Source organism: Streptococcus pacificus (assembly GCF_016481305.1).
In the GTDB taxonomy this organism is placed as follows: domain Bacteria; phylum Bacillota; class Bacilli; order Lactobacillales; family Streptococcaceae; genus Streptococcus; species Streptococcus pacificus.
Genome location: NZ_JAENBO010000001.1, coordinates 634385 through 687567 on the forward strand (window position 1 = coordinate 634385; position 53183 = coordinate 687567).

Annotated in this window: 45 protein-coding genes and 1 pseudogene; 7 read left to right on the forward strand and 39 right to left on the reverse strand. The window is 35.3% G+C overall.

Translation table 11 applies throughout. The features are described 5' to 3' along the window. Window positions 1-338: 338 nt before the first annotated feature. The 12 genes from JHK62_RS02915 to JHK62_RS02970 all read right to left on the reverse strand — a co-directional run bounded on the left by JHK62_RS02915 (window position 339) and on the right by JHK62_RS02970 (window position 13400). Entirely contained in the window at window positions 339-1331 is a 993-nt protein-coding gene (locus tag JHK62_RS02915) for an ornithine cyclodeaminase family protein (protein WP_199575176.1), read from the reverse strand. A gap of 14 nt (window positions 1332-1345) precedes the next feature. Then, a complete protein-coding gene (locus JHK62_RS02920; RefSeq protein WP_199575177.1) occupies window positions 1346-2209 on the reverse strand; it encodes a hypothetical protein in 864 nt (287 codons plus the stop codon). Window positions 2210-2662: 453 nt separating this feature from the next. Further along, window positions 2663-3340 carry a PepSY domain-containing protein gene (locus tag JHK62_RS02925; RefSeq protein ID WP_199575178.1) on the reverse strand — a complete coding sequence of 226 codons (678 nt, stop codon included), beginning with the start codon at window positions 3338-3340 and terminating at the stop codon, window positions 2663-2665. A 135-nt stretch (window positions 3341-3475) separates the two neighbouring features. Further along, window positions 3476-6094 (reverse strand): alanine--tRNA ligase, encoded by a 2619-nt coding sequence (gene alaS, locus JHK62_RS02930; protein ID WP_199575179.1) that lies wholly within the window; start codon window positions 6092-6094, stop codon window positions 3476-3478. 31 nt (window positions 6095-6125) lie between these two features. Beyond that, the gene (locus JHK62_RS02935; RefSeq protein ID WP_199575180.1) at window positions 6126-6626 is read right to left on the reverse strand and encodes an LURP-one-related/scramblase family protein; all 501 of its coding nucleotides are present in this window, start codon (window positions 6624-6626) and stop codon (window positions 6126-6128) included. 233 nt (window positions 6627-6859) lie between these two features. Then, window positions 6860-7867, reverse strand: coding sequence for a peptidyl-prolyl cis-trans isomerase (locus JHK62_RS02940; RefSeq protein ID WP_199575181.1), 1008 nt, complete (start codon window positions 7865-7867; stop codon window positions 6860-6862). Window positions 7868-7930: 63 nt separating this feature from the next. Continuing rightward, window positions 7931-8638, reverse strand: a complete 708-nt coding sequence (locus JHK62_RS02945) for an O-methyltransferase (RefSeq protein ID WP_199575182.1) — start codon at window positions 8636-8638, stop codon at window positions 7931-7933. 40 nt (window positions 8639-8678) lie between these two features. After that, entirely contained in the window at window positions 8679-9284 is a 606-nt protein-coding gene (locus tag JHK62_RS02950) for an HAD hydrolase-like protein (RefSeq protein ID WP_199575183.1), read from the reverse strand. Then, on the reverse strand, window positions 9281-9808 hold the full coding sequence (locus JHK62_RS02955; RefSeq protein ID WP_199575184.1) for a GNAT family N-acetyltransferase: 528 nt from the start codon (window positions 9806-9808) through the stop codon (window positions 9281-9283). Before JHK62_RS02955 ends, JHK62_RS02950 begins: the two co-directional genes overlap by 4 nt. 34 nt (window positions 9809-9842) lie before the next feature. Further along, the gene (pepF, locus tag JHK62_RS02960) at window positions 9843-11642 is read right to left on the reverse strand and encodes an oligoendopeptidase F (RefSeq protein ID WP_199575185.1); all 1800 of its coding nucleotides are present in this window, start codon (window positions 11640-11642) and stop codon (window positions 9843-9845) included. A 27-nt stretch (window positions 11643-11669) separates the two neighbouring features. Then, window positions 11670-12626: a competence protein CoiA gene (locus JHK62_RS02965; protein ID WP_199575186.1), complete on the reverse strand. Its 957-nt coding sequence runs from the start codon at window positions 12624-12626 to the stop codon at window positions 11670-11672. A gap of 72 nt (window positions 12627-12698) precedes the next feature. Then, on the reverse strand, window positions 12699-13400 hold the full coding sequence (locus JHK62_RS02970; protein WP_199575187.1) for a glucosamine-6-phosphate deaminase: 702 nt from the start codon (window positions 13398-13400) through the stop codon (window positions 12699-12701). Between the two features lie 122 nt (window positions 13401-13522). On the opposite strand from JHK62_RS02970, the gene queA reads away from it, so the two are divergent. Then, window positions 13523-14551: a tRNA preQ1(34) S-adenosylmethionine ribosyltransferase-isomerase QueA gene (gene queA / locus JHK62_RS02975; protein WP_199575188.1), complete on the forward strand. Its 1029-nt coding sequence runs from the start codon at window positions 13523-13525 to the stop codon at window positions 14549-14551. 89 nt (window positions 14552-14640) lie between these two features. On the opposite strand, the gene JHK62_RS02980 is transcribed toward queA, so the two are convergent. The 5 genes from JHK62_RS02980 to glpK all read right to left on the reverse strand — a co-directional run bounded on the left by JHK62_RS02980 (window position 14641) and on the right by glpK (window position 19132). Further along, window positions 14641-15249 carry a superoxide dismutase gene (locus tag JHK62_RS02980; RefSeq protein WP_199575189.1) on the reverse strand — a complete coding sequence of 203 codons (609 nt, stop codon included), beginning with the start codon at window positions 15247-15249 and terminating at the stop codon, window positions 14641-14643. A 60-nt stretch (window positions 15250-15309) separates the two neighbouring features. After that, window positions 15310-16356 (reverse strand): DNA polymerase III subunit delta, encoded by a 1047-nt coding sequence (gene holA / locus JHK62_RS02985; RefSeq protein WP_199575190.1) that lies wholly within the window; start codon window positions 16354-16356, stop codon window positions 15310-15312. 86 nt (window positions 16357-16442) lie between these two features. Then, a complete protein-coding gene (locus JHK62_RS02990) occupies window positions 16443-17057 on the reverse strand; it encodes a GNAT family N-acetyltransferase (RefSeq protein ID WP_343044338.1) in 615 nt (204 codons plus the stop codon). Then, a complete protein-coding gene (locus JHK62_RS02995; RefSeq protein ID WP_199575192.1) occupies window positions 17042-17617 on the reverse strand; it encodes a hypothetical protein in 576 nt (191 codons plus the stop codon). Before JHK62_RS02995 ends, JHK62_RS02990 begins: the two co-directional genes overlap by 16 nt. Window positions 17618-17626: 9 nt before the next feature. Further along, entirely contained in the window at window positions 17627-19132 is a 1506-nt protein-coding gene (glpK, locus tag JHK62_RS03000; RefSeq protein WP_199575193.1) for a glycerol kinase GlpK, read from the reverse strand. A gap of 329 nt (window positions 19133-19461) precedes the next feature. Here glpK and JHK62_RS03005 point away from each other — a divergent pair, with 329 nt between their 5' ends. Beyond that, window positions 19462-20295: a hypothetical protein gene (locus tag JHK62_RS03005; protein ID WP_199575194.1), complete on the forward strand. Its 834-nt coding sequence runs from the start codon at window positions 19462-19464 to the stop codon at window positions 20293-20295. 104 nt (window positions 20296-20399) lie between these two features. Here JHK62_RS03005 and JHK62_RS03010 read toward each other — a convergent pair whose 3' ends face one another. Genes JHK62_RS03010 through JHK62_RS03020 form a run of 3 tightly spaced genes read right to left on the reverse strand, consistent with a single transcriptional unit; the run spans window position 20400 to window position 24043 of the window. Further along, a complete protein-coding gene (locus JHK62_RS03010; RefSeq protein WP_199575195.1) occupies window positions 20400-22631 on the reverse strand; it encodes a DNA internalization-related competence protein ComEC/Rec2 in 2232 nt (743 codons plus the stop codon). Next, complete coding sequence (locus tag JHK62_RS03015) at window positions 22624-23244, reverse strand: helix-hairpin-helix domain-containing protein (RefSeq protein ID WP_199575196.1); 621 nt, start codon at window positions 23242-23244, stop codon at window positions 22624-22626. The genes JHK62_RS03010 and JHK62_RS03015 overlap by 8 nt, the downstream gene beginning before the upstream one ends. 58 nt (window positions 23245-23302) lie before the next feature. Next, on the reverse strand, window positions 23303-24043 hold the full coding sequence (locus JHK62_RS03020; protein ID WP_199575197.1) for a 1-acyl-sn-glycerol-3-phosphate acyltransferase: 741 nt from the start codon (window positions 24041-24043) through the stop codon (window positions 23303-23305). A 37-nt stretch (window positions 24044-24080) separates the two neighbouring features. Here JHK62_RS03020 and JHK62_RS03025 point away from each other — a divergent pair, with 37 nt between their 5' ends. Then, on the forward strand, window positions 24081-24827 hold the full coding sequence (locus JHK62_RS03025) for a tRNA1(Val) (adenine(37)-N6)-methyltransferase (RefSeq protein WP_199575198.1): 747 nt from the start codon (window positions 24081-24083) through the stop codon (window positions 24825-24827). Further along, window positions 24817-25092, forward strand: a complete 276-nt coding sequence (locus JHK62_RS03030; protein ID WP_199575199.1) for a GIY-YIG nuclease family protein — start codon at window positions 24817-24819, stop codon at window positions 25090-25092. The genes JHK62_RS03025 and JHK62_RS03030 overlap by 11 nt, the downstream gene beginning before the upstream one ends. Before the next feature lie 85 nt (window positions 25093-25177). Here the strand turns inward: JHK62_RS03030 and JHK62_RS03035 are convergent, their stop codons facing one another. The 11 genes and pseudogenes from JHK62_RS03035 to JHK62_RS03080 form a co-directional block, all read right to left on the reverse strand. Continuing rightward, window positions 25178-25648 carry an 8-oxo-dGTP diphosphatase gene (locus JHK62_RS03035; RefSeq protein ID WP_199575200.1) on the reverse strand — a complete coding sequence of 157 codons (471 nt, stop codon included), beginning with the start codon at window positions 25646-25648 and terminating at the stop codon, window positions 25178-25180. Between the two features lie 62 nt (window positions 25649-25710). Further along, the gene (cshA, locus tag JHK62_RS03040) at window positions 25711-27279 is read right to left on the reverse strand and encodes a degradosome RNA helicase CshA (protein WP_199575201.1); all 1569 of its coding nucleotides are present in this window, start codon (window positions 27277-27279) and stop codon (window positions 25711-25713) included. 170 nt (window positions 27280-27449) lie between these two features. After that, window positions 27450-28997, reverse strand: a complete 1548-nt coding sequence (locus JHK62_RS03045; RefSeq protein WP_199575202.1) for a peptide chain release factor 3 — start codon at window positions 28995-28997, stop codon at window positions 27450-27452. 216 nt (window positions 28998-29213) lie between these two features. Beyond that, window positions 29214-30065 carry an LPXTG cell wall anchor domain-containing protein gene (locus JHK62_RS07955; RefSeq protein WP_343044339.1) on the reverse strand — a complete coding sequence of 284 codons (852 nt, stop codon included), beginning with the start codon at window positions 30063-30065 and terminating at the stop codon, window positions 29214-29216. A gap of 300 nt (window positions 30066-30365) precedes the next feature. Then, window positions 30366-36062, reverse strand: a pseudogene (locus tag JHK62_RS03050) (endo-alpha-N-acetylgalactosaminidase family protein); the annotation flags it as partial. A 245-nt stretch (window positions 36063-36307) separates the two neighbouring features. Beyond that, a complete protein-coding gene (gene yihA / locus JHK62_RS03055; protein WP_425507439.1) occupies window positions 36308-36901 on the reverse strand; it encodes a ribosome biogenesis GTP-binding protein YihA/YsxC in 594 nt (197 codons plus the stop codon). A 7-nt stretch (window positions 36902-36908) separates the two neighbouring features. After that, window positions 36909-38141, reverse strand: a complete 1233-nt coding sequence (clpX, locus tag JHK62_RS03060; protein WP_199575205.1) for an ATP-dependent Clp protease ATP-binding subunit ClpX — start codon at window positions 38139-38141, stop codon at window positions 36909-36911. Between the two features lie 29 nt (window positions 38142-38170). Next, the gene (locus JHK62_RS03065) at window positions 38171-38341 is read right to left on the reverse strand and encodes a hypothetical protein (protein WP_199575206.1); all 171 of its coding nucleotides are present in this window, start codon (window positions 38339-38341) and stop codon (window positions 38171-38173) included. Further along, window positions 38342-38860, reverse strand: a complete 519-nt coding sequence (locus tag JHK62_RS03070; RefSeq protein WP_199575207.1) for a dihydrofolate reductase — start codon at window positions 38858-38860, stop codon at window positions 38342-38344. 77 nt (window positions 38861-38937) lie between these two features. Beyond that, window positions 38938-39777: a thymidylate synthase gene (locus JHK62_RS03075; protein WP_199575208.1), complete on the reverse strand. Its 840-nt coding sequence runs from the start codon at window positions 39775-39777 to the stop codon at window positions 38938-38940. A gap of 4 nt (window positions 39778-39781) precedes the next feature. After that, entirely contained in the window at window positions 39782-40696 is a 915-nt protein-coding gene (locus tag JHK62_RS03080) for a hypothetical protein (RefSeq protein ID WP_199575209.1), read from the reverse strand. 201 nt (window positions 40697-40897) lie between these two features. On the opposite strand from JHK62_RS03080, the gene JHK62_RS03085 reads away from it, so the two are divergent. Then, the gene (locus JHK62_RS03085) at window positions 40898-42082 is read left to right on the forward strand and encodes a hydroxymethylglutaryl-CoA synthase (protein WP_199575247.1); all 1185 of its coding nucleotides are present in this window, start codon (window positions 40898-40900) and stop codon (window positions 42080-42082) included. Continuing rightward, window positions 42069-43349 carry a hydroxymethylglutaryl-CoA reductase, degradative gene (locus JHK62_RS03090; protein ID WP_199575210.1) on the forward strand — a complete coding sequence of 427 codons (1281 nt, stop codon included), beginning with the start codon at window positions 42069-42071 and terminating at the stop codon, window positions 43347-43349. The genes JHK62_RS03085 and JHK62_RS03090 overlap by 14 nt, the downstream gene beginning before the upstream one ends. Before the next feature lie 24 nt (window positions 43350-43373). Here JHK62_RS03090 and fni read toward each other — a convergent pair whose 3' ends face one another. From fni to mvk, 4 genes are read right to left on the reverse strand one after another with little or no spacing between them, the layout of a single operon-like run. Next, window positions 43374-44378 (reverse strand): type 2 isopentenyl-diphosphate Delta-isomerase, encoded by a 1005-nt coding sequence (gene fni, locus JHK62_RS03095; RefSeq protein WP_199575211.1) that lies wholly within the window; start codon window positions 44376-44378, stop codon window positions 43374-43376. Next, window positions 44368-45375: a phosphomevalonate kinase gene (locus JHK62_RS03100; protein ID WP_199575212.1), complete on the reverse strand. Its 1008-nt coding sequence runs from the start codon at window positions 45373-45375 to the stop codon at window positions 44368-44370. Before JHK62_RS03100 ends, fni begins: the two co-directional genes overlap by 11 nt. Before the next feature lie 11 nt (window positions 45376-45386). Next, window positions 45387-46319: a diphosphomevalonate decarboxylase gene (mvaD, locus tag JHK62_RS03105; RefSeq protein WP_199575213.1), complete on the reverse strand. Its 933-nt coding sequence runs from the start codon at window positions 46317-46319 to the stop codon at window positions 45387-45389. Further along, window positions 46301-47179 (reverse strand): mevalonate kinase, encoded by an 879-nt coding sequence (gene mvk, locus JHK62_RS03110; RefSeq protein ID WP_199575214.1) that lies wholly within the window; start codon window positions 47177-47179, stop codon window positions 46301-46303. Before mvk ends, mvaD begins: the two co-directional genes overlap by 19 nt. A gap of 189 nt (window positions 47180-47368) precedes the next feature. On the opposite strand from mvk, the gene JHK62_RS03115 reads away from it, so the two are divergent. After that, on the forward strand, window positions 47369-47875 hold the full coding sequence (locus JHK62_RS03115; protein WP_199575215.1) for an HdeD family acid-resistance protein: 507 nt from the start codon (window positions 47369-47371) through the stop codon (window positions 47873-47875). Between the two features lie 57 nt (window positions 47876-47932). On the opposite strand, the gene JHK62_RS03120 is transcribed toward JHK62_RS03115, so the two are convergent. From JHK62_RS03120 to JHK62_RS03135, 4 genes are all read right to left on the reverse strand, one after another. Next, window positions 47933-48601, reverse strand: a complete 669-nt coding sequence (locus tag JHK62_RS03120) for an ABC transporter ATP-binding protein (RefSeq protein WP_199575216.1) — start codon at window positions 48599-48601, stop codon at window positions 47933-47935. Between the two features lie 9 nt (window positions 48602-48610). Beyond that, a complete protein-coding gene (locus JHK62_RS03125) occupies window positions 48611-49687 on the reverse strand; it encodes an ABC transporter permease (RefSeq protein WP_199575217.1) in 1077 nt (358 codons plus the stop codon). A gap of 134 nt (window positions 49688-49821) precedes the next feature. Beyond that, window positions 49822-52017 carry a cell surface ecto-5'-nucleotidase Nt5e gene (gene nt5e, locus JHK62_RS03130; RefSeq protein WP_199575218.1) on the reverse strand — a complete coding sequence of 732 codons (2196 nt, stop codon included), beginning with the start codon at window positions 52015-52017 and terminating at the stop codon, window positions 49822-49824. Window positions 52018-52218: 201 nt separating this feature from the next. After that, window positions 52219-53183, reverse strand: a 965-nt coding sequence (locus JHK62_RS03135; RefSeq protein ID WP_199575219.1) for an LPXTG cell wall anchor domain-containing protein, incomplete at its 5' end; no start/stop codon positions are given.

The following is a 53183-nucleotide window of genomic DNA, read 5'->3' on the forward strand; positions in this document are numbered from 1 at the left end:
GAATCCTTAAATGAATGTAAAATGAATTTTCAAATTTTTTTAAGATTTTTCTTTATTTGAAATAAAAATATGCCATTAATGACTCAAATGATTCAAATTGAAACGAATTATATTTTTAACCTTAACCATAATTAGAATAAAAACGCTGTGTCAAAACACAGCGTTTTATTCTGATAAAATCTTAATGGAAGACCATACCACCATCAACAACAATCGTTTGTCCAATAATATAATTAGAATCTTCTCTATTCTTTTTATTAGAAAGAATCTTAAACAGTTCCAAGTAATTGAAAATGCCAAAATCTTAAAAAGTAGAAAAACTCTTTTTATAATGTACTTTATTCTAATTTAAGACCTAATCCTTTTTCATTTGCATTTTCAACAATTAGTTGGGCAGTAACAATGTCTAAAACTGCCGTACCAACTGTCTTAAAGACTGTTATATCAGTTTCATTTTGACGGCCATCAACTTTTTCTAAAACAAGTTCACCTAATTCACCAGTAATATTTTTTTCATTAATTTTTCCTTGTTGAAGAGGAGTAATAATATCTCCTGCTTCTGATAAAACACCATCTTTTGTATCCAAAAAAATACAATCCGCATGCTCAATCAATGAAATTGGTAATTCATGCATTTCGGGTGTATAGGCACCTATACCATTGATATGGGTACCGGGCTTAACATCATTAAAATTGAAAGTAGCCACTTTAGAAGTTGTCACTGTTGTTATCACGTCTGCTTCTTGTACTGCTTTAGATAAATCATCTGCTACAATAATATTTGTAGTAAAATGATCTCTTGTAGCTTCGTAAAGTTGTTTAGCAAATGTTTTGGCACGATTTAAATCAATATCTGAGACATAAAAAGTTCTCAATTTTCTAACAGTTAGCATGGCAATGGATTGTTGCAAAGCTTGCCCACCAGTACCGATAATTAAACCAATTTTAGCATCCTGTCTTGCCAATAAATCTGTTGCAGCTCCCTGTACAGCACCTGTTCTTAATTGTGTTAAGAATGTTCCATCTAATATGGCAGAAACAATTCCAGTTTTAGCATCGATGACTACCATCGTTGCCGGTACTGATGGTAATCCTTTATTAATATTATCTGGATAAACTGATACAATTTTAACACCAACAGCATCAACTTCCCCTTTTGTTGCTCCAGGCATAAAAAGTGATTGACCATTAAATTTTTCAACACCTAGATTTACTCTTAGTGGAATTATTGCTTCTCCTTTAGAATAGATTGCTAATGAATTTTTTGCAGCTTCGATAGCTTTAGACATTGAAAATGATTTTTCAATATCTTTTTTTGATAAGTATAACATATCAGAACCTCCTATTAAGTTGATTTTTTTAGCATACCATATGAAGTATAAATGAGAATCGCAGCTACTAGCCATTGAATTAAATCAAGATTCAAACTTTTCACTATAAATACCGCCACCAAGACGCCAAAAACACCAAAAGTAGAAGTAAATAAAGTAATTTTACGACTGTATTGACCTGATTTTACAAATTGAATTGAACCTATTGGTACGGAAAAAGTTGCTGCTCCCATCATAATTGGAAATGATACTGCTGGATTTAGCCCAAGAAGATAAACAGTTATCATTGTTAACGCATATGATCCAATTCCAATGTTATTAAGTGCCCCAAAAATAAACAAAGCAATGGCGGCTATGAAAAGCCGAATTCCTAATAAAGAGGTAGCTGTTCCTCCAGATGGTAAAATACCAAAACGTCCTCCCAAAATAATCATGGCAGCAATAATCATACCAATGCCAATATAATATTTTATTTTTGCTGCGGGTAATTTTGTAGCATATTTTGCACCAAAATAGGAACCAACGACTTGTGAAATAATACAAGTAGCAAGAGTAATTAAGCCCACTTCAATTGATTGAATATAGGCCAATGCCATTATTGCCAAGGGAATTGTACATTGTGTATTCAATGTTCCTGGTAATTTTTTTATTGATGTCCAATTAAGTTTAGAATATAGTGCCGTTGATGTTGCAAAATCTGAAACACCAAATGTTGAGCCAAAAAAGATTAAGGCACTTGAAATAGGTAAAATTCCCGTAGGCGCCTCTTCAGTCATAATTTTTTTCCTATTTTTTAATAAATCTCTTACTAGTAAAACAACATAGTAAGCGTTTACAATTATAATTAAAAAAAGAATTATCCATTTTACTGAAATCATTCGTTTTCCTCCTTAAAATATATTTTATTGTTTTTAAATTTTGGGACTAAATATTAAATTAGAAAAAAATCAAAACTAAAATGTTTTAAAAATTCATATTTATGATCATAATTAAATAAAGTATTGGTTTTCTTTTTATCATAATCAATTATACCAATTTTAAACTGTCTTTAACCGATTGTTTTGCTATGCCAGGTTGATTATTTGGTTAAATCAGTATAAATTCTACGCAAAGCGTGAGCACTTTTTTCTTTTTTCGTGTTTAGTTTAGCATTTTTAAAAAAGCTATTCAAATAAAAAGAGGCTAATTAATGGGCCATAACATTAAAAGTTTTTCTTCTTCAAGATAATATCAATAGAAAACATTACAAAATAAAAAAGAGAGGTTCCCCTCTCATTAAAAATGATTTTTAAATATTTTTCTTATATTTAAAAATTGCTAATTTTCCAAGGTTAACTGAGTTGGTTGGTGTTCAATCCTACTTTTTCGGAGATAACAGAAGCATCATCTGCACTCACGATTAATTCTTTTCCAGCACCGTCTAAAAAGAGTGCTACTTCATAAAACATTTGATCTGGAGAGTCATAATTTAAAGAAATACTATTTAATAATGCTCCTTTATATTGCGTTTCAATCAATGTCATAATATCATCAACACTTATTTGAGGTTTGTTAATTGTATAGCCAATTTCACTCGCATTCAGAATGGATAGGATGTCTCCTTTATTGGCATCAATAACATAAAAGCTAATAGTATCATTTTCAACAATCTCAACCTCAAAATAAGGTAAATTTTCTTCGATTTTTATTTTAACTTTGCTAATGAAACCTGTCTTAGCATGTTTTAGAGCAGTTTCCATAGCTGTATCAAAGTCAATAGTGATAGGATCTATGAGTGACGACTGATTACTTTCAGCTGTTTTGGGATCCTCTTCATTTTGTCTTTCAATGCTATCTTTAGAATCTTCTTTGATTTTATCAAAAGTTTTCTTCGCCGTTCCTTCTGTAGGAGAATTCTTATCAGGAGAATTATTTTCGGAAGAACCATTACCAATAGCAAATCCGCCTATTACAATAACTAAGATAGCAACGACTCCTGCGAGTAGCCATTTTTTTGAGTTTTCTTTCATTCAAGTTCTCACCTTCTATTTAACAAATGAATTAATTAATTGATAGTCTTAGTATATCATCATTAGATGAATAAAAATAGAAAAATGATTGTTTCTCATAAAAAAACCGGTTACATTAATAACCAGTTTCTTTTGTTAGATATAATCTTTAACAGTTTCAAGGAGTTTTGAAATAGCTGAAGCATCTGAACCACCAGCCATAGCCATGTCAAGTTTTCCACCACCACGTCCAGATATGATTGGAGCCAATTCTTTAACAAGATTACCTGAATGAACATCTTTTGATTTACTTGCTACAAGTAGGTTAACTTTTTCACCAATAGCAGCCACTAAAACAAGAACATCTGAATAATCCTTTTGTTTCCATTGATCAGCAAATGTTCTAAGTGCTCCTGCATCTGAAACATCAACCTTTTTGGCAAGTAAACGAATACCTTTAATCTCTTGAGGATTACTAAAAATCTCACCTGCTGCTACTGAAGCTGCTTTTTCTTTTAAAATGGCATTTTCTTTTTGCAATTCACGTAATTGTTCTTGAAGACTAGCCACCTTATTTGACACTTCTTTTAATTGAGGAGCTTTAATTGTTTTCGCAATTGCTTTAAGAGCATCTTCTTGGTCACGATAAGCAAGATAAGCTTCCTTACTTGTCACAGCAATAATACGACGAGTTCCTGATCCAATACCTTCTTCTTTAATGATTTTAAACATTCCAATTTCAGAAGTATTTTCCAAGTGTGTTCCACCACACAACTCAACGGAATAGTCACTAATGGAGACAACACGTACAACCTTACCATATTTCTCACCAAAGAGTGCCATAGCACCCATTTTTTTAGCTGTATCAATATCGGTTTCTATCGTATTGATTGGAATAGCTTCCCAAATTTTTTGGTTAATCTCTTCTTCAATTTGACGAAGTTCTTGATTAGTCAAAGCTTCAAAGTGGGTAAAATCAAAACGTAAGAAGGCTACTTCATTTAATGACCCTGCTTGAACGGCATGATTACCAACAATATGATGAAGTGCTGCATGAAGCAAGTGAGTGGCTGTATGGTTTTTCATGACACGGTAGCGACGCTCAGTGTCAATTTCTAGATAGTAGGTTTGGCCTTCTTCAAGTAGTCCTAACACTTCTACCTTGTGAAGTGGCTGACCATTTGGTGCTGATTGCACATCAACAACTTTAGCAACAACATCACCTGATAGGGTTTTAATGACACCATGGTCAGCAACTTGTCCACCTTTTTCAGCGTAAAATGGTGTTTCTTCAAAAATTAAATAAGCCTCGTTCTCACTAACAGCTGAGACACGCTCATCATTTGCCACAATGGCTGATAAGCTACTTTCTATTGCCTGTGTTTCATAAAGGAAGGTTGATGGTTCTGTAATGTTAGCCAAGGTTTCATTTTGCATTCCCATTGAACCACCTTTAACGACGTTAGCACGCGCACGCTCTTGTTGTTCAGTCATTGCCATTTTGAAGCCTTCGTGATCAATGGTGAAGCCTTCATCTTCGGCTAATTCTTCTGTTAATTCAACAGGGAACCCATAGGTATCATAGAGTTTGAAAATATCTTTGCCTTGTAATGTGGTTTGGCCTTCTTCTTTTAGCGATGCTAATAACTGTTCAAGATGAACAGAACCAGAATCAATCGTCTTAGCAAAGGTCTCTTCCTCACGCTTAATGATTTTTTCAATAAAGTCATGTTTTTCAAGCACTTCTGGATAATAGCTTTCCATGATTTGACCAACAATAACTACCAAACGGTATAAGAAGGATTCTTTAATGCCCAAACGACGGCCATGCATAACTGCACGACGAAGAAGACGACGTAAAACGTAGCCACGGCCTTCATTTCCAGGTAAAGCCCCATCACCTATCGCAAAAGCAAGCGAACGAATATGATCGGCAATGACTTTAAAACTCATATTGTTACCATCTGGATCATAGGTTTTACCAGAAAGTTTTTCGACTTCACGAATAATCGGCATAAAGAGGTCTGTTTCAAAGTTGGTTTTAGCCCCTTGAATAATAGCAACCATTCGTTCAAGTCCCATGCCGGTATCAATGTTTTTGTTTGGTAGTTCTTTGTACTCACTTCTTGGAATGCTTGGATCCGCATTAAATTGTGATAACACAATGTTCCAAATTTCAATATAACGGTCATTTTCAATATCTTCTTCAAGCAAACGAATACCGATATTTTCAGGGTCAAATGCTTCGCCACGGTCAAAGAAAATCTCAGTGTCAGGCCCTGAAGGACCGGCACCAATTTCCCAGAAGTTTTCTTCTAACGGAATTAAGTGACTTGGTTCCACACCCAACTCAATCCAACGATTATATGAGTCTTTGTCGGCTGGGTAATAGGTCATGTAGAGTTTTTCTTTTGGAAAAGCAAACCATTCTTCACTGGTTAATAATTCAAAGGCAAAAGCAATAGCTTCTTCTCTAAAATAATCACCAATTGAAAAGTTTCCAAGCATTTCAAACATGGTGTGGTGTCTAGCTGTTTTACCAACATTTTCAATATCATTGGTTCTAATTGATTTTTGAGCATTGGTAATTCTTGGATTTTCAGGGATGACAGAACCATCAAAATATTTTTTTAAGGTCGCGACACCTGAATTAATCCATAACAGCGTTGGGTCATTAACAGGAACAAGATTGGCAGAAGGCTCAACAGAATGTCCTTTTGATTTGAAATAGTCTAAAAACATCTGTCTAATTTCTGCACTCGTCATTTTTTTCATTCTTTATTTTCCTTTTCTTTTTATCAGTAGTTTAATGTGACGCTGAAGAACTTGCTGCTGCAGTTTCTTCTTTTACTCGATCTATAGCAATGACAAGCGAGATAACCAAATCACTATAATTGTCATCAAAAACCTCTACATTATATGTTGAAGTCAATTTAAACCATTCTTCAGAGATAGTGGCAACTAATTGGTCGTGTAAAAACAGACTAAAATTCATTGACCAAATGTCGCCTTTAACAACCATGCCCAAGTTTTCAATGCGATACTTTGGTTTAAAGAAAGACCAGTCTTTGATGATAACAAACTGTCTGCCATCAGCTAATTCAACATCGAACTTTGGAAGAAAGGTCCACAGTCTTTTTGTAATTTGGCTTACCATATTACCGTTCATATCAGTGATGGTATAGCGCTTAGGAATTTCTAAAAAACTACCCGCCACCTCATAATGAGAATTATTCTCACTGTCTTTGATATAAAATTTTCCACCAAGTGACCACATTTTTTGTTTGATATGAAATAGTTTAGTCATAACTAACTCCTTCAAAAAAACAAGTCCACTAAAGAAGGGCGAAAACCGCGGTACCACCTTCATTCAATGAACTTGTCATTCTTCATGATTTATTATTAAATTTTTTATTAAGTAGCATGTTTTTAGAGTTTGAATGGCTTGCATCAACCGCCACTTTTCTGGTTCAAACCGATTAAAAACAATTCTTAACAAGACTATTATACGTTCTTTAAAGACTTTCGTCAATAAAGAAATTAGTTTTTATCATCTGATTTCTTGTCATCAGATTCTTTTTTGTCTTTAGATTCTTTATCATCTGATTTCTTATCATCAGATCCTTTTTCATCTGTCGCTTGATTAGCATCTGTTGGCGCAAATTGAGACAAGACATTTGCAAATGAATCATCTTTGATTTTAACGTTGGCTTTATCAAGCGCTTCAGAAATCACAACATTTCTAAAAGCAGGGTCATTGGTTTTTTGAGTAACAAACATTTCTTTCAAACGTTTTTTATAGGTTTTCCAATCAGCATCTTTGTCAGCTTTTTTAGTTGTTTTAACAATATAGTAGTTAGTTCTATAAGTTGAAGTATCAACGATTGGAACTACTCCAGAAATACCGTTAACATCAAGAGCAAATGCTGTTTTCATCACATCTGGCAAGACCTTGTTGTCAGCAGAGTCAAAGGTAACTTCAATATTATCTTTATCTAATGATTTTTCTTGAGCGATTTTAGCAAAATCTGCACCTTCAGCTCTTACTTCTTCTAAAGTAGCATTTGCAGCTTCTTCTGAATCAAGAACAATTACTTGAGCTGTTGTTTCAGGAGTATAATTCTCATAAGCCATTTGGTAGGCTTCGTCATTTAACTCTTTTTCAGCCGCCTTGTTAATAGCATATTCAAGTAATTTTTCAAGACGAATGGTTTTCTTATATTGTTCAGCAGTTGTTCCTGCTTGAGCTAAAGCTTGTTCAAACTGATCACCATATTGTTTGGCATTTTCATTATAAGCATCAGTAACTTCTTTATCTGACACTTTATCTCCGTATTGATCTTCAAATACACGTTCCAAAATCAAGGTTACCATAGATTGTTGAGCAGCGGTTGAAGACTTGACTTCATTATAAAAATCAGAAAGTGTGATGGTATCACCTTTCATAGTTGCTAACTTATCATCAGCACCCTTACTTGTTGAACAAGCTGCCAATGTAACAACTGATAACAAGGTTACTAAACCTGTTGCAAATAGACGTTTTTTCATTATTAATATTACTCCTTATTTATCATTAACTTCATTATTATACCATAATGTCTTAAAAAAAACTTAATCTTCTATAGTAATCGCATCAGAATTTTTTCGTAATAACAATAGCCCATCTCCTAAAGGTAGAATGGTTGCTGTCAACTCTTGATGCTGTAAGGTTGTTTCAAATAATTTTTGTAAGCCACGGTAGATTGTTCTTTGACCACGACGAACATCTTCGATAGGTTTAACAATATCACCACCTTGAAAAACATCATCAAAAACAATGACACCACCGACTTCTAAATGTTGTAAGATATCAGGCAAAAAGACGATATATTTTGATTTGGCTGAATCCATAAACACAAAATCAAAGGTGTCTTCAAGAGTTGCTAAAAGGTCACTCGCATCACCTTCTAAGAGTGTGATTTGTTTTCTGGTATCATACTTAGCGAAATTAGTTTTTGCAAACCCAATCATTTCTTCATTTCTGTCAATCGTTGTGATTTTAGCGTTTGGAGCATTTTCTGCCATTAATAATGCCGAAAAACCAATAGCCGTTCCTACTTCTAGAATCTTTTTAGGGGATAGTGTTTGCATTAAAAATCTAAAGTAGGAAACAATTTCAGGCTGGATAATGGGAATGTTTTCTTTTCTTGCAAAGTCTTCTAGCACTTTTAAATGACCAGTATTGTCTTTTTGAGCCGTTCTCATGAATGTCAGAATATCGTCTTTTATGACTGGGCGCCTCATATTATGATTGGCATTTTTACTGTATGATTTCACCATGATTTTTTATTATTACTTCTCCTATTGGATTAACTTGACTTTAAAATAGCTGTTTGATTTCTTCTAATGTTTTAATGTGCTGATTATCTTTTGAGGTTTCTATACCAAGATTAATACTTTTGATGCCACTATTTACTGCCAATTCTTTATCTAATTTACGATCGCCAATATAATAGGCAGAGGCCTTGTCAAAATGGTATTTATCAACAAGGTAATCAACCGCTTCTGGATCAGGTTTACGCTTAAAACCTGAATCCCCCGTCAATACTTCCTCAAAATAATCAGAAATCCCTAGTTTTTTTAAAACGGAAAATGTATTATCCCCCTTATGGGTATACATGAAATTCTTAATGCCTTGTGAGCGTGTCCATTCTAAAATAGAAAGAGCACCCGGCATTAATCGAAACTCATCATCTCTTTTTAGAACATCTTCTGACATCACTTTTTTAATGAGTTCAAAAGAAATCCCAGTTTCAATAGATTTTTCAAATAATAATTTACCGATAGACTCTTCTAAGATAAACGTTTTGATAGGTTCTCTTTCAAATGACCAGTTAAAGTGTTTGTAAGTCACTTCTATTGAAGCAAGCATGGCATCATATGAATCGATTAAGGTGCCATCTAAATCCCAAATAAAAGTCGTCATGCGGTAATCCTTTCTAAATTGATCCAGTAACGCGCTAATTTTTTACCATCAGCCGTAGTGATAATATCTTGTAATTTCCCACCGACTTTCTCAATAGCTCTACGACTAGCAATATTATCTTCTAAGGCAGTGATAAAAATATCATAAATATGTCTTTCTTTATATCTTTCAAAAGCAAAAAATAATAGTTTAGTAACAATCCCTTGCCTACGATAAGAAGAAAGGGTGGCATAGCCAATATGACCACCTATTTCAGACAAGTTTCCTTTTTCTAGTTCCCAACGACACGAAATTTTAGCTAAAATCTCCTGATTACGAAAGTAATAATAGGAAGTCACCGTTGACCAATCAGGTTGGTCTGATAATGTTTCCAATTGTTTGGTTTTTTGGTAAAAACTAGAGTAATCATCAATTAGTCTTGTTTCTATAAAAGGATTCCCTGCTTCTTTTTCTTCGGTCAACAAGTGATTAAAGGTGTTAAAAGCTTTTTCATCTGATAATCGAAGGGTTCTAATGTCATCCATACCTTAGCTCCTTTTCAAAGATTGTGAGGAATTGTTAACGGATTACTTTTTTAACAAGTTCTTCAAAGGCATCTAAGCGTTCTTCAAAAACGTTGAAGGCTTCATCTAAATAGTCAGTAGCTGTCATATCCACACCAGCTTTTTTGATAACATTTAAAGCATAGTCTGAATTGCCTGCTTTAAGATAGTTCAGGTAGTTTTCTTTATCTTCTTTTGTACCATGAACAATCTTGTTAGCAAGATAACTTGCTGCTGCAAAGCCTGTTGCGTATTGATAAACATAGAAATTGTAGTAGAAATGAGGTATTCTAGCCCATTCGTATTGAATTTGTGGGTTATCTTCTTTGGCAAGTCCATAATATTTTTCGTTTAAATCAGCATATAACTCATTTAAAAATTCACTGGTTAATACTTCACCATCTTGATCGGCCTTATGAATAGCTTCTTCAAATTCAGCAAATTGTGTTTGTCTAAAGACGGTTCCTCTAAAGCCATCCAAATAGTGGTTTAAAATGGCAAAACGTGTGTGATCATCCGTCACTTCTTCTAATAATTTTTCTGTCAAAATATTTTCATTGGTAGTTGAAGCAATTTCAGCAAGGAATATACTGTAATCCCCATAAACATAAGGCTGGTTTTCACGCGTAAATACAGAATGAAGACTGTGGCCAGTTTCATGGACTAAGGTATAGAAATTATCGAGATTATCTTGCCAGTTAAGTAGCATAAAGGCATTGGTATCGTATGAACCGCCTGAATAGGCACCAGAGCGTTTGCCTTTATTTTCATAAACATCAATCCAACGTTCACTAAATGCTCTCTTAACACGTTCTGAGTAGTCTTTTCCTAAAATCGCCAAGACTTCTTCTGATTTTTTCAAAGCCTCCTCATAAGAAATACTCATGTCAGTTTCTGCTAAAGGTGTATATAAATCATACATTTTTAAATCATCTAGACCTAAGATTTCCTTACGGAGTTTGATGTAACGATGTAGTAATGGCAGATGTTTGTGAACAGCCTTTACTAAGGTGTCAAAAACAGTTTCAGGAATATGATTTTGTGCCAAAGCAGCTGCCCTTGCTGTTTTATAGTTTCTCACCTTAGCATTTAAGTTATGAACCTTAACATTGGTTTGAAGTGTCTTGGCATAAGTGTGTTGGTACTGTTCATAGACACTGTATAAGGCTTCATAAACAGATTTTCTGACCTCTCTGTTTTTTGATTCCACTAAGCTAATATAATTTCCGTGTGAGAGTTGAACATCGTTGCCGTCTTCATCTTTAACCATTGGAAAAACAATGTCGGCATTATCTAAGATGGCAAAGGTTTCAGCTGGTGATTCAAAAATTTCGCTGGTAGCTGCCAACAACGCTTCTTCAGCTTGTGTCAATACGTGCTCTTTTTGTTTTAATAACTTATCAAAATAGTGAGCATAGTCGTTTAATTTTTCTTCTTCCTCAAGAAAACGCTCATAATCAGCCTTTTCTAAGGTCATGAATTCCGGTTCATAAAAGGCAAAAGTTTCATTGAATTTAGCAAAAATAGCCGTTGCTTTTGCTTGAAATTCTTGGTATTTAGCTACAGTTGTGTCTTGATCATTTTTCATAGAAGCATAGACATAAACTTTTTCAATACGACGCATGATGTCTAATTGAGCTTCAGTGACCGTTAATAATTGACGACTTGAATCAAGTAAGTGACCCTCATATTGTTTAGCAGCGTCTAACTCTTTAGATATTAATGCTAACTCTTTTTCCCATAAATCATCTGTCGCAAAAATGGTGGTTAAATCCCATTTGTATTCTTCATTGATATCTTGTCTATTATGACTCATAATCCTCTCCTTTGTATCTCTTTTTACTTATTGTATTGTATCATAAAATTTTGGTGGGTATAATGTTTGGTGACTTTTATTTGCAATTTTTTGATAATAACTTTCAAAAGCAGAATAATAAGCGCTTAAATCGTAAACAACCTGAACAAAGCCTTTATCACAAGTAAGGGGTCTAACTTGAGGAAAAAATTCATCTAAATCCTTCAACAAAAGATTATCACCGTTTTGATAGGCCACTTCTTGTTTTTTTAACCATTTTGGTGATTTATAATAAAGCTGTTTTTGAATATAAAAAATAAGGTCTTCAGCCATTTTAACCTGATAACTACTCATTTTTTGTTGTTGAAAAGGAAATCTCAAGAACGTCAACAAATCACCAGTAAAAGAACAAGTTTTTTCAAGGTAATGAAGAGTTCCTTTTAAATCCTCATAAATAAGATACTTTAATCTCAAACACTTTTGCTTCAAATCAAGCTCCCACAGATGAAAACCTATATTATTAGAAAAATAAAGAAATTGTTTTTGTAAAGAATTAATACGGTCTTTAAGCCAGAGTTTCTGGCCTAAAAGCCAAAGAACGGTAAAGTTGTTTTTTTGATAGCTTACTGTTCTTTGTCGTAATCGTTTTTGTGATAGGGGACTGCACTGAATTTCTAAAGCTAATGATTGGTTAACTAGTAGATCAGCAATTTGATTGAGTTTTGGTAAAACGGCTTCAATAATCACTTGATCTTGTTTCACTAAGGAATGATACAATTCTGATTTTAAGCCTATATGTTCATCGCTTTCGTTTTCATAAGAAAAAAGACAATCTTTTAATTGTACATGAGCAAAATGTGCTTTATAAATTTCACCAAACCTTAATCTGACAGCTTGCCTACAAGCACAGCAAGTAAATTTCTCTTTGATCAGTGCTTTTTTATCAAGATAAGATATAGTGATTAGATTGATTCGTTTTCCATTTTTATCATTTGCTGTCAGCATAAATCCCCTTTTTGGTTTGTTTATCTTACTATTCGAAAAAAAGATGAGTCTTCTTGACTCATCTTTCATTTCTTATAGTTCTGAAGCAGCATCCTCGTCAACAATAATGTAAACTTCTGGATGATTTTGAAGCACACTAGCTGGTACTTCTTTAGTCACCGGACCATTAACTGTTTTGGCAATAGCATCCGCTTTTGCTTGCCCATAAGCCATTAAAATAATTGTTTTTGCCTTTAAGATTGAAGCAATCCCCATCGAAATTGCTTGTCTAGGAACATCTGATTCGTTTTCAAAAAAGCGTGCATTAGCTTTTATAGTATTTTCTTGTAAGTCTACCAAATGAGTTTGTGTGTTAAATGATGTCCCAGGTTCATTAAAACCAATATGACCATTATTACCGATTCCTAAAATTTGCAAGTCAACAGGATACTTTTCAAGAATAGCATCATATTCTTTGGTATGTGATTCAATATCAGTTGCCATACCATCAGGCAAGAAACTCTCTTTAAACGGTTTCTTGTCAAATAAATGTTCTTTCATAAATTGATAATAGGATTGAGAATCTTCTTTTGACAAGCCCACATACTCATCTAAGTTAACACTTCTCATGTCAGTAAAATCTAAGTCGCTAGCAACCATTTTATTGTACAGTTCAATTGGTGTACTACCTGTTGCTAAACCAAGCGTTTTAGCACCATTTTCTATTTTTTCTTTTAAAATATCAAAAGCAACTTGAGCACCTTCTATTTGATCTGTCACTTTAATAATTTTCATGATATCCTCCTTTTGGTATAGACTAATTCTTAATCTTATTATATGGTATATACCAATTTTTGTCAATAATTTCTTTAAAAAGTGTTATAATGAAAGAGATATTTTACCAAAGGAGAGTTATCTTGAACACAAAGGATTTTGATTTTGAACTACCTGAACACTTGATTGCCCAAACACCGCTTGAAAAAAGAGATGCGTCTCAACTTCTCATTGTTGATAAAACCAAAAAAACGTTCGTTGATAGTCATTTTGATCACATTATTGACGAACTAAATCCTGGTGATGCACTTGTCATGAATAATACTCGTGTATTGCCTGCTAGATTATACGGACAAAAAGACAAAACAAAGGGACACGTTGAACTCCTTCTTCTAAAGAATATAGAAGGTGATTTTTGGGAAGTCCTTGCTAAACCAGCCAAACGTTTGAAAATTGGCACTCTTATCACTTTTGGTGATGGGCGCCTAAAGGCAACAATCACAGAAGAACTAGAGCATGGCGGTAGAATTGTTCAATTCTCCTATCAGGGTATTTTTCTAGAAGTTTTAGAAAGCTTGGGAGAGATGCCACTACCACCATATATCCATGAAAAACTAGAAGATAAAGAACGTTATCAAACAGTCTATGCTAAAGAAAATGGTTCCGCAGCAGCTCCTACTGCAGGCTTACATTTTACAAAAGAACTCTTAGAAAAAATTGAGAAAAAAGGGGTTAAATTAGTCTATCTAACACTCCATGTTGGTCTTGGTACTTTTAGACCTGTTGCTGTGGATAATATAGAAGAACATGATATGCATTCAGAATTTTATTCTTTTTCTGAGGAAGCAGCAAATACGCTTAATGAAGTTAAAGCATCTGGACATCGTGTTATTGCGGTCGGGACAACTTCTATTCGCACACTTGAAACAATTGGCAATAAGTTTAATGGTCAGCTAAAGGCTGACTCTGGCTGGACTAATATTTTTATTAAACCTGGTTATGAATTTAAGATTGTTGATGCTTTCTCAACCAATTTTCACTTACCAAAATCAACGCTAGTCATGCTCGTTTCAGCTTTTGCTGGTAGAGAATTTGTTCTTGATGCCTATCAACACGCCATCGAGCAAAACTATCGTTTCTTTAGTTTTGGTGATGCTATGTTTATCAAATAACACTAAAAAAGCACCTCAATTGTTAGCTTAAAGCCTAACCATTGGGGTGTATACTTTTTGATATCCCAGGATATCTTTTTTTATTATTCTTATGCTTTAGCAGCTTCGTAAAGCTCGTTAACTTTATCCCAGTTAATGACTTCAAAGAAAGCTTTGATGTAATTTGGACGAACATTACGGTAGTTTAGGTAGTAAGCATGTTCCCATACATCTAAGCCTAAAATAGGTTTGAGACCATCTGAGATTGGATTGTCTTGGTTTGCGGTTGAGGTAATTTCTAGTTGACCTTCTTTGTTAACAACTAACCAAGCCCAGCCTGAACCAAAACGAGTTGCTGCTGCTTTTGAAAATTCTTCTTTGAAAGCTTCAAATGAACCAAATGTCTTTTCAATATCTGCTTTAAGTGCTTGTGACACTTCTGTTTTTTCAGGCGTCATTAATTCCCAGAAAAGAGCATGGTTGATATGGCCACCACCATTGTTTATCAAAGCTTGGCGGATATCTTCTGGAATTGAAGTGACATCACTGAGTAAGCTTTCTAAATCTTCACCAATCTCTGGATGTTTTTCCAAAGCTGCATTAGCATTAGCGACATAAGCAGCATGATGTTTGTCATGATGAAGCGTCATTGTTTCAGCATCAATATGAGGCTCAAGAGCATCATAAGCATAAGGAAGTTCTGGTAATAGAATTGTCATTTTGATCTCCTTCTTTCTTTCTAAAAACTACCTTAATCATACCTAAAATAATGATTGATATCAACTAATCTGCTTATCAAGAGTCGTAAGCTTTAAAAGTGCTAAATCAAAAAGATAATCTTTTTCGTATTGACCAGATTTTATTTGATAATCCGTGTCGATAAGATAGTAAAGAGACTGTTTTAAAAAAGTTACAGAGAGCGTTCTAGTATCTCTAAGAGCGTATTTGACTTGATAAGGATTAACACGTCGTCCTAAATAGTGAGACAGTTCGTCAATGATTTGTTTTTCATCATAACCTTCAAGAGATAGTAATTTGACTTGAAGCATAGTTCTTAGTTGACTAATCATGATAGCCAGTAATTTGACCTCATCTTCTCCTTGCAAGATGAGATCATGAACGAGAAGTCTTGCCTCATCAATTTGTTTTCTCATGATAAACTGAGTTAAATCGAAAATATTATCCTTTAACGTCTTAGGTAGAGCATCAACAATGTCTTGGTGACTAATACGACCATTAGTTTGATAGGATTCTAGAAATAAAAGATTTTTCATCATGTCATCAAATTGAACATTTGACCTGATGACTAATTCTTCAAAAACACCAGAATCAAAGACTAATCCAAGTTGGTGAGCATATTTTTGAAAGTACGTTTTAAACTCTCTCTCTTTTAAGGGGTTCGCTTCAAAAATTACTGCATCTCTTTTTAATAATTTCACCACACGCTTTTTACTATCTAACTTACCAGGGGCTAAAATAATTAATTTGGTAGCCTCAATAGGATGCTCAAGATAATTTTCGAACTGCTTGATCTCTTTAGAATCAAGATAAGTCTTCTTAGTCGTAGTTATATCAACAAAATAATCAAAAATGACAATTTTATCTTCTGAAAAAAAAGGCAAACTCTCAAGTTCCATTTGCGCATCTTGATAAACAACTGTAGACATATCAAAATAAGAAATCCCTAAATCATTAGCATGATAATCCAATTGTTCAAATAGAAGATTTTTCATTTGAGCATATTGTCCTTGATCTTCACCGGTTAGTACAGTTATTTGCGCTAGATTAGTTTTTGTTAATTGTGCGATTTTTTCTATAGCTATCATATTTTTATTATAGCAAAAAAATAAGAAAATTTAGCTAATGGGCATTAAAAAGTATCTCTCTTAATTGATAGATACTTATTTTTTTATCATTTGGTTTGACTAAAAATGACAAAATCATGGTGTTGACCATTATAGTATGCAAAATTCTTAATGATTTTATCTTCTGAAAAACCTAAACGTCTTGGTATTTTAAGACTATTATTGTTTTTCTTATCTACTTGTATTTCAATCTTTTTTAATTTAAGACTATTAAAACCATATGCCATTAACCATCTTAGAGACTTAGTCATTATCCCTCTTTTTTCATATTTTTCTGAAAGCCAATAACCTACCTCTGCCTGCTTTGTTATTTGATTAAAATTATGAAAATCAATCATTCCAACAGCTTGTTGATTAACAAGAATGATTAATAAAAATAGTTCTTGTTTTTGCATTTTCACTTTAGCATATCTCAAAAATTTTACTTCATCAGAAACATTAACCATCTGACTAGCCCAAGGTAAAAAAGTCTTTAGTCGATCACGCTCTTCATCGATAATGGTAAATAAATCATCAGCATATTTTTCATCAGGGAAAATTAAAGAAACTTTTTCAGTGTCTGATAATTGATAAAAAAGGCTATCATAAGCGTTTAATTCACCTGTTTTTCTATTAGAATAGGAATCCTTTAACCATGCTTTTTGGTTTAGGGTTTCAACAATTCACCACTTGATAAAATATCATCTAATTCTGGTCTTTCCTTTTCAAAATCTGAAGGGTGAGTTGTCATTAAAACAAAGGCGACAAGATCAGGATTATCATCAAATGTTATCATATTAAAGAAATAGATAAATTTTTCTGATTCACCTTTTTTAACACCACTATAAACTACTTGAGAAATGTGGCTATTTCCTTGATTTTCTAAAACTGATAATGGTTCAACTTCTATAAAATCATTTCGTTTTCCTTTTAAATCATCAATATGGAAATTTAAGAGTTTCTCACCACTATTTAAATCATCATTAAAGTCGATTAAATGGTAAACCATGACACCCATGTAGGTTGAATCATGCCACAATTGCAAATCAAATGGCCCTTGTTCTTCATCGATGCGCCACTTTTTATCTGTCATAAATTGAAGTTCTCCTCCAGAAACGACGTGAGCTTCTTTTGAATTGTTAATATAATCATCAATAACATTCTTTTGATTGGAACAACTGATTAAAATGAAAGAAAAAACAGTTAGTAATATCCCTAAAACGACCTTATTTTTTTTTAACATAATATCTCCTTATTCTTCTTGGGCGAAAACTTGTGTGGCATGCACAGCTTTTTTCCAACCTTTGTACAATTTTTCTTTGAGGTCTTCTTGCATACTAGCTTCAAATAATTGTCCGGTGGCATTTAATTCTTGTAGTGACTCTAAATCTTTCCAATAACCAACTGAAAGCCCAGCTAAAAATGCAGCCCCAAGGGCAGTTGTTTCAAGATTTTGAGCACGTGCAATGTTAATCCCTAGAATATCGGCTTGAAATTGCATTAAGAGATTATTCATTGCTGCACCACCATCAACTCGCAGTTGATTAATATTAATCCCTGAGTCTAATTGCATGGTATCAATAACATCACGCACTTGATAAGCAATTGATTGAAGCGTCGCTTTGACAAAGTCTTCTTTTGTTGTGCCACGTGTTAAACCAAAAACAGCCCCGCGAGCATTGGAATCCCAGTAAGGCGCCCCGAGTCCAGTAAAGGCTGGTACAACATAGATTTCATCTTCATTGGTGGATGCTTTTGCAAGTCCTTCTGATTCGCTTGAGGTTTCAATCATTTTTAAACCATCACGCAACCATTGAATGGCACTACCTGCAATAAAGATTGAGCCTTCTAAGGCATAGTAAACTTTTCCATTAATTCCATAACCAATTGTTGTGAGGAGATTATTATGGGATAATTGCATCTCCTCGCCAGTATTCATAACGATAAATGACCCTGTACCATAAGTGTTTTTTACCATTCCTGGTTCAAATGCTAATTGACCAAATAACGCTGCTTGCTGGTCTCCAGCCATACCAGAAATCGGAACTTCACCACCATAGAAATGAAATGGCGTTGTTTTGCCATAAACTTCAGAATTGGATTTGACTTCTGGAAGCATAGCTTTTGGAATGTTGAGCAGTTTTAAGATATCATCATCCCATTTTAATTCTTTAATATTATAAAGCATGGTACGAGCTGCGTTTGTATAGTCAGTGACATGTACTGCACCATCAGTTAGTTTCCACACTAACCAAGTGTCAATGGTTCCAAATAAGAGTTCTCCTTTTTCAGCACGTTCTTGAGCTCCTGGGACATGGTCCAAAATCCAACGAACTTTAGTTGCTGAGAAGTAAGCATCAACCACAAGACCTGTTTTTTGATGAATCATTTCTGCATGACCGTCATTTTTTAGCTGGTCTGCAAGAGTTGCGGTTTGACGAGATTGCCATACAATCGCATTATAAATTGGAAGACCAGTCTCCTTATCCCAGACAACGGTTGTTTCGCGTTGATTGGTAATCCCAATGGCTTCAATTTGATTTGGCTTAATGTTTGATTCAATGAAAGCACCTGCAATAACTGATTGGACTGAGTTCCAGATTTGATTGGCATTGTGCTCAACCCAGCCAGCTTGAGGGAAAATTTGCGGGAACTCTTTTTGACTGCTACTTACTTTTTCACCTTTTTTATTAAAGATGATGGCGCGTGAACTAGTTGTCCCTTGGTCAATTGCCATAATATATTTTTCTTCAGTCATCTTTCCTCCTTTGAGTAAACGTTTTCTTTTCGATACTTTTATTATACCGAAAATTAAAAAAAATAGCATATCACAACTTGTTAAAGATTATAAAAATTCTGATAAGATTCATTTTGAAGCTTTAAAATACACGAAGTAGCACTTTTAACTCCTATTATGATACTTATTTGCTTAACGATACAAACAAGTGTTTTACATTTTTTGCCTAATAAGCATTTTTAAGATATCCCAGTTTTTACAAGGCCCTTAATAGAATAAGGTCTAAGAAAGGCTTTTCTTAAGTCAGACTTTATTTTATAATAAACATATCATTATAAAGGAGATGCCTCATGGAAGTTATCAAGGACAAAAAAACAATTATCATTTCTGCTCTCTTGTTACTCTTAGCCGTTTTATTCTTTACCAAGGTTAGCTCAGCGCATCAGATACAAGAACTCAATCAAAACACCATTGCTGCTTTAGATGAGAAAAAAGAAAAAGTCATGCTCTTAGCCGCAACATCAACAGCTGCTTCTACTGCTATCACATTAATTCCAGGTGACGTTGGTATGCCGCTAGCTGAAAACTTGGCTGACGTCAGTGACTACCTACTCGTGGTTATTGGAGCCATCTGGTTACAAAAGTATTTGATTGCAATTGCAGGGATGGTTTCTTTTAAATTCTTTCTACCAGTTGCCTGTTTCGGCTTGATTGCCTATCTCTTTACTCGAAGACAGTTTTTCCTTCAGTTAACTTTTAAGCTTGCCTTGTTTGGACTCTTGCTTTTTGGTATTGTTCCAACCAGTGTGGCTATTTCAAATCATATCGAAACAACCTTTCAAGCGTCCATTCAACAAACCATTGAACAAACACAGAAAGAAAATGAAAAAATTGACAAGGAGCTTGAAAAAGGCAAAGACAGTGATTGGTTTTCTGGTATAGTGGATACTTTTAAGGGTCAGACAACTAAAGTCATCAATAACATGGAAAATAGCCTTAGCAATATGATTGATGCCGTTGCTGTTTTCATCGTCACCACTTGTGTCATTCCTGTGCTCGTCTTAATGTCCTTTATCTGGATTATAAACCTTATCTTTGGCTTATCGTTAAATACAGATATCAGGCAATTTAGCTTTATTGGTCAAAAAATAAGAAAACGTAGGAAAGTGAGTAGCGAGTCATAACAAAAAGTTGGGATTATCCCAACTTTTTGTTTTTGAAACAGTAAAAAATGAATTTTTTGTAAAATAATAAGAGAGTCACCAGACTTTTAAACTTAAAAAATCAATCACCTCACCGTTTCAACTGTCCATTGGTTAATCCCTTTAAAACGAATGGCACCATTAGTATCTGTTCTAAGCACATTAATGTTTTCTTCTTTGAAACGTTCCAGTGTTTCTTGATTGGGATGGTGGTAGCGGTTGTTGGCACCAGCTGATACAAGAGCTAATGAAGGTGAAATGGCTTTTAAAAAAGCTGGGGCAGAACTGCCTGAACTACCATGATGTCCAGCTTTTAAGATATCAACTTTTAAATCAGGATAGTGTTTTAAGAGGTCTTCTTCGCCTTCTTTTTCTAAATCACCAGTGAATAGAAAGCTTTTGTCTAATAATTTACCGTATAAAACGATGGAATCATTGTTTTTGCCATCACCTAGCTGATGAGGGTATAAGACTTGTAGCTGACTGTTCATGATTGGTAACGTATCGCCTGCTTTTATAACACGAACATTGACAGCCATCGCTTTCAAACGATTGACAAATTGGGGATTCGTCAGACTTCCCTCACTTACCAGCACTTCACCAATCGTAAAATACTTGGCAATCACCTCCATATCACCAATATGGTCTGTATCGGTGTGTGTCAAAACGAGCTGATCAATTCTACTAACTCCTCTGCTTTTCAGATAAGGAATCAGAGTCCTATCAGCATTTGAAACACTTTGCTTTTTCTGCCATCTTTCTTTTGGCAGAAAATCAAGTTTGCCACCCACGTCAATCAGTAGCGTTTTCCCCGTCATATCCCTAATGAAAAGACTATCTCCCTGACCTATATCAAGAACGGTTACCTCATTTTCTAGAGGGTGTTTTATAGTGGCAAAAATAAGAATGACTCCTAAAATAAGAGAAAGAGCGACCTTTTTCTTGCGCCGATAATCATATAAAAGAACCAAAGCAAGAATTAATAAAAGTAACTGTATCAGGTTTGGCCTTCCAAAAACCAAGGGCTGTCCTAAAATCTGACTGAGTGCTGTAATCATCCTTTCCAACATGATAAAAAATGGATTGAAGAAAGCGAGCGACAGCATGGGTTGAACTAAAAAAGCAAGCGATAAGAGGGGTAATAAAAAGACGTCAAACAAAAGAGCAAAACCAGCTGTTAGGATGATTGAGAAGGGTTGAAAACCAGAGAAAAACCAGATTAAAAGTGGGAGAATCCCTAGAGAAATACTGGTGCTTTCAAGTAATTTCTTGCGGAGTGAACTGGTGTTTTCAAAATTAATCGTGCCGATAATAAAGGCAAAGGAAAAACTGAGGACGCCACCTGTGGTTTGTAGGAAAAAGGGCATCAAAATTAGACAGATCATGAGGGTGATGGCAAAATTATCAAGGCCTTTTATCTGCCATTTTGATAGCAACGCCTGAATCAAACTGCGAATAACCGAGACAGAAAAACCCGTTAAGCCAGCGTAGATAAAGGAAAAAACAGCTTGAAGAACGAGCAAGTGTTCCTGACACAGTCCTAGTCTTAGAAAAAATTGACGAAAATAGCGAAGGAAAAAACCAACCTGCATACCAGATAGAGCAAACAAATGGATAATCCCCAGACTACTGTATAAATTAGTCATTTCGGCAAATGCCTTGTCCAGATAACCAAACAAAAGCCCCGTCATGTAGTGTTTCATCGGAGCGGGAAAATTAGTTTGAATCATAACAATAGCGCGTCGCCTCAGCATAGCAAGATAGGCCAAAGGAGTTCTTGCTTGAACCGTTTTAATCGCTTTTATCTCTTCGATATGAAGCGTTTGATAGATGCCTTGTGTCTTTAAATAGGCTTGATAGTCAAATCCGTTAAAATTACGCTGAGGAGTGGCTTTTTGCGTCTCTCCATCTACCGATAACAGAAGAGGTTGACTATTCTCAGCAAAAAAAGTTTTCTCTTTTTGACTTTTCAACTGGTAGAAGACTTGATAGGTATGACCATCAAAACGACCTTTGAAACTCAGTTGATCACCATTAATAACAAGACTATCTGTCATCATCTGAACCTCTGTCACTTCTCTTAATGCTTCTTTTTCCTGAAACTCACTGTTTTGTTTGATGAAAAGAAAAAAACAACAAAAAAGGCTCAAGAGAAAACCCGTTTTAAAAATTGTTTTGCTAGAATGCTGCTTAACTAGAAAGAAAAGACTTAGTAAAAACCATGCCAAAAGAAGATAGGAAAAGGAAAAAACATTAAAATAGAGTAAAACTATTAAAAAAGCCAAATATATTGGCTTAAGAGGAAACCACTTAATCAAGACTCACCTCTTCTTTTAATTTATCAAACATTTTCTCACCAATGCCACTAACGTTTTTTAACTCCTCAAGAGAACTAAAAGAACCATTCGTTTCCCGGTAGTCAAGAATGTCTTGGGCTCTTTTTTGACCAATTCCTGAAAGCCCCTGCAACTCCTCCAAGCTAGCTGTATTGAGGTTAACTTTCTCTTCAGTGTTTTCCTTTTTTTCTGGAGTGATGACACTGATATTTTCCCCTTGACTAGCAACATAAACCACTTGTTCGTCTATCAATTTTTCAGCAAGATTAATTGATTTTTTATCGGCAGTTTCTAAGAAGCCTCCTGCTTTTTCAATTAAGTCATTAATGCGACTACCACTAGGCATTTGATAGACACCTTCTTTAACAACAGCACCTTTTAAATCGATGGTCACTTCTTGTGTAAGAGTTTCTGAGCCACTGACTTCGGTTGTGGTTGTCTCTTGTGTCACAGGTGTTTCAAGAAATTCGTCTTGTGTGGTTTCTTTATCTGGCATTAGCATGGGCATGACAACACTTAGTGCCAAAACTAAAATAATAGCAACTAAAACCACTACTATTTTATTTTCCTTTATTTTTTCAATCATCGTCTCCATATATCACCTCTCATTTCATTATTCGTAAATAAAAAAGCTTTCCAATTAAGGAAAAGCTTTATTTAAAATGTTTTTCTGGGTCCCAGACGAAACTACCAATCAGGCTAAAAATAAAGGTGAAGAAAACGACGATGAGAGCAAGTAAAGCAAAAGGCACTCTAAAAAGATAGGTTAGGGGATTAATTCTCTTATTGTTGTGAAGTGGTCTAGTTTCTTCGTCTAAACGATCAAACTCATTTTGAATACGACTCGCCACTTCTTTTAGCCCTTCATCATCTAAACGCTTAATGTCTGACACATCAATGGGATTTCCAAAGTTAACATCAATGCGATCCCCTTTAAGCAAATCTTTGAAGTGCATTGGACCTTGATAAACCGCTGGCATGATTCTTACCTTGGCCATTTTAGCAATGGCTGCCACACCCCCTTTAATTTCGGTTGAGTGACGGCTACCACTTGGAAACATCATGAGCGAACGTTGACTGTTTTTTAACATTTTAATCGGGTAGCGGATGGCTTTTTGACCAGGATTTTCTCGGTCAACTGGAAAGGCTCCACACATTCTAATCCACCAGCTAACCAAACGATTTTCAAAGAGTTCTTTTTTCGCCATAAAAATAAATTGTTTGGGACGAGCGGCAAAAGCCATATAAACGGGATCCCACCATGTTCTATGAGGGGCGACAAAAATATAGTTTTCTTTTTGATTAATAATCTTGTCTTGGTTGTGGTAATGAGCATTGCCATTAACAATCCATAATAAAAAAACAACTAAACCGCGTAGATAGGTATAAAACACGTTAAACTCTCCTTAAATTTTATGCTATAATTATAACATGAAATCAGTAAATCTAAAAGACATGGAACGCATCGACCAATTATTTTCAACAGATGTCAAAATTATTCAAAACAAAGACGTTTTTAGCTATTCGATTGATAGCGTTTTGTTGGCACGCTTTCCAAAATTTCCCAGTCGTGGCTTAATTGTTGATTTGTGTAGCGGTAACGGGGCTGTGGGCTTATTTGCCTCCACAAAAACACGCGCAAAAATCGTTGAAATCGAACTTCAAGAACGCTTAGCTGAAATGGCACAACGCTCGATTTTACTAAATGACTTGGAAAATCAAGTGACAATGATTAATGATGATTTGAAAAATCTTTTAACCCATGTGCCTAGATCTCAGGTGGATCTTATCTTATGCAATCCTCCTTATTTTAAGGCGACCAACACGTCTAAAAAGAATCTGAGTGAACATTACCTACTGGCTAGGCATGAAATCACAACCAATCTGACTGAGATTTGTGAGGTGAGTCGTCACGCCTTAAAAAGTAATGGCCGCTTAGCCATGGTGCATCGTCCTGAGCGTTTTTTAGAAATTCTTGAAACCTTGAAGGCCCATAACTTGGCGCCAAAGCGTGTTCAGTTTGTTCACCCAAAGGCAGGAAAAGAAGCCAATATGCTCTTAATTGAAGCCATTAAAGATGGTTCAATTGAGGGACTAAAAATCCTACCACCTCTAATTGTTCACCAAGACAATGGTGACTATACCAAAGAAATTTTTGAGATATACTATGGTCAATAAAACAAAAGCTTTTATCTATGTGCTAAAATGTTCTGACGGAACACTTTATACTGGATATACCACAGACGTTAAAAAACGCTTAGCCACTCATAATGCCGGTAAAGGCGCTAAATACACCAAGCAACGCTTGCCGGTTGAGCTCATCTATCAAGAAGAATTCGCGACAAAAAGTGAAGCCATGAGCGCTGAGAGCTACTTCAAACAAAAAACAAGACAAGAAAAACTAAACTATATTGCTCAACACACAAAATTGAACGAGGATTGATGGAGACAAGGTGCCTTTGTCTTATAGTGCTTGTAACTATCTATCTAAAATAACAAAAAAACGCTAGACTAGCGTTTTTTTTTAATTATTCATAACACTTTGTAACGGTCTTAACAACCTTTTTTAAGTGATCATCCCAGTAGTGAATTCGCTCAAAACTGCCTTTTCTATAATATAAAGGCAGGCGCTCTCTAATATCATCCTGCATTTCTAGATGCTCAATTTCTTCAAGACTAAACCACCTTGGTTCACCTTCTCTTGAGGTTTTTAGTAAGTCACCTTCAAAAGATTGACAGAGAAAATCATAGTAGACATATCTTTCTTTTTTTAGAGGATTTGTAAAACCAGAGATGCCTTTTAATTCTAAATTTAGTGCTGTTAACCCCGTTTCTTCTTTTAATTCTCTGACTGCCGCCTCAAAAAAGCTCTCAGGAAATTCTACTTTGCCACCTGGTTGAATCCATCCTTTAAACTCATCGTGTTGACGATTTATCAGGAGAATTTTGCTATCTTTTTTGACGCAAATATTAACCCAATTTTTAATGATTTCTGACATAATGACTCCTAAAAAATGTTTTTTATCATTATAACAAAAAACGTCCATTTCTGGACGTTTTCTTAGTTATCTTTCTTTTTTCGGATGACAAATCCACCTTTTTTATCATTAGAAGAACGGTTAGACTTTTTGGAATCCTTATTGTAGAAATCTTTATTTTTCTTATTTGAACGACGTTTGTGATCTCTATCATCGCGTTTCCTATCGCCACGATAACCGCCACGACGATCATTGCCACCTTTACGACCTCCACGATTCCCTTTTCCTGATTTTGATTTACCGCCACCAACATATTTGAATGGTAATGGTTTTTCATTAGGAATAATCACTTTAGGTTGTAACTCAGGATCTTGAACAGTCAAGGTTAGGATATATTTCGCCAATTCTTCTGGTGAAAATTCTGCGACTAATTTTGTAGCATCTTCTTCAAAACGATCAAAGTTAGCACGAATAGCTTTATTTGAAAAATCACGTTCGATTTTTTGCAAAGCAACTTTTTTCATTGAATGAAAGGCTTCTTTTGCTGTCGGTGGTTTCATTGGTAGCATTGGTTTTTTGGTTAGCTTTTCAATGATTTTAAGGTAACCCACTTCATTTGGTGAGACAAAAGTAATAGACTGACCTGTGTGACCTGCACGTCCTGTACGACCGATACGGTGAACATAGCTTTCTGGATCTTGAGGAATATCGTAGTTATAAACATGAGTGACGCCTGTCACATCAAGACCACGAGCGGCAACATCAGTCGCTACTAAAATATCTACTGCATCTCCCTTAAAGTCTCTTAGAACACGCATTCGTTTACTTTGATCTAAGTCACCGTGGATGCCTTCTGCTCGATAACCTCTAATCTTAAGACCACGGGTTAATTCGTCAACACGTCGTTTGGTACGTCCAAAGACGATAGAAAGTTCCGGCTGATCAACATCCATCAGACGTGTCATGGCTTCAAATTTTTCATTTTCTTTTAAAAGGACATAATGTTGTTCAACTAAATCCGTTGTTAATTCCTTGGCAGCAATTTTAATGTGCTCAGGATTTTTCATAAATTTAACACCAATTTCCTTGATGGGAGCTGGCATTGTTGCTGAAAATAGAAGGGTTTGACGTGTTTCTGGAACACGACTAATGATTGCTTCAATGTCTTCTAAAAATCCCATATTTAGCATTTCATCAGCTTCATCTAAAATTAGTGTCTCAACGTTATCAAGTCGAAGGGCCTTACGTTTAATTAAATCAAGTAAACGTCCAGGCGTTCCAACAACCACATGTGCGCCTGATTTTAAAGCCTTAATTTGTTTCTCAACACTCGTTCCACCATAAACAGAACGAACTTTGACTCCTTTTTCTCTACCAAAACGAAATAGTTCTTCTTGACTTTGGACTGCAAGTTCTCGAGTTGGTGCAATAATAAGTGCTTGAACCAAGTTACTTGTCGTATTAATTTTATTTAGGGTTGGTAATCCAAACGCTGCTGTTTTCCCTGTTCCGGTTTGTGCTTGTCCTATCACATCCTTACCTTCAAGGGCAAGGGGAATTGTTTTTTCTTGGATAGGCGATGGTTCAGTAAAACCAATTTTCTTAACAGCCAATAAAATGTCTTCTGACAAGTTTAATTCATTAAATTTCAATATATTTCTCTTTTCTAAAAGAACAGTGCGAAGCTGTCCTATAAAACCTTTATTTGTTTGACAACTCAACCATTATAACACAAAAGAGATAGAATACTAAGGATTTCACCTTATTAACCAGAATAATACGTTTTCAAAAACGCCAATCCATAGATTGACGTTTATTATCGTTACATTTTTTCACTTAGTGCCACATCTGGGTACTTATCAGCAAACCAATTAAGTGCAAAATCATTTTCAAAGAGAAAGACTGGCTGGTCAAAACGATCTTTGGCTAATATGTTACGACTTGAACTCATTCGTTGGTCAAGATCTTTTGGATCAATCCAACGAACAGTCTTTTTACCCATTGGTGTCATGACAACTTCAGCGTTGTACTCACCTTCCATACGGTGTTTGAAAACTTCAAACTGCAACTGACCAACTGCACCAAGCATATACTCTCCAGTTTGGTAATTGGTGTAAAGCTGAATAGCACCTTCTTGTACCAACTGTTCAATCCCTTTGTGGAAAGATTTTTGCTTCATCACATTTTTAGCAGCCACTTTCATGAAAATCTCTGGCGTAAAGGTTGGTAGAGGCTCAAATTCAAAACTATTTTTGCCGACAGTTAAGGTATCACCGACTTGATAAGTACCAGTATCATAGACCCCTATAATATCTCCTGCCACTGCGTTTTCAACATTTTCACGACTTTCCGCCATAAACTGAGTAACATTTGATAGCTTAACATTTTTACCCGTTCTACTTAACTTAACACTCATTCCACGATCAAACTCGCCAGAAACAATTCGCACAAAAGCAATTCGATCACGGTGACGAGGATCCATATTGGCTTGAATTTTAAAGACAAAACCAGAGAAATCTTTATTTAGTGGATCAACTAACTCGCCTTCTGTCGTTTTATGACCGTGTGGTTCAGGTGCAAATTCTAAGAAGGCATCAAGAAAAGTCTGCACGCCAAAGTTAGTTAAGGCAGAACCAAAGAAAACAGGGGTTAATTCACCTGCCAAGATAGCTTCTCTTGAAAAGTCATTGCCGGCTTCTTCTAACAATTCAACGTCTTCTAAAACTTGCTCATAGAAGATATTTTGAGAAAGTGAGTGCGTTTTAGCCTCTTCTAAATTGATAAATCGCTCTTCTGTCTTGTAGAGTTCAATACGCTTGTGATAGAGATCATACAAACCCTCAAAGCTTTTACCCATTCCAATTGGCCAATTCATCGGAAAACTAGCAATTCCCAAAATTTCCTCAAGTTCTTGCAGTAAATCAAGAGGCTCACGACCATCACGGTCAAGTTTATTGATAAAAGTAAAAACAGGAATTTGACGATGTTTCACTACTTCAAAAAGTTTTTTCGTCTGTGCCTCTATCCCTTTGGCAGAGTCAATCACCATAACGGCAGCATCAACCGCCATCAAGGTTCTATAGGTATCCTCTGAAAAATCCTCATGTCCTGGGGTATCTAAAATATTGACACGTTTTCCAGCATAGTCAAATTGCATCACTGACGAGGTCACTGAAATCCCACGTTGTTTTTCAATATCCATCCAGTCAGATTTAGCAAAAGTCCCTGTCTTTTTTCCTTTAACCGTTCCCGCTTCACGAATTTCACCACCGAAATATAGTAACTGTTCCGTGATTGTCGTTTTCCCCGCATCCGGGTGACTAATAATCGCAAATGTGCGGCGTCTTTTAATTTCTTCTTGAATACTCATACGTCTCCTTTAGATAAACAATCCTTAACATCATTTATTAATTTATTTCAGATATTACTTATACTATTACTAGCTATAACTCTATCATTATAACTAAAAATACAAAGCTTTTCAATGGCCATTAAATAAAACAAAGAAATAAGACAGATAAAGAAAATCAATTCTTTATTCTGCCTTATTCTTATTACTATTACAGCTCTAACCAATTACAAAAAATTAGTTATTTTCACCTTTTTTTCTGCCATAACCATATAAAGCTAGTGATGATAGAGCTAACATGGTGCCTAAAACTGCTGAGTTTGTTGTATCACCAGTGTTTGGTAAAGTATTAGCTGAAGCGTTTTTCACTTCTTTTTGCTCTACTTTGTCTTTTGTTTGCTTATCCTCTTTACTCATTGGCTCTAGTTTGCCATCAAAGGCTAGTAACTTATGGCTTGGTGCATCTGATGGCACTTTACTTTCAAGTGTTCCTTCAAAGACCGGTTTGTCTTGTGCTTTTGGTGCCACTTTTGGTACAGATGTTTCAGGAACAAAATCTGATTCCGGTAACTCATAGTTTGGCGCATCAGATGGTACCTTACTTTCAAGTTTCCCTTCAAAGGCGGGTTTGTCTTTCGCTGTTGGCGCATCTGATGGCACTTTACTTTCTAATGTTCCTTCAAAGACCGGTTTATCTTGTGCTGTTGGTGCGTCTGATGGCACTTTTGTTTCTCTCGCCTGATAAACAATACCATATTCACTAAAGTGTTTCGCCACAAACACAACGCCTTGTTGTGTTTTACCATTAGCATCCACATAACTTGTCATCGTAAAGTCAAGTTCTTCTTCTTGGTCAGTATTTGGGAGGTAAACCACTTTTCCTACGGTTTTACCTTCATCCACTGGCATGATGACAAGTGTGTCTTTTAATGGACTAATGGCTTGACCATTAGCATCAACTAGCGAGATATCAAAGAGGTCATAGTCTTTATCTTTAAGCACATTTGGTGTGCTTGGGTCTTTGGTTTCTTTATGCCCAACACTGATGCCTTCTATAGCTGCAATTTCACCAACTTCTAATTGAACCATAACACCTGATGTGTCATCTTTTAGGTCGCGTTTTTCTGTTGAGAAGGTTAATTCAGGCACTTCGTTGACTACCCCTTTTCCATTGGTAAATACAATGGATGGTTTGTCTTCAGCTGTCGGTGCATTGCCAGGTACTTTAGTTTCAGGATTTGCCTCATTTATTTGACCTTCTTCTAATGAATGAGATAGACCATCCGTAACTGCTATTTCTGCCACAACTTCTTTATCACTAACATCAGCAGGGTTAACTGCTACTAAGCGTTTGTAATTAAGGGTTTCAGTTTTTTCCTCTTCAATAGTTAGACTATTTAGGTATTCAACAAGAGTGGTTAAGATACCATTAGTCATAACATTATTTTCAATAGCACTATCAGCAACAGTTACTGTTTTGTCAATGAGAGTTCTAAATGGATTAAACTGAGCATCTGCAACTCGCTCTTTAGCTTCTGTTAATGGTTGAATATCTAGAGCAACTTCTGCCACAACAGGACGTAAGAATTGTAATTCAGCAGCAGAAAGGAATCGATTGCCCCCTCCACCATGAGAAGCTGTTCCTGTTAAAACAATCTTTTTAGCATTGATTGTTTTACCAAAATCAATCACTTTTGCCTTAGAATCAGCAGCCCAGTTTCTAGCTGTAAAGGTTTCTTCAACACCTTGATCGTTAGTAACAACTAAAGTCAAGTCGCGAATAATACCATTTGGTCCAGATTGACGTGGCACATATCTAAATCCAGTAATTTCTTTTGGTGTATTAAGAATCATTGTTGCAGGTTGACCAACGTGACCACCACTCCAAGGAGTATGCCATAATGTTGAAAGGTTACCATCAAAAGCTTTAGCAAGTTCTTCACCTGGTTGACTTGGTGCTTCCAACGATTCGAAGTCAGAGGCAACTAAAGCAATTTGTTTTAAGGTTAAGCCTTTTTTAGCTTCTTCAACCATGTTAATCAATTGACGTGCATCCTCAACACTAATAGCGTCATCTGCTGCAAGTAATGGGAAGAGACTTTCTTTAACACGATCTAATGAGTCTTGCGTATACATTGTTTGCGATACAATCGGAAGACTATTTTTTAGGTGTTCCTCAATTAATATCTTACCGGTAACAATCACTTCTTCAATTTGAAGTCTATCCATGATAAAGTCATTGTAGCCTCTAAAGTTAGCATTTCCACCGGCATCACCCTTAGTATCACTAGGATTAGCAGTCGAGTAGATACCAATCCATGTTTGTCCAGATTCATCACCAGTAACAAGATAGCTAATTCTCTTAGCACTGTCAGAATTTTCCCAACTGTTTGGAAGCTCATGCATAGTGACATTGCTCATATCTCTTGTCCAACGTCCATTTGCTATTCTTGCTGCTTCTCCCTTACCGATAGCAAAAGCATAAGTGTTGTTTGACCCAGCTTCATAATCAAAGGTAATACGATAAGTTTTTCCAGCTTCAAAGCGGAAGTTTTGAGGAACAGTTTGGTAAAGAAGGGCTTGTCTTGTTACGAGACCATTAGTCTTGAGTGACCAATTGCCTTCAATAACGTCTGACACTTTCTTACCATTCCAACCACGTTGTGTGTATGGTTCGTGTTTTTCAGACAAGTGGGTACGGTTATCCTCTACACCTTCAACATCTCCAATAACAAATGGGAAGATACCTTGTCCAACATTTTCAAAATCTTGTTTGAAAATACCAATAGCTGTGTCATGCTCATCACCATACATTGATGATTCATTTTCAAAAATTCTGATTTCATCAAAGTAACTTGCTTCAGTACCCGCATCACGGCTAAGTGTTAAAGTTACCTTAGATGCATCATCACCTGTAGTGAAGAAAACATACATGTTTTGGAAGTAACTAGTGTTGTCAATTGTAGCATTTTGACTATTAGTGTTATGAGCATAAGCTTTAACATAGTTTTTAGCAATTGATTTATTGGTGAAGTTTGTGATTTCTTTTTCACCTGTATTTACCGTAATACTTGCTTTTGCGTCACTTCTGTTATCAATACCAACATAAACTGCGTATTTAGTATTTGGTTTTAAATCAGTTAAGGTTTGAGTTAAGCTAATTTTCTCAGTATTATTCTCAATACGGAGCATATCATTAGCACCTTGTGATTTAACAATTTCTGCTTTTGTTTTATCTCCTGAAATAGTCCAATGGTTTAAAGTACCACTATTGAAGCCTTGGTCATAGATATGCATACCATCACTCCAAGACATTTCTTTATTAGTTTGAGGAGTACGGTATAGAACATAAGGTTGTGCAGACTTTAAATCAAGTGTAATAGTACCATTAACAACCGCAATTTCTTGTTCTTCAACTTTACCAAGATCTGTTAGCTTGTAAAGATAAACTTTGTCACCTGACCAGGTATCTGGTAAAGTCCAAGTTGTTGCACCTGTATCTGTATTGAAGTAGTACATTTTCTCTTGATCCGTTGCAAGATCATTACCATTAGCATCCCAATTCCATGGTGCTAAGTAGGCTGAACCATCTTGGATAACACGACCATTTAATGTGACTTTACGTTGACGATAAAGTGGACTTCTAACATCATTAGATTTACGTTCTAAGACAAGAAGGTTACCTTTATCATCTTTTAATTTAATTTCCATTTCAGGTGTCCAGCTATAAGTTTGTCCGTTGTCAGACATTGTCACAGGTGTACCATTTTTCCAGCTAATCACTTTAAAGTGTTGGATGTATTTTGTCATCACATCATGTTCAAAGAGATTTGTGACATAACCATTATAGTCACTGCGTCCTTGCCATCCTTCAAAGTCTTTCATACTGTAACCACCTAAAAGTGGATAATTAGCGGCTCCTCCATAGCTTGGATAATCACCAACCCATGAATCTTTTTGATGGTTACGGATAAAGCGGACGATATTACTGTTAATCCCTTTGTTAGTGTAGCCACCGTAAGTTAAATCAGCTGCCCAGTGTTGGAAGGTTGAGTCATATTCACCACCATGACCCCATTCAATCGCAAAACGCCATCCTTGTCTGATAATTTCTTCAGCGAGGACTCTAGTTGCCCAAGCACCATTATCACCTGATTGACCATTTCCCCAAACGTCAACGTAGATAAAGTCAAGACCTTCTCCAAGTTCTTCTTTTAAATCTTCCCAACGTTTCAAGCGACCATGTGCCAAGTCATAAGCAGCATCAATATTGATCCCTTGGTCAATCCAGTTCCAACCATAACTATAGCTACCATCAGCATTTTTTCTAAGAATATCTTCACTAAAATATTTAGATTCTGGATAAGTTTCTGACGCATTAACGTGAATACCAAGTTTAGCACCATATTCTTGGGCTTTAGCAATAAGAGTTTTGAAGTCTTCGGTTCCACCAATACGTTTCCCAATATCAGCATAGTTTAAGTGACCTGAATCATGACCTTCACTACCATAACCTTTAAGAAGGACACCTTGTCCTAAACCATCTGTATGAAGAGCAATTTTCTTAATACCATCTAAGGTCATCAAGAATGGGTTTTGTGCTTGTGAACCAAAGTTCATCGCAATACGATAGGCAGTAATATCTTTTACCTTTTCCCAACCTTGCGGGTTATTCATGATATTACGGTATTCGATTGCACCATCTTGCCAATCGACCACACCATCATCGTTAACATCTTCAGTAATTACTACCTTAGCACTTGGTAACATTAAAGTGTACTCTGGGTAAACCAAACCTTTATAAGCTTTTTGCCAGTCCCAAGGAGAGCTCTTAATACCGACATAGTTAGCATCACCAACAGTTTGTTTTTCAGCAGTTATACGAGTAAAGTCGCCTTGTCCGCCTCCAAAACTATATTGAGAGTTACTCCATACCCCCGCAGCTAATTTGTTACTTGAAACAAATCCATACATATACCCTTGTCTATTAAGATTGTTCATTGGATTAGTAACATTTAGATGAACATCACCAACAACATGAGTGTTGTTTGACATGAATGACCCATCAAATTTAGCTCCTGTTTCTTTGCTAGAAACAGAAACCAAAGTATTGCCGAGGAAATCAATAGAAGATAAGAGTTTTCTAGTATCATCAACTTGTTGACCTGGTGTTACTTGATTATGGTTGGTAATATTAGTGACGTCAAAATGAAGTTGGTTATCAACAACTTTCAAGCGAACAGTCATATCAGCATTGATCAGTCTTGCACTATTGCGAAGCTCAAGATGATATTCTGCAGTACTATCATCAATTTTTTTATAAGTAACTTTAGGAGTGATGGCATAACCATTGATAGCCACTTGATTGATGGATTGCACTTGACCGGTTAATTTATGACCATTAAGAGTATATTCTTTAACACGTGGAAATGCTTTATCGATCAGCACATCCATTTTACCAGAGTGAATAGTATCATAAAGAACATCTTGGTCGTTTGCTTCATTTCCCTTATCAGGCGTATCTGATGTGTCTTGTCCAACACCATTTTGATTATCTGACTTAACCAAAACTTTTGTCAACTCATTATTATAGGTACCAGCTTTAAGTAAAATTTTATTACTGTTAAGTGCTTCCATTACAGCTGTTGGAATGGTCTTTGTGTCAAATAATTGGGCACCGTTGTTTGTCGCATTTAATTGACCATCTGATTTTAAGGTCACTACTAAATCATTAAGACTATCAAGTACAGGAGCGGCAGTTCTACCACTTCTTAAATAATCACCTGTTTGTCCAGATGCTTTATATTCCCAGAACCAACCCTGTGCATCATAACCAACAAAAATATGATTATTAGCATCTTTATGTTTAAGAAATACTCCAAAGCGTCCTTGGTTGGTTTGAGATTTTTCTTTAAAGTTGATGGCAACAGAAGCATTTCCTGTAGAATCAACTGATAGACCAGCCTTTTCAAATAGAGCTGCATTTGCAGCATTATTATTACTTGTTGTTGAAGCAAGTTCGTTATAGCGAACACCGCCTTCTTCAATCACTTTCACAGTTCCTTGATTTGCAGGCGTTTGAGAAGTTGTCCAGTCTGGTGTTACTTCCTCATTTTCTTCACTAGGACTAGTGTCCCCTTGATTAGTATCACTTGAATTTTCGCTGGCAGCAATTTCCTCTGGCGTTGCTTTTCTTGCTCCCACTGACACTTTCGTTAATTCATTACCAAATGTACCAGCTTTTAAAACAATGCGTTTTTCATCTTTTAAGTTTTCTTTTACAGGATCTGGTAGTGTTAATGCATCAAACAAACTTTGTGTTGAATTATCAACAACATTAGTCAAGTTAGCAGTTAAAACACCCTCGCTCGTTAAATTAACACTTAAAAAATTAAAAGAATTCTGAGTTGGTGCGGCAACACGAGTTCCTTTATACCATTGACTGTTTCCTGCACCAGGAGTTTTGTATTCCCAGAACCAACCTGCTTTGTCATAACCAACAAACACATTATTTGCTGTGTCTTTAAATTTCATGAAGACTCCAAAACGGCCTTCATTAGGTGCAGATTCTTCCTTGAACAGAAGATTCACCTCAGCTGAACCATCTTCAGCAACTTTAACAGTTTCTTTTTCAAATAAAGCTACTCTCGCACCATTATCATTAGATGGTGTTGAAGATAAACGATTAAACAAAATCTCTTGTTCGACAACATTTTCAACACTGCCTTGATTTTCTGTAGCCTCAACTGTTTTCCATTCTTGTTTAGCAAGATCAGTTTCTGAAGCTTCTGCTTCTTCTGAAGTCTCGTTTTCTGTTGCAGTTGGTTGTATTTCTGCTGGTGATACTGTTTCAGTTGTTTCTTCACTAGCTTCAAGCGTCTCAACAGGTTGACTTTCTATAGACGGTGCTTCTGTCACTTCAGCATCAGTAACTAAGGCAGTTGCATCTACTTCAGATTCAGCGATTGTATCAGCAGAAACATTAGCAACCCCTAAAAAGGAAAGCCCAATCATGACAGAAAATGCGCCCAAAGAGAATTTACGAATTCCATATTTACACTTTTTTTCAAACATGTGCTTTTTCATTAAAACCTCCCATATAAATAACACAAAGTAAGCGATTACATTTTTACAATAAAAATAAACATTACCAAACGAAATGCTAACTAAACTTTATGATACTATTCCCCCTTAATAAATTTAATATATTAATTGTTTCTAGTATATCAATTTCCTCTCAAATAATCAACCTCAATTTACTTTAAATTCTAATTATTTTATTTATTACCAATAGAAAAAACCTTTACTTTCTTAGTAAAGGTTATCGGATGTTAAAGATAAGCCACTATCTTATCCCACGAAAGTTCTAGACCCGTTTTATCAATTGAGGAAAAAATTATAAAATCATCTGAAGCATCAAAGCTTAAAGCTTTTTTAATCATCGATTCGTGTTTGTTCCATCTCCCTCTTGATACCTTATCTGCTTTTGTGGCAACAATAATTACGGGAATGTCATAATATTTTAGAAATTCATACATCTGAATATCATCAACAGATGGTTCATGTCTAAAATCAACTAAGCTAATAACAACTTTTAAGTTATCACGTGTAACAAGATATTCTTCAATCATTTGTCCCCATTTAGCACGTTGTGCTTTTGAAACCTTCGCATAGCCATAACCAGGGACATCAACAAATCGCAATTGATCGTCAATATTATAAAAGTTCAATAACTGTGTTTTACCAGGTTTACTAGAGGTTCTAGCCAAATTCTTACGACCTAAAAGGGTATTAATAAAACTTGACTTGCCAACATTAGAACGTCCTGCTAAGGCAACTTCTGGTAGATTATCATCTGGATAATGTTCCTTAGATGCTGCACTTAATAAAATGGAGGCGTTGTGGGTATTTATTTCTGACATCATTTTCTCCTTAAGATGCAGTTTCTAAAATAGGTTCTTCTATTCCTTCAACAGCGCCTTTTGTAATCCGAATGGTTGTAATATCTTCCTGACTTGGTACTTCAAACATTATATCAAGCATAATTTCTTCAATAATTGAACGAAGACCACGCGCACCTGTCTTTCTTTGAATAGCTTTTTTAGCAATTTCTTCTAGGGCTCCCTTTTCAAACTCAAGAGCAACACCATCATAAGATAATAAGGTTTGATATTGTTTTACTAAGGCATTTCTTGGTTCAGTTAATATTAAAACCAAGTCTTCAACCGTTAGTTGTTCAAGTGCAGCCGTCACCGGTAAACGACCAATTAATTCTGGTATTAAACCAAATTTTTGAATGTCTTCTGAAACAATTTCTTGCATATAAGATGACGACTCATCAATTTTTTTATTGTTTTGACCAAAGCCAATAATTTTTTCACCAAGTCTTTGCTTAACGATTTCTTCAATACCATCAAAAGCACCACCAACAATGAATAAAATATTTTTAGTATTAATCTGAATCATTTCTTGTTGTGGGTGTTTTCGACCTCCCTGCGGTGGTACGCTAGCAACAGTACCTTCAATAATTTTTAGAAGGGCTTGTTGGACGCCTTCACCAGAAACGTCTCTCGTAATTGAAACATTTTCACCTTTCTTGGCAATTTTATCAATTTCATCAACATAGATAATGCCTCGTTCTGCACGTTCAACATTATAGTCTGCTGCTTGAATCAGTTTTAATAAGATATTTTCAACATCTTCTCCCACATAACCAGCCTCAGTCAGAGCAGTTGCATCTGCAATTGCAAACGGCACATTTAAACTCTTGGCTAGCGTTTGAGCTAGGAAAGTCTTACCAGATCCTGTTGGGCCAATCATTAAGATATTAGATTTCTGTAATTCAACCTCTTCAATATCTTGTGTTTGAGCAAAACTAATTCGCTTATAATGATTATAAACCGCTACCGCTAGCGCTCTTTTAGCTCTTTCTTGACCAATGACATATTGATTTAAGACATTTAATAAATCCTTTGGTTTTGGAATGTCTGCAAGATCAGCTAAGACCTCTTCAGCCATTTCTTCTCTAATAATTTCTTGCGATAAGGCAACACATTCATTACAAATAAAAACACCATTGCCAGCTATTATTTTTTTTACTTGGTCTTGGTTTTTCCCGCAAAAAGAGCAATATACTTTAATATCACTTGTTGTTTTTTCAGCCATTTTTCCCTCAATCTTTTATTTTTCTTTGATTAAAATAATTTCCCATTAAAAGCCTGTATCGTTGCTACTAGATTAGATAAGGCATTTAGCAAAAATAAAATTAATAGACCATAACGTCTTTTTTTATAAACAATCACAGCACAAATAAGACAGATAACTAACAAAGAAGCTGTAAAGACTCCAAATACACTATTCATCATCTAGTCTAAACTCTCCTTTTCAGTCATTTTTTCAAAGATATCAACTGTAAAACTGTAGTCATTTTTATCATCTTTAGGATAGAATTGTGTTGATCTTAATTGAAAATCTGCAAAATCTAATGTCGGGAAATAAGCATCTCCTTCAAATTTGCCGTGAATCGTTGTCTTGATTAATTGATGATAGAAACCGTCAAAAGCCTTGTAAATGGTTTGGCCACCAACAATAAATAAATCATCCTCTTGATTTTCAAACCACTCCATAACATCATTAACGCTGGTCAAAACCAAGACGCCATCTGATTGATATGACTTATCACGGCTTAAAATGATGGTTTGTCTACCAGGAAGAACACGCTTATTCATCCCTTCAAAAGTCACACGACCCATTAAAATCGTGTGCCCAAGAGTAACTTCTTTGAAGTGGTTTAATTCTTTGGGTAAAAACCAGGGCAATTTGCCGTTATTCCCGATTAAATGGTTTTCGTCCTCTGCCCAGATGGCAATTAGTTTTTTTGTCATTGGATGGGTCCCTTTTCATCTTAGTTCTTTCATTCTATCAAATTTTTCTAAAATTTGCATAGAAAAAAACGACTTGCCTAAATGGCTAAGTCGAATTTTAATTGAGGCTTTGTTGGATGATAATCAATCAGTTCAAAATCTTCAGGCTTAATGTCAAAAAAGTTGGTTTTATCTGGCACATTTAAAACCAAACGAGGTTTTATCTCAGAACCTTTTCTATTGAGTAATTCTTTGGCTTGCTCGAATTGATTATCATAGATATGAAGATTGTTGACGAAGTAGAAAAATTTACCCACTTGCCAACCAAAATGTTTGGCAATCATCATTTGAAGTGCAACGTACTGCATAGCATTGATATGATGAGCAACTAGCATGTCATTACTACGTTGTGTAAGAGTGGCATCTAGATAAATGGTTTCCCCGACACGTCTCACATCAAACATGGTTTGAAAGGCACAAGGTAGTAACCCACCTGATTGTTCAAAAGCGTCATAGTCCCACAAAGACAAAACATTTCTTCTATTCCAAGGATTATCAGCTAGTTGTTTTAATATCTTATTGATCATATCATGCTTTTTGACAATAGCTCCATATCGTTCTCCAATGGTACCGCTACTATCAACTTCCCAATCATTCCAATACTTTACGCCGTATTTTTTATTTAATACTTCCAAATCATTGGTTTGATCTTGATAGATCCAAAAAACTTCCTTGATCGCTGATTTTATTGGAATTGGACGAAGGGTCGTAATCGGAAATTCTCCTTTGGAGAGGTCATATTCAGCAAAACTACCTGTAATGTATTTAGAGTTAGCTGTTTTACCATCCTTATATTTAGGACGAGCCTTTTCACTCCATACGCCTTCATCCAGTATTTTTTTGATGTTTTCCTTAAAAATAGTATCTGCTTTAATCATAATCTTATCCTAAGCGACGTGTAGTGAATTTTTCTTGACGTGATTTGACAATTCCATAAACTGTTGAACCAAAACCAAGCACAGAAAAGAGATAAATCATACCTAAATTCTCCCAGTAGGTAGGATCATCAATAGCACCTTCAGCTAAAATGGTAGGAAACACTTCAAAAAAACCAAGGCCATAATATCTAGCAATTGTTAAGGATAAATCAGCTTGGTTAGCAACATAAACCATGAGTAACATAATAATGACACTAATAGCAATTCCTTTTTTGGTCAAACGTTTTCCAAGAAGTTCGTATCCTGAGATGGTACTAACCCCCATAATAACACCAGAAATAATGGAAACATAACCCAATTGACCGATGATAACAATGGCAGCAACACCAACTAAAGAGCCTATTAAAGCACCAACTATACCAGCGATGACATTCTCAGATTTCTGTGCTTCTTTTTGGATATCAATATTGAGCTCTGCGGTCATTTTGGCATAACTCTCCGGCGATAAGAAATTAACAACCCCACTAACAAGATAAATATCACTTTGACCTGATATTCCTGTCATTTCATCAACATCTTCATACTGTCTGCTCTTTAAAAAAGAAACGACTTCGTCAAGAGCTTGCTGGATGTTTTCAGCCGTTTTGGCTTTAGTTAATCCTGTTTTAATATCAAAAATAACTTTATAATTCATTGGTGTATAGCGTTTAATAACTTTTGAATTTGCTTTTAATTCTCTAAAGTCATCATCAGCTACAGGTTGATTAGTTTTACCAAGAGAAAACAATAATTGATAAGTTTTATTATCACCAGTTGGTATCACAGCAAAATGAAAACCATCTTTAACACCATATAAAGTGCTTGTTTCCTTATCTAATTGAAAACCAGTTGCATCTTGAACATTTTCTAAAACTGACATAAGTTCTCCTATCATTTTAAATAAGTTTTATTAATCTTTTATAGTTATTTTATCAGAAAAATAGCAAATGGACAACATCACCCAAATTACTCCTAAAAGATTTGATACTTCAATGTTTCTTCCAATCAATTTAAAGTAAAGTATGATAAAATAGTGTTATGATTATTCCTAAGTCTAAGAATGAGGAGAAAACTTTAAATGATAGCCATTGGAATTGATAAGATTGGTTTTGCTACCAGTCAATATATGCTAGAAATGAAAGAACTTGCAGTTGCTAGAAACGAAGATCCTGCAAAATTTAAGGATGGACTTTTACTAGATGCACTAAGCATCTCTCCAATCACAGAAGATATCGTGACACTAGCGAGCTCTGCTGCTAGTGATATTTTAACTGAAGATGATAAAAATAGTATCGACATGATTATACTAGCGACCGAATCAAGCATTGACCAAAGTAAAGCAGCTAGTGTTTATGTCCATAGTTTATTAAATATCCAACCCTTTGTCAGAAGCATTGAAATGAAAGAAGCCTGCTATAGTGCAACAGCAGCACTTGATTATGCAAGACTTCACATTGAAAATCACCCAGACTCAAAAGTTCTTGTTCTTGCAAGTGACATTGCTAAATATGGTGTTAATACTTCCGGAGAACCGACACAAGGAGCTGGTAGTATTGCTTTATTGATTAGCAAAGACCCTAGTATCTTAGTGCTTCATAATAAGAGTGTTGCTCATACGCGTGATATCATGGATTTCTGGCGTCCTAATTATCGAACAACGCCTTATGTTGATGGCATGTATTCTACTAAGCAGTATCTTGAAACACTTAAAATAACTTGGAAAGAGTACCAAAAACGCTTTGGCGCTGACTTATCAGATTATGCAGCATTTTGTTTCCACTTACCATTTCCTAAGTTGGCCTTAAAGGGACTAAACAAGCTATTCACCAAGGAAACAAACGATGAGGTGAAAGAACGTTTAACGGATAACTTTTATCACTCGATTACATATAGTAAGATTGTCGGTAATATTTACACAGGTTCTCTTTACCTCGGTTTATTATCGCTCCTTGAAAATAGTCCGACACTAAAAGCCAATGATAAGCTTATCTTCTTTAGTTATGGTAGTGGCGCTGTCACTGAAATCTTTAGTGGTCATCTTGTCGAGGGTTATAGAAATCATTTAAATGATAACCGCTTAGAGAAACTACAAGCAAGAACCAAATTAAGCGTAAAAGAGTACGAAGACATGTTTTTTGAAGAAGCTCAAATGGATGATGAAGGTAATGCTAGCTTTACATCCTATAAGACTGGTCCGTTTGCTCTTTCAGGGATTCAAAATCATCAAAGACAATATATAAAAGTAGATAAAAATGACAAAAATTAATTGGGCTGGATTTGCCAAAAAAACTCCAAAAGAACGGCTTTCTCAAATAAAACCACTACTTTCAACAGAAAGTTTCAATGTTTTAGAAAACCAGATTTTATTAAATCAAGACGTTGCCTCACAGATGGTTGAAAATACTTTAGGAACCTTCTCACTTCCTTTTTCTATTGTTCCAGAAATAGAAGTTAATCACAAAAGCTATAGTGTTCCTTTTGTGACTGAAGAACCATCAGTTGTTGCTGCTTGCTCTTTCGCCGCAAAAATCATAAAGCGTTCTGGCGGTTTTGATTCTACCATCCACAATCGTCAAATGATTGGCCAAATTGCCTTGTATGACATCAAAGATACCCATAGCGCTCAAATGACTATTGAAAAGCAAAAGAAAGAACTCTTAACCATTGCAAATAATGCCCATCCTTCAATAGTGAAACGCGGAGGAGGAGCTACTGATATTAAGACACATCTCATTGATGATGAAACCCCTCTTTTGGTCGTTCAAGTTTTAATTGATACTAAAGAAGCCATGGGAGCAAATATTGTTAATACCATGACTGAAGCCTTAAAGCCTTCTCTTGAAGTCTTAACAAAAGGTAAGAGTTTAATGGCTATTTTGTCAAATTATGCAACAGAGTCCTTAGTCACTGCAAGATGTGCTATTGATTACCGCTTTTTAAATCGCGATAAGATAAAAGCACGTGAATTAGCAAAAAAGATTGTTTTAGCTAGTACTTTTGCAAAAAAAGACCCTTACCGGGCCAGCACTCATAATAAAGGCATATTTAACGGTATTGACGCTGTTTGTATTGCTACTGGTAATGACTGGCGTGCTATTGAAGCAGGTGGCCATGCCTACGCCTCACGAAATGGTAGTTATGAAGGATTAACCACTTGGCAGTTAGATGAAACAAATGAAAAATTACTGGGTGAAATTACCCTTCCTTTACCCCTTGCCACTAAAGGAGGCTCGATTGGACTAAACCCAAGTGTTCTAGTAGCATTTGATATTCTTGAACAGCCCGATGCCAAAACATTAGCAACCATTGTAGCCTCAGTTGGTTTAGCACAGAATTTTGCTGCACTAAGGGCACTAGTTAACGAAGGCATTCAAGAAGGCCATATGAAACTGCATGCTAGATCACTTGCTCTTCTTGCTGGTAGTTTACCTGAGGAAGTTTCTTTCATTGTTGATGCGTTACTTCAAGAAAAACATATGAATCTTGCGACTGCTAAAAAGATTCTTGAAAGCTATCGTCATTCTATTTTATGATTATAAAAAATCTAAGGGTTAATATTAACCCTTAGATTTTTTTACATTTTGTTTTAAGTCACCATGGAGAAGATAGTCTACTTTTTTTAGGTCAGCAATTGTTCTTTTATTTAAAGCACACATGATAAGGCGAATGTCTTCTTTCCATCCCTCAATAATACTAATAACCTCTTCAATAGAATGAGTTTCCACTAATTCTAAAACCGTTCTCGAAAGGCCAACTGCTCTTGCTCCCAAAACCATAGCTTTAATCATATCAAGCGGATGTCTTACACCTCCACTAGCTAAAATTTCAACATCATCAGAAAGATGCTGGCAATTTAACAACGTCTGAACTGTTGTTTGACCCCACTGATTTAGATAGGGGCGATTCCCACCACGCTGATTTTCGATGTAAGCAAAACTTGTTCCACCACGACCTGAAATATCAAAGGTTTTAATGCCTAACTCAGCAGCAAAGGCAATTGTTTTTGCATCCATACCAAAACCCACTTCTTTTAAAATGACTGGTACGGGGAATTCGTTAGCATATTCACGCAAGTGGCTTTTCCAATGCTTAAAGGTTCTTTCTCCTTCTGGCATTAATAATTCTTGCATCACATTAACATGAAGCTGCAACAAAAAAGGTGATAAGTCATCTACGGCTTGTAACCCTTTTGCATAAGTTTTGTCAAGACCAATATTTGTCGCAAATCTTAAGTTTGGAAACTCTTTTTTGACATTAAAAGAATCATCAGACCGATTTGCTAAGGCAGCACTATAAGAACCAGTGATAAAAAGTAGATCACAGGCCTGTGCTACCTGAGCTAGTTTATAATTGATGTCTTTTGCTTTTTTGCTACCACCAGTCATAGCATTAATATAAAAAGGGTAGGGAAAATCGAAACCACAAAAGCGTGTTGATAAATCAATATCTGCCAAATCATAATCTGGTAATGACGAATGAATGAGTTCGACATCATCAAAACTATTATGGGGTGACTGATAGTTCAGTGCGTACTTGATATGCTCATCTTTTCTATTTGTCATGAAATCCTCTCATTTTTTCTTGATACAAGACAGTAATATTCTCTTTTTGCCAACGTTTGATGAGTTCTAAAGTAGATTCTTCATCGAAAACAAGAGCAATGCCACTATCACCACCACCTGCGCCACTGCTTTTAGCAACAGCATCTAGTTGATGGGTGGCATTTTTCAATTTTTTTAGTTTAGGGCTGTAAATGCTTGGATGTAATGTTTCAAGTAACTGACTTAGTAGCGATATGCTCTCTTTTGTTTTTGCTTTATCACCTGTTTCTAAGGCTTTATACAAATGATTTACTTCTTTTTTTGAAGTGCTCAAAAAATGATTGTCAATAGAAGCTTGGACTTTTTTAATCATTTGTGAAGAAATAGCAGGCTGTCTTGTCCAACCAACTAAAAAAGTAAAGGAAAGATTAGTCTTAACTGGTTTTATAGTAAATCCCCAGTCTTTTTCTAATAATTCTTCTAATGTCACTTCCAAAAGCCATTTTTTCACGCGTTGTCTATCAAAAGAACGGTAATAAATCAATGATTCATAAACAATACAGGCAATATCACCCATTGAGCCATTATCGCCTTTTTTTAACAAGGTATATACAGCTAATTTAAATAATTCTTCTTTGGTCAAGTGTAGCTGGTAAAAAAGTGCTAAGGCTTTTAGTGTTAAAACTGTCACACTGCCACTTGAACCAATCCCAATTTTTTTGCCTTCTTTTTCCATTTTTCCATTGATTTTTAAAGAAAAAGGCGTGAGAACTTTTCCCTTAAGTTCTAAATAATTGGCCATTGTCTTGATGCTTTCCTGGATAAGAGCATAATTAGCGTCATCCGTTAAATCAACACTATAATTAAACATATCTGAAGAAAGGCTATAATGCTCTGATGGAGTGACTTGAGCTGTCATATAAATGGGAATATCTTTGATGATAGCCACTTGATTGGGATTTAAAATGGCATATTCACCAGCAAGATAGAGTTTACCACAGGTTGTTGTCTTTATCATTTTGTCACACTTTATAATTTCTTGGTGTTAGAGATAATAATGCGATATTTAGTCTCTAACTTTTTAGCTAATCGTTCAAGGTCTTCCTCTAAACATAAGACTTTGACATTAGGGCCAGCATCCATTGTAAAATAACAGCGTTCCCCTTCTAATCTCAACTGTTTGACATCTTCCATCGCTTGATAACTTTTTTCCGTTAAATAAGTAAATGGTGGGTTAGAAGCTGAAGTTGTTTGATGCATCAGTAAGGCATTTGCTTCTGCTAGTTGACCGACTTTATCAAAGTCATTCGCTTTAAGGTAATCTAACATAGCCACATAATCTTTTTCTGATTGATTAACCCATTTGGAAAAATTAGTAGCAGTTTCAACCGCTCTTTTCATGCCTTCACGACTAGAAATCATCTTTTTTTGATCATTAATAACTAGAATAATCATAGCCATTTTTAAATCAGTATCAACGCGATAAATCTCCCCTGTATCTTTATCCCATGCAGCGACAGGACCAAAAAAGCTACGAGAAGATGACCCAGAGGCGAACTTGGCAATTTGAGCTAGTTCTTTTTGATTCAAATTGGTTCTAAAAAAAGTGTTAGCAGCTTTAACTAAAGCAGACAAGCCACTTGAACTTGAAGATAAACCTGCTGCTGTTGGCATACTATTTGTCGTGTCAACTCGAACAAATTGGCTCGCGTCTTTTCGAAAAAGATTTAAAACCTTACTAATTTTTAGATGTTCTTCTTGATTTTGTAAGACACCGTTAATATAAAAAAGGTCTTTTGAACCATCGTCTAGTAAACTTAATTTTGTCTCAGTATAGAGATTTTCTAAGGTTAAGGAAATACTACTAGTTGATGGAATCATTTTTTGATGATCTTTTTTCCCCCAATACTTGATGATAGCAATATTAGCATACGATTTAGCACTTACAGGGCTTCTATCCATGTCTTAATGGCTCCTTCTTTTTCTAGCTGATAACTAATTTTATCAGCTTCTTCTTTTGTTTGACAAATGGCAATAATACAACCACCTAGCCCTCCTCCTGTCATCTTACTTCCTAGAGCATCATTTTTTAAGGCAACATTAACCAAATGATCGGAATTATTAGAACTTACTCCTAGTTCTTTGAGGCAACTGTGAGCAGTGGTCATTGATTGGCCAATTTTAAAAATATCTTTTGAGGCTATCGCTTTTTCAATAGCAGTTGTTAGTTTGCCAAGTTTTTTTAAATGTGGAATAGCCTTATTTTCTAAGGATTCCACTTTTTTGACAGCTTCTCTAGTGTGTCCTTGAATACCTGTGTCAGCAATCACTAAAAAAGCATCCAAATCAATAGGGAGTGTTGAAAAACCAACATTTCTGATGAATTTAATGGCTTCATCACTTAAGCAAGTTTTGGCATCGAGACCACTAGGATTTACGTGAGCAATAATTTCTGCTTGATTGGTTAATAGTTCTAGAGTGGCATCATCAACTGTTTGATGATAATAATCAAAAACAGCCCGAATCGCAGCAATGCTCACAGCGGCAGATGAACCCATTCCTCTTTTTTCAGGAACACCGGAAACAATGTGGTAATCAATGTAAGGTTCTCTAATTTTCAAATAATCTAGAGCTGAAAAAATAGCTGTAGATAGGGTATCATTCTTTTTAAATTGAAAAAGATTTTTTGATGGTGTTATTTGGCAAACCACTTCAATGTTTTTTAGCGGCAGTGCAATAGCTGGGTAACCATAGACAACTGAATGCTCTCCAATAAGAATAATTTTACTATGAGATTTACCAATTCCTATTTCTGTTTTCATAATTTCCTTGTTATCATATTAATTTGTTCTATCATACTATTTTAATATAATTCGTTAAAAAAAGCGACTATCAAAAATAAATGCCTATTCCTAATAATGGATTATAAAATTTAGTCATCCTAACGTTTAACTTTGACTTTATGATAAATTCCATTTATAATAGCAATAATTAAAGTAAGGAGACGTGTGATGAAAAAAACGACATTGTATTTTGGTATAGGTTTTTTACTGATTGGATTATATCTTTTTTTTAATCCTTTAGTTAGTATTGCTTCCATTGCTTGGGTGATTGCTCTTATCATTGCTGCAATGGGATTGATGAATCTACGGACTTATCTCTCCTTAGAAAAGAATGACAGAAATAATTGGTTACTGTTTCAAAGTCTAGTTAAAATCATTATTGGTCTTATCTTATTAACAAGTTCTGCCTTTTCACTCAGCCAAATTGTCATGAGTTTTATTGGACTGGGTCTTTTGATATTAGGTGCCATTAACTTTAAAATTTCAAACCGCTCTAACAGACGAATACTAAACAAAACGAATATAACAGGATCTTCTATTTTTACCTTTTTACTTGGTATTATTTTTCTTTTAAATCCTACTTTTTCAGCAGGAGTTATCGGTTACTTCTTATCACTAGTTTTAATGATTATTGGTGCTATCATACTTGTCATTTATTATCAATCACAGAATTAATATGACTGTTTTATCATAAAAAGCGGTTCTCATGAAGAGAACTCGCTTTTTTATATTTTAAGACTGTTGTGATAACACGCCATCATTCATCTCATAAACTTTATCGCATTTTTCTATCATTCTTTTATCATGGGTAACCATAATAATAGCTTTTTGTCTTTCTTTAGCTTCTTTTGCTAACAAATCAACCACTTCAAAGGCTCGATGACTGTCTAAACTAGCTGTTGGTTCATCCGCTAAAATTAATTGAGGATCGTTATAAAGAGCTCTTGCAATCGCTACTCTTTGACGCTCCCCACCAGATAAGTCCTTGGGAAATTTTTTGATTAGAGCTGAAATTCCTAAATCATCAAACAATTGTTTTTGCTTTTCTTTTTGACTGTTTTTATTAATTTTATCAACCAAATCCAACTGTTTTTCGACTGTTAAAAAAGGAATAAGGTTTGAACTTTGTAAGATAAATCCAATTTCAGAAAAGCGAAGACGCGCCCGTTTTTTTTCTGTTAATTCTTTAAAAGAGTGATTATTGATAATTAAATCGCCCTTAGTTGGCGTTTGTAAACCACCTGCAATAGTTAAAAAAGTACTTTTCCCAGACCCAGATGGCCCGATGAGAGCAACAAATTCACCAGCATCTATTGAAAAATTGGTAGGTTTTAACGCTTGAATAATGGCAGAACCATCTTGAAATTCCTTACTGACATTTTGAAATTTTAATACTGACATATCTATCTCCTAACCTAACATTTTTAAAGGATCAATTTTAATCACAGATCTGACAGAGAAAATAGCCCCCACGACAGCAAATAAAACCATTGCTAAAGCAATCACACCATAGAATAACCAGTTATTCTCAAATGGCACCGAGCTTGGTAATAATAAAGAACTTAAAAAAGTTCCGATAAACCCTAAAAAGGTTCCTAAAAAACTCAATAAGAAAGTTTGGGCTAAAACTGATTTAGAAATATAAAAGTTTGATAATCCTTGAATTTTCATTAATCCAAATATTTGAATTTTTTGAGTGGTTAAAACATACATAAAAATGCCAATCACTATTGAAGAGATGATGATTAAAAAACCAATCATAAAACCAAAGGTTAAATTTTGTGCCTTATAGCCAGGTAAGTTTTCAATAAAATCAGGAATGCTTAATTTTTCTAAGGTGTTTGAATCATAGGAATCAATACCATCCTTACTAACAATAGCATTAGTATAAGCTGTATCATCTGGTAAAGTATCACCATAAACTATTTGTTGAAATTGATCAAAGTCAACATAAACAACCGGAGCAACACTAAAACGTGAACCACTGGTATAGCCAACAATGGTTAATTTTTCATCAGTATCTGCTAACTTTATCTCATCTCCAATTTGATAATCACCATCTTCAGCTAAAGAAATATCAACCACCACTTCATCAGGAGCATTAAACTCTCGTCCTTTTGAGATGGCTGGTACTAAAAATTCATTTGGTTTTACACCAAACAATGATAATTTGACTTTATCGTCTTGACTTGGATTTTCCTTGCTCCACCCCACTGTTGATTTTTGAGCTAAGAGAGCAAGATTTTGACCTTCTACATCTTCAATCGTTTTTGCATCAAATCTTGAAGCCGCTAAATTTTGATTAGCATCGCTTGAAAGCAAGATTGATTTTGCGTCCCATTTATCAACAGCAGATTTATTCTCTTGAATTAAGCCATAAGCTAAAGCTGACAAGAAAAAGACAAGATAGGAAATTAAAAATAGCAATCCTAATATCAAGCTATACCTTAATTTGTTTTGTTTTATCTCTTCTAATGCTAAAAACATGAATTCACCTTATTTCTTTAAATATACTAATATAGTAACTCATTCTGACTAATAATGCTAATACTTTGACTATTCTACAAAAAAAAGAGAGTGTTTAAACTCTCTCTTTTTAACATTAGTACACTAAAAAGTGATTAATGTCCATAATTTCTTTTTTTAATACCATACAAACCAAGGGTTGTCATTGACAATCCAAGTAGAATTAACATGGCATCATTTGAGCTTCCTGTATTAGGTAAAGTATCGTATTTCTTAGCATATGAAACAGACATTTGTTTAGACGAGTCAGATTTTTTATGATCCATAGACATCATTTTTTTATCTTGTTTCTCATCTTTCATTTCCATACCAGGATAACTCATTGGATTAGCAGGATCTGTCATAAGAACAAGCTCAACAAAGTCTGGGAATCCGTCATTATCAGTGTCTAAAGTTGAATCAATAGAGATTAGGCGAGAATTTGGATTGATGACCTCATAATCTTTAAGATTAACTGTTTCAAGATAGTCTCCAAATACAACATCCATAGATGGTCCTTCTTCACGAGCACCACCAAGCATATCATAGCCGTCTCCACCTGCAGCTAAGAAGTCATTCGTTGTGAGGTAATAATCTTTGGCTAAATCAATAGGTTCAATTTCACCAGTTTCAGGATTTAGTACCTCAACATAAAGAATACGAGCGTCTCCTTCAAGATTAGTATCATAATAAATTTTAGCACCTGCTACATGTAAGAAGCCACCACTAGCTCCTAAAAGCGGTTGACCATTTTCATCTCTAATAATTTCTCCTGTTTGAGAATCCTTTTGAACCATAGAGCCTAATGAATGAGCAAACATATCAACAACTTGTTTTCCAGTAACTTTAATTTGAGAAATAAAATTTCCAAACGGAAGGATGGCAATGATGTCACCTTTGGTGATTGGTTGACCTTTTTGAATAGTCGCACGAATACCACCACCATTCATAACAGCCAAGTTACTTGGACGTGAAAAACCAGTCTTACTGTACTCTAAAAGAGAATCAGAAATCAAGTTACCAAGATTCGTTTCACGCACACGGACATTTGCTCTTTCCCCTTGAAGTTCCACAGGACTTGCATCAACAACAACAACTGCATTTACTTTTTCATAGCGTTCCTTAATTTCAGCAACTGATGCTGCCACTTCTGGATCTGCTTCATAGGCTTTACCTTGTTCAGCATTAATAAATGATACTTTCATATCATCTTTTGTCAGAACAATTTTACCAACATTATTTAAATAACTACCCGTTTGAGAATAGATAGTATTGTCACCATAAGTCGCTTCTGCAAGTGTGTGTGAGTGACCATCAATCATTAAAACTCTCTTGTCTTTTAATAATGGATTTTTAGACAAGGCTTCAGCCATTGTGCTTCCTTGCCACTCTTTTTTAGTACTTGCATCAATTCCTAAATGCCCTAAGACAATATAGTTTTTATATGAAACACCTTCTGCTTTAGCACGAGCTTCTATTTCAGCAATGGCATTTTCAACTTCAGAGATAGGGTCTCTAAAGACAACTTTCTCAACATTCTTAGGATGCGTTTTAGTAGCTGTTTCTGGTGTTGTCACACCAATAACTACAAATTCATCGCCTTCGATTGTTTTATCTTTATCAATAATAACCGATGGTTTAAATAATCTAACACCATCAACATAAGTATTGACACTAAGTAATGGGAATTCAAGCATTTTTTCTAATTTGATTGCTTGTTCAAGAGAGAAGTCAAATTCGTGATTTCCGACAGCCATAGCATCAAAACCAATTTGGTTCATTAGCTTAGCCATGTCTTCACCTTTACTACTATTTGAAATAGGCATTCCTTGGAAAGCATCACCAGCATCCAAAACTAATGTCTCACCTTGAGCTCTAGTTTCTTTAACGATGGTTGCTAACTTAGACATCCCAATAACACCTCTATCCTCTTCAATACGGCCATGGATATCGTTAGTGTTAATAATTGTCACTGTACCGTCTGATTCAGGAACAACTGGACTTTCTTGAGCTGTTTGAGGAGCTATTTCTTCAGCAGTTGCTTGTGGTGTTGTTTCTTCACTAATAGGTTCATTAGTTTCATTAGTATCTGGAAGAACTTCCGCTGTCTCAGTTGGTGCTTCTGGTTTGTCTGATTCTGAGTTGACAGTTTGAGGTTCTACCGTTACATTTTCAGCTTGAGGTTGAAGTGCAACAGATGATTCCGGCACTGAACTTTCTACTGGTTCATCTGCATAAACAGTATTGGTTAAGACCGCGGTTGAAACCAATAGAGTTGACAGTGCAGGAATGAGTAAAGTTTTCTTTTTCATAAGTTCCTCCAAATATTTTTTGTTACATTGTCATTATACCTTTTTATGGAAACCATTACAAATAAACTCTTCTCATTTTAAAAAGTTTTTACAATTTTTATTTTAAAGAATAGAAAAAAAGCTAGAATTATTTCAAATTCTAGCTTTTTTCTATTTCATTGAAATTCTTAATTGTTGACATCTAAAAATAGCATCTAAATTTTATTTCTCTTCTTTTTTGCTTTTTTTAGAAGTTATAAACAATACAATACCTAACATCATAGACAATAATGCTTGTGGTAAGAATACTTTATCAGATTCACCAGTTCTAGGTAAAGTATTCTCATTGTTTTCGTAATGTTTAGGTGTTACAGACACTACTTTTTTATAAATGTAAGTTATATTTCCCTTCTCATCAACAATTTTTTCAAGAATTTCATAACCAGGAAGATTACCATCTTCATCAGGAATTAAAGGATTACCATTTGTATCAAGATGAAGCGTATAATTTTCTACTGTTGGAATGAATTTAGCAGTTACTACTGTGCCATTCTTATCAACACGTTTGATCGTGACACCTGTTCCTAGACCAGTAAATCCTTTTTCCGGTATGAAGGTTACTGTACCGTCAGGTGCAACTGTATAGGTCCCTTCTCCGTAAATAGTCATTTCTGTACTACCATCTTCAAAGGTCGCTGGGACATCATCATCCATTGGGACCAGTGGGTCACCTGCCGTAAAGACTGGTTTCCCAACTTGAGGTTCACCATATTTCCCAGTTGATGTTGCATCAACACCAGTAGGTATGACATCTTCAACCATTGGGACAAACTTAGCAGTTACCGCTGTACCATTCTTATCAACACGTTTAACGATAACACCTGTACCTGTGCCTGTGAAGCTTGGCACTGGAGTGAAAGTTACTGTACCGTCTGGTGCAACTGTATAGGTTCCCTCTCCATCGATGGTCATTTCTGTACTACCATCTTCAAAGGTCGCTGGAACAGCATCGTCCATTGGGACTAGTGGGTCACCCGCCGTAAAGACTGGTGTGGCTGTCTGAACTTGGCCTTGTTTTCCTGTAGACGTTGCGTCTTCACCTGTTGGAGTGACTTTTTCTACAGTAGGCGTATACTTAGCAGTCACCTCTGTACCATTCTTATCAACACGTTTAACGGTGACACCTG

Coding starts and splice junctions, on each gene's coding strand:
- JHK62_RS02915 (WP_199575176.1), bottom strand. CDS start 1,331: ATGTTATACTTATCAAAAAAAGATATTGAAAAATCATTTTCAATGTCT.
- JHK62_RS02920 (WP_199575177.1), bottom strand. CDS start 2,209: ATGATTTCAGTAAAATGGATAATTCTTTTTTTAATTATAATTGTAAAC.
- JHK62_RS02925 (WP_199575178.1), bottom strand. CDS start 3,340: ATGAAAGAAAACTCAAAAAAATGGCTACTCGCAGGAGTCGTTGCTATC.
- alaS (WP_199575179.1), bottom strand. CDS start 6,094: ATGAAAAAAATGACGAGTGCAGAAATTAGACAGATGTTTTTAGACTAT.
- JHK62_RS02935 (WP_199575180.1), bottom strand. CDS start 6,626: ATGACTAAACTATTTCATATCAAACAAAAAATGTGGTCACTTGGTGGA.
- JHK62_RS02940 (WP_199575181.1), bottom strand. CDS start 7,867: ATGAAAAAACGTCTATTTGCAACAGGTTTAGTAACCTTGTTATCAGTT.
- JHK62_RS02945 (WP_199575182.1), bottom strand. CDS start 8,638: ATGGTGAAATCATACAGTAAAAATGCCAATCATAATATGAGGCGCCCA.
- JHK62_RS02950 (WP_199575183.1), bottom strand. CDS start 9,284: ATGACGACTTTTATTTGGGATTTAGATGGCACCTTAATCGATTCATAT.
- JHK62_RS02955 (WP_199575184.1), bottom strand. CDS start 9,808: ATGGATGACATTAGAACCCTTCGATTATCAGATGAAAAAGCTTTTAAC.
- pepF (WP_199575185.1), bottom strand. CDS start 11,642: ATGAGTCATAATAGACAAGATATCAATGAAGAATACAAATGGGATTTA.
- JHK62_RS02965 (WP_199575186.1), bottom strand. CDS start 12,626: ATGCTGACAGCAAATGATAAAAATGGAAAACGAATCAATCTAATCACT.
- JHK62_RS02970 (WP_199575187.1), bottom strand. CDS start 13,400: ATGAAAATTATTAAAGTGACAGATCAAATAGAAGGTGCTCAAGTTGCT.
- JHK62_RS02980 (WP_199575189.1), bottom strand. CDS start 15,249: ATGACAATTCTATTACCAGAACTTCCTTATGCTTATGATGCTCTTGAG.
- holA (WP_199575190.1), bottom strand. CDS start 16,356: ATGATAGCTATAGAAAAAATCGCACAATTAACAAAAACTAATCTAGCG.
- JHK62_RS02995 (WP_199575192.1), bottom strand. CDS start 17,617: ATGTTAAAAAAAAATAAGGTCGTTTTAGGGATATTACTAACTGTTTTT.
- glpK (WP_199575193.1), bottom strand. CDS start 19,132: ATGACTGAAGAAAAATATATTATGGCAATTGACCAAGGGACAACTAGT.
- JHK62_RS03005 (WP_199575194.1), top strand. CDS start 19,462: ATGGAAGTTATCAAGGACAAAAAAACAATTATCATTTCTGCTCTCTTG.
- JHK62_RS03015 (WP_199575196.1), bottom strand. CDS start 23,244: ATGGAGACGATGATTGAAAAAATAAAGGAAAATAAAATAGTAGTGGTT.
- JHK62_RS03025 (WP_199575198.1), top strand. CDS start 24,081: ATGAAATCAGTAAATCTAAAAGACATGGAACGCATCGACCAATTATTT.
- JHK62_RS03030 (WP_199575199.1), top strand. CDS start 24,817: ATGGTCAATAAAACAAAAGCTTTTATCTATGTGCTAAAATGTTCTGAC.
- JHK62_RS03035 (WP_199575200.1), bottom strand. CDS start 25,648: ATGTCAGAAATCATTAAAAATTGGGTTAATATTTGCGTCAAAAAAGAT.
- JHK62_RS03045 (WP_199575202.1), bottom strand. CDS start 28,997: ATGAGTATTCAAGAAGAAATTAAAAGACGCCGCACATTTGCGATTATT.
- JHK62_RS07955 (WP_343044339.1), bottom strand. CDS start 30,065: ATGGTTCAATTAGAAGTTGGTGAAATTGCAGCTATAGAAGGCATCAGT.
- yihA (WP_425507439.1), bottom strand. CDS start 36,901: ATGATGTCAGAAATAAATACCCACAACGCCTCCATTTTATTAAGTGCA.
- clpX (WP_199575205.1), bottom strand. CDS start 38,141: ATGGCTGAAAAAACAACAAGTGATATTAAAGTATATTGCTCTTTTTGC.
- JHK62_RS03065 (WP_199575206.1), bottom strand. CDS start 38,341: ATGATGAATAGTGTATTTGGAGTCTTTACAGCTTCTTTGTTAGTTATC.
- JHK62_RS03070 (WP_199575207.1), bottom strand. CDS start 38,860: ATGACAAAAAAACTAATTGCCATCTGGGCAGAGGACGAAAACCATTTA.
- JHK62_RS03075 (WP_199575208.1), bottom strand. CDS start 39,777: ATGATTAAAGCAGATACTATTTTTAAGGAAAACATCAAAAAAATACTG.
- JHK62_RS03080 (WP_199575209.1), bottom strand. CDS start 40,696: ATGTCAGTTTTAGAAAATGTTCAAGATGCAACTGGTTTTCAATTAGAT.
- JHK62_RS03090 (WP_199575210.1), top strand. CDS start 42,069: ATGACAAAAATTAATTGGGCTGGATTTGCCAAAAAAACTCCAAAAGAA.
- fni (WP_199575211.1), bottom strand. CDS start 44,378: ATGACAAATAGAAAAGATGAGCATATCAAGTACGCACTGAACTATCAG.
- JHK62_RS03100 (WP_199575212.1), bottom strand. CDS start 45,375: ATGATAAAGACAACAACCTGTGGTAAACTCTATCTTGCTGGTGAATAT.
- mvaD (WP_199575213.1), bottom strand. CDS start 46,319: ATGGATAGAAGCCCTGTAAGTGCTAAATCGTATGCTAATATTGCTATC.
- mvk (WP_199575214.1), bottom strand. CDS start 47,179: ATGAAAACAGAAATAGGAATTGGTAAATCTCATAGTAAAATTATTCTT.
- JHK62_RS03115 (WP_199575215.1), top strand. CDS start 47,369: ATGAAAAAAACGACATTGTATTTTGGTATAGGTTTTTTACTGATTGGA.
- JHK62_RS03120 (WP_199575216.1), bottom strand. CDS start 48,601: ATGTCAGTATTAAAATTTCAAAATGTCAGTAAGGAATTTCAAGATGGT.
- JHK62_RS03125 (WP_199575217.1), bottom strand. CDS start 49,687: ATGTTTTTAGCATTAGAAGAGATAAAACAAAACAAATTAAGGTATAGC.
- nt5e (WP_199575218.1), bottom strand. CDS start 52,017: ATGAAAAAGAAAACTTTACTCATTCCTGCACTGTCAACTCTATTGGTT.